The organism is Streptomyces sp. NBRC 110611 (genome assembly GCF_001590865.1).
GTDB lineage: Bacteria > Actinomycetota > Actinomycetes > Streptomycetales > Streptomycetaceae > Streptomyces.
On sequence record NZ_BBUY01000009.1, the window covers coordinates 56,882 to 111,552 of the forward strand.

Annotated in this window: 58 protein-coding genes and 3 pseudogenes (2 of these 61 running past the window's edge); 42 read left to right on the top strand and 19 right to left on the bottom strand. The window is 70.5% G+C overall.

Annotated elements, in window-relative coordinates:
• The 4 genes from AZE13_RS20115 to AZE13_RS20130 form a co-directional block, all read left to right on the top strand.
• A protein-coding gene (locus AZE13_RS20115) for a hypothetical protein (RefSeq protein WP_066933585.1) crosses the window boundary here: on the top strand, positions 1–149 show its 3' end. Its footprint begins 208 nt before the window's first position; only the last 149 of its 357 coding nucleotides appear in the window; the start codon falls outside the window, past its left edge; its stop codon occupies positions 147–149.
• A 263-nt stretch (positions 150–412) separates the two neighbouring features.
• Complete coding sequence (locus tag AZE13_RS20120; RefSeq protein WP_066933588.1) at positions 413–832, top strand: rodlin; 420 nt, start codon at positions 413–415, stop codon at positions 830–832.
• Positions 833–1,394: 562 nt separating this feature from the next.
• Positions 1,395–1,811, top strand: coding sequence for a rodlin (locus tag AZE13_RS20125; RefSeq protein ID WP_066933592.1), 417 nt, complete (start codon positions 1,395–1,397; stop codon positions 1,809–1,811).
• Between the two features lie 637 nt (positions 1,812–2,448).
• Positions 2,449–3,294, top strand: coding sequence for a nitrilase-related carbon-nitrogen hydrolase (locus AZE13_RS20130; protein WP_066933595.1), 846 nt, complete (start codon positions 2,449–2,451; stop codon positions 3,292–3,294).
• Between the two features lie 66 nt (positions 3,295–3,360).
• Here AZE13_RS20130 and tatA read toward each other — a convergent pair whose 3' ends face one another.
• A complete protein-coding gene (gene tatA / locus AZE13_RS20135; RefSeq protein ID WP_066933598.1) occupies positions 3,361–3,564 on the bottom strand; it encodes a Sec-independent protein translocase subunit TatA in 204 nt (67 codons plus the stop codon).
• A gap of 233 nt (positions 3,565–3,797) precedes the next feature.
• Here tatA and rpmG point away from each other — a divergent pair, with 233 nt between their 5' ends.
• The 5 genes from rpmG (at position 3,798) to AZE13_RS20160 (ending at position 6,265) form a co-directional block, all read left to right on the top strand.
• On the top strand, positions 3,798–3,962 hold the full coding sequence (rpmG, locus tag AZE13_RS20140) for a 50S ribosomal protein L33 (RefSeq protein ID WP_066933602.1): 165 nt from the start codon (positions 3,798–3,800) through the stop codon (positions 3,960–3,962).
• Between the two features lie 6 nt (positions 3,963–3,968).
• A complete protein-coding gene (locus AZE13_RS20145; protein ID WP_066933605.1) occupies positions 3,969–4,256 on the top strand; it encodes a type B 50S ribosomal protein L31 in 288 nt (95 codons plus the stop codon).
• Positions 4,256–5,404 carry a CobW family GTP-binding protein gene (locus AZE13_RS20150; RefSeq protein ID WP_066933608.1) on the top strand — a complete coding sequence of 383 codons (1,149 nt, stop codon included), beginning with the start codon at positions 4,256–4,258 and terminating at the stop codon, positions 5,402–5,404. The genes AZE13_RS20145 and AZE13_RS20150 overlap by 1 nt, the downstream gene beginning before the upstream one ends.
• Positions 5,405–5,534: 130 nt before the next feature.
• Positions 5,535–5,771, top strand: coding sequence for a 30S ribosomal protein S18 (gene rpsR / locus AZE13_RS20155; protein WP_066933611.1), 237 nt, complete (start codon positions 5,535–5,537; stop codon positions 5,769–5,771).
• Between the two features lie 254 nt (positions 5,772–6,025).
• Positions 6,026–6,265, top strand: coding sequence for a DUF397 domain-containing protein (locus tag AZE13_RS20160; RefSeq protein WP_066933614.1), 240 nt, complete (start codon positions 6,026–6,028; stop codon positions 6,263–6,265).
• A gap of 173 nt (positions 6,266–6,438) precedes the next feature.
• Here AZE13_RS20160 and AZE13_RS20165 read toward each other — a convergent pair whose 3' ends face one another.
• Complete coding sequence (locus AZE13_RS20165; RefSeq protein ID WP_066933617.1) at positions 6,439–6,930, bottom strand: ATP-binding protein; 492 nt, start codon at positions 6,928–6,930, stop codon at positions 6,439–6,441.
• Positions 6,931–7,275: 345 nt separating this feature from the next.
• Here AZE13_RS20165 and AZE13_RS20170 point away from each other — a divergent pair, with 345 nt between their 5' ends.
• The 4 genes from AZE13_RS20170 to AZE13_RS20185 all read left to right on the top strand — a co-directional run bounded on the left by AZE13_RS20170 (position 7,276) and on the right by AZE13_RS20185 (position 11,152).
• Entirely contained in the window at positions 7,276–8,139 is an 864-nt protein-coding gene (locus AZE13_RS20170) for a helix-turn-helix domain-containing protein (RefSeq protein ID WP_079124182.1), read from the top strand.
• Between the two features lie 84 nt (positions 8,140–8,223).
• The gene (locus tag AZE13_RS20175) at positions 8,224–9,681 is read left to right on the top strand and encodes an aldehyde dehydrogenase family protein (protein WP_066933622.1); all 1,458 of its coding nucleotides are present in this window, start codon (positions 8,224–8,226) and stop codon (positions 9,679–9,681) included.
• Positions 9,682–9,919: 238 nt separating this feature from the next.
• Positions 9,920–10,471 carry a DinB family protein gene (locus tag AZE13_RS20180; RefSeq protein ID WP_066933626.1) on the top strand — a complete coding sequence of 184 codons (552 nt, stop codon included), beginning with the start codon at positions 9,920–9,922 and terminating at the stop codon, positions 10,469–10,471.
• Positions 10,472–10,510: 39 nt separating this feature from the next.
• On the top strand, positions 10,511–11,152 hold the full coding sequence (locus AZE13_RS20185; protein WP_066933629.1) for a PadR family transcriptional regulator: 642 nt from the start codon (positions 10,511–10,513) through the stop codon (positions 11,150–11,152).
• A 58-nt stretch (positions 11,153–11,210) separates the two neighbouring features.
• Here AZE13_RS20185 and AZE13_RS20190 read toward each other — a convergent pair whose 3' ends face one another.
• From AZE13_RS20190 to AZE13_RS20215, 6 genes are all read right to left on the bottom strand, one after another.
• Positions 11,211–12,629 (bottom strand): glutamate decarboxylase, encoded by a 1,419-nt coding sequence (locus tag AZE13_RS20190; RefSeq protein ID WP_066933632.1) that lies wholly within the window; start codon positions 12,627–12,629, stop codon positions 11,211–11,213.
• Positions 12,626–13,342, bottom strand: coding sequence for an NAD(P)H:quinone oxidoreductase (gene wrbA / locus AZE13_RS20195; protein WP_079124183.1), 717 nt, complete (start codon positions 13,340–13,342; stop codon positions 12,626–12,628). The genes AZE13_RS20190 and wrbA overlap by 4 nt, the downstream gene beginning before the upstream one ends.
• A 117-nt stretch (positions 13,343–13,459) precedes the next feature.
• Entirely contained in the window at positions 13,460–13,849 is a 390-nt protein-coding gene (locus AZE13_RS20200; RefSeq protein ID WP_066933635.1) for a hypothetical protein, read from the bottom strand.
• Positions 13,850–13,972: 123 nt separating this feature from the next.
• Positions 13,973–14,230: a hypothetical protein gene (locus AZE13_RS20205; RefSeq protein ID WP_147264689.1), complete on the bottom strand. Its 258-nt coding sequence runs from the start codon at positions 14,228–14,230 to the stop codon at positions 13,973–13,975.
• Positions 14,231–14,411: 181 nt separating this feature from the next.
• Positions 14,412–14,633 (bottom strand): DUF397 domain-containing protein, encoded by a 222-nt coding sequence (locus AZE13_RS20210; protein WP_066933641.1) that lies wholly within the window; start codon positions 14,631–14,633, stop codon positions 14,412–14,414.
• Positions 14,614–15,471, bottom strand: a complete 858-nt coding sequence (locus tag AZE13_RS20215) for a helix-turn-helix domain-containing protein (protein ID WP_066933645.1) — start codon at positions 15,469–15,471, stop codon at positions 14,614–14,616. Before AZE13_RS20215 ends, AZE13_RS20210 begins: the two co-directional genes overlap by 20 nt.
• A 136-nt stretch (positions 15,472–15,607) precedes the next feature.
• On the opposite strand from AZE13_RS20215, the gene AZE13_RS20220 reads away from it, so the two are divergent.
• The 5 genes and pseudogenes from AZE13_RS20220 to AZE13_RS20245 all read left to right on the top strand — a co-directional run bounded on the left by AZE13_RS20220 (position 15,608) and on the right by AZE13_RS20245 (position 18,631).
• Entirely contained in the window at positions 15,608–15,823 is a 216-nt protein-coding gene (locus tag AZE13_RS20220) for a hypothetical protein (RefSeq protein ID WP_066933648.1), read from the top strand.
• Complete coding sequence (locus tag AZE13_RS20225) at positions 15,820–16,173, top strand: hypothetical protein (protein WP_066933650.1); 354 nt, start codon at positions 15,820–15,822, stop codon at positions 16,171–16,173. The genes AZE13_RS20220 and AZE13_RS20225 overlap by 4 nt, the downstream gene beginning before the upstream one ends.
• Before the next feature lie 485 nt (positions 16,174–16,658).
• Positions 16,659–17,327, top strand: a complete 669-nt coding sequence (locus tag AZE13_RS20235) for a hypothetical protein (protein ID WP_258527889.1) — start codon at positions 16,659–16,661, stop codon at positions 17,325–17,327.
• Positions 17,328–17,419: 92 nt separating this feature from the next.
• Positions 17,420–18,259: pseudogene (locus AZE13_RS20240) on the top strand (methyltransferase domain-containing protein); the annotation flags it as partial.
• Positions 18,260–18,316: 57 nt separating this feature from the next.
• Positions 18,317–18,631: a MazG-like family protein gene (locus AZE13_RS20245; protein WP_066933653.1), complete on the top strand. Its 315-nt coding sequence runs from the start codon at positions 18,317–18,319 to the stop codon at positions 18,629–18,631.
• 20 nt (positions 18,632–18,651) lie between these two features.
• On the opposite strand, the gene leuE is transcribed toward AZE13_RS20245, so the two are convergent.
• Entirely contained in the window at positions 18,652–19,383 is a 732-nt protein-coding gene (leuE, locus tag AZE13_RS20250; protein WP_066933657.1) for a leucine efflux protein LeuE, read from the bottom strand.
• Between the two features lie 118 nt (positions 19,384–19,501).
• Here leuE and AZE13_RS20255 point away from each other — a divergent pair, with 118 nt between their 5' ends.
• The gene (locus AZE13_RS20255) at positions 19,502–20,260 is read left to right on the top strand and encodes a MerR family transcriptional regulator (RefSeq protein WP_066933659.1); all 759 of its coding nucleotides are present in this window, start codon (positions 19,502–19,504) and stop codon (positions 20,258–20,260) included.
• Between the two features lie 84 nt (positions 20,261–20,344).
• On the opposite strand, the gene AZE13_RS20260 is transcribed toward AZE13_RS20255, so the two are convergent.
• On the bottom strand, positions 20,345–20,713 hold the full coding sequence (locus AZE13_RS20260) for a YbjQ family protein (protein WP_066933662.1): 369 nt from the start codon (positions 20,711–20,713) through the stop codon (positions 20,345–20,347).
• A 279-nt stretch (positions 20,714–20,992) separates the two neighbouring features.
• Between AZE13_RS20260 and AZE13_RS20265 the strand changes: the two genes are divergently transcribed.
• Together AZE13_RS20265 and AZE13_RS20270 are read left to right on the top strand one after the other, a co-directional pair.
• A complete protein-coding gene (locus tag AZE13_RS20265; RefSeq protein WP_066933665.1) occupies positions 20,993–21,706 on the top strand; it encodes a DedA family protein in 714 nt (237 codons plus the stop codon).
• A gap of 202 nt (positions 21,707–21,908) precedes the next feature.
• Positions 21,909–23,615: a threonine/serine exporter ThrE family protein gene (locus tag AZE13_RS20270; RefSeq protein WP_066933668.1), complete on the top strand. Its 1,707-nt coding sequence runs from the start codon at positions 21,909–21,911 to the stop codon at positions 23,613–23,615.
• Positions 23,616–23,786: 171 nt separating this feature from the next.
• Here the strand turns inward: AZE13_RS20270 and AZE13_RS20275 are convergent, their stop codons facing one another.
• On the bottom strand, positions 23,787–24,278 hold the full coding sequence (locus AZE13_RS20275) for an inorganic diphosphatase (RefSeq protein WP_066933671.1): 492 nt from the start codon (positions 24,276–24,278) through the stop codon (positions 23,787–23,789).
• 86 nt (positions 24,279–24,364) lie between these two features.
• On the opposite strand from AZE13_RS20275, the gene dacB reads away from it, so the two are divergent.
• The 6 genes from dacB (at position 24,365) to folE (ending at position 32,281) form a co-directional block, all read left to right on the top strand.
• Positions 24,365–25,942: a D-alanyl-D-alanine carboxypeptidase/D-alanyl-D-alanine-endopeptidase gene (dacB, locus tag AZE13_RS20280; protein WP_066933674.1), complete on the top strand. Its 1,578-nt coding sequence runs from the start codon at positions 24,365–24,367 to the stop codon at positions 25,940–25,942.
• 264 nt (positions 25,943–26,206) lie between these two features.
• Complete coding sequence (locus AZE13_RS20285) at positions 26,207–27,391, top strand: zinc-dependent metalloprotease (RefSeq protein WP_066933677.1); 1,185 nt, start codon at positions 26,207–26,209, stop codon at positions 27,389–27,391.
• Positions 27,392–27,580: 189 nt separating this feature from the next.
• Complete coding sequence (tilS, locus tag AZE13_RS20290) at positions 27,581–28,588, top strand: tRNA lysidine(34) synthetase TilS (protein WP_066933679.1); 1,008 nt, start codon at positions 27,581–27,583, stop codon at positions 28,586–28,588.
• Between the two features lie 118 nt (positions 28,589–28,706).
• Entirely contained in the window at positions 28,707–29,246 is a 540-nt protein-coding gene (gene hpt / locus AZE13_RS20295) for a hypoxanthine phosphoribosyltransferase (RefSeq protein WP_066933977.1), read from the top strand.
• A gap of 235 nt (positions 29,247–29,481) precedes the next feature.
• Positions 29,482–31,527, top strand: a complete 2,046-nt coding sequence (gene ftsH / locus AZE13_RS20300; RefSeq protein ID WP_066933682.1) for an ATP-dependent zinc metalloprotease FtsH — start codon at positions 29,482–29,484, stop codon at positions 31,525–31,527.
• 148 nt (positions 31,528–31,675) lie between these two features.
• Positions 31,676–32,281 carry a GTP cyclohydrolase I FolE gene (gene folE / locus AZE13_RS20305; protein WP_066933685.1) on the top strand — a complete coding sequence of 202 codons (606 nt, stop codon included), beginning with the start codon at positions 31,676–31,678 and terminating at the stop codon, positions 32,279–32,281.
• Positions 32,282–32,436: 155 nt separating this feature from the next.
• Here folE and AZE13_RS20310 read toward each other — a convergent pair whose 3' ends face one another.
• Complete coding sequence (locus AZE13_RS20310; RefSeq protein ID WP_066933690.1) at positions 32,437–33,552, bottom strand: alpha/beta hydrolase; 1,116 nt, start codon at positions 33,550–33,552, stop codon at positions 32,437–32,439.
• 141 nt (positions 33,553–33,693) lie between these two features.
• On the opposite strand from AZE13_RS20310, the gene AZE13_RS20315 reads away from it, so the two are divergent.
• The 6 genes from AZE13_RS20315 (at position 33,694) to AZE13_RS20340 (ending at position 39,094) form a co-directional block, all read left to right on the top strand.
• Entirely contained in the window at positions 33,694–35,550 is a 1,857-nt protein-coding gene (locus tag AZE13_RS20315; RefSeq protein ID WP_066933693.1) for a phosphatidylglycerol lysyltransferase domain-containing protein, read from the top strand.
• Between the two features lie 136 nt (positions 35,551–35,686).
• Positions 35,687–36,637: a dihydropteroate synthase gene (folP, locus tag AZE13_RS20320; RefSeq protein WP_066933696.1), complete on the top strand. Its 951-nt coding sequence runs from the start codon at positions 35,687–35,689 to the stop codon at positions 36,635–36,637.
• A gap of 5 nt (positions 36,638–36,642) precedes the next feature.
• Positions 36,643–37,113: a nuclear transport factor 2 family protein gene (locus tag AZE13_RS20325; RefSeq protein WP_066933700.1), complete on the top strand. Its 471-nt coding sequence runs from the start codon at positions 36,643–36,645 to the stop codon at positions 37,111–37,113.
• A gap of 438 nt (positions 37,114–37,551) precedes the next feature.
• Entirely contained in the window at positions 37,552–37,926 is a 375-nt protein-coding gene (gene folB / locus AZE13_RS20330) for a dihydroneopterin aldolase (protein WP_066933703.1), read from the top strand.
• Complete coding sequence (gene folK / locus AZE13_RS20335) at positions 37,910–38,506, top strand: 2-amino-4-hydroxy-6-hydroxymethyldihydropteridine diphosphokinase (protein ID WP_066933706.1); 597 nt, start codon at positions 37,910–37,912, stop codon at positions 38,504–38,506. The genes folB and folK overlap by 17 nt, the downstream gene beginning before the upstream one ends.
• A 102-nt stretch (positions 38,507–38,608) precedes the next feature.
• Positions 38,609–39,094 carry a DUF3180 domain-containing protein gene (locus tag AZE13_RS20340; RefSeq protein WP_066933980.1) on the top strand — a complete coding sequence of 162 codons (486 nt, stop codon included), beginning with the start codon at positions 38,609–38,611 and terminating at the stop codon, positions 39,092–39,094.
• Positions 39,095–39,260: 166 nt separating this feature from the next.
• On the opposite strand, the gene AZE13_RS20345 is transcribed toward AZE13_RS20340, so the two are convergent.
• Positions 39,261–40,385, bottom strand: coding sequence for an ABC transporter ATP-binding protein (locus tag AZE13_RS20345; protein WP_066933709.1), 1,125 nt, complete (start codon positions 40,383–40,385; stop codon positions 39,261–39,263).
• Between the two features lie 234 nt (positions 40,386–40,619).
• Here AZE13_RS20345 and AZE13_RS20350 point away from each other — a divergent pair, with 234 nt between their 5' ends.
• From AZE13_RS20350 to AZE13_RS20365, 4 genes and pseudogenes are all read left to right on the top strand, one after another.
• Positions 40,620–41,357, top strand: a complete 738-nt coding sequence (locus tag AZE13_RS20350; protein ID WP_398780184.1) for an ABC transporter permease — start codon at positions 40,620–40,622, stop codon at positions 41,355–41,357.
• Positions 41,357–42,070, top strand: a pseudogene (locus AZE13_RS20355) (ABC transporter permease); the annotation flags it as partial. The gene AZE13_RS20350 and the pseudogene AZE13_RS20355, both read left to right, overlap by 1 nt.
• A gap of 237 nt (positions 42,071–42,307) precedes the next feature.
• Positions 42,308–43,269, top strand: a pseudogene (locus AZE13_RS20360) (ABC transporter substrate-binding protein).
• A 64-nt stretch (positions 43,270–43,333) separates the two neighbouring features.
• Positions 43,334–44,629, top strand: coding sequence for a coiled-coil domain-containing protein (locus AZE13_RS20365; protein ID WP_066933711.1), 1,296 nt, complete (start codon positions 43,334–43,336; stop codon positions 44,627–44,629).
• A 270-nt stretch (positions 44,630–44,899) separates the two neighbouring features.
• Here the strand turns inward: AZE13_RS20365 and AZE13_RS20370 are convergent, their stop codons facing one another.
• A complete protein-coding gene (locus AZE13_RS20370) occupies positions 44,900–45,379 on the bottom strand; it encodes a DUF1453 family protein (RefSeq protein WP_066933714.1) in 480 nt (159 codons plus the stop codon).
• A gap of 116 nt (positions 45,380–45,495) precedes the next feature.
• Between AZE13_RS20370 and AZE13_RS20375 the strand changes: the two genes are divergently transcribed.
• Positions 45,496–46,149 carry a TetR/AcrR family transcriptional regulator gene (locus AZE13_RS20375; RefSeq protein ID WP_066933986.1) on the top strand — a complete coding sequence of 218 codons (654 nt, stop codon included), beginning with the start codon at positions 45,496–45,498 and terminating at the stop codon, positions 46,147–46,149.
• A gap of 67 nt (positions 46,150–46,216) precedes the next feature.
• Here the strand turns inward: AZE13_RS20375 and AZE13_RS20380 are convergent, their stop codons facing one another.
• Together AZE13_RS20380 and AZE13_RS20385 are read right to left on the bottom strand one after the other, a co-directional pair.
• Positions 46,217–47,359, bottom strand: a complete 1,143-nt coding sequence (locus AZE13_RS20380) for an NADH-quinone oxidoreductase subunit D (protein ID WP_066933717.1) — start codon at positions 47,357–47,359, stop codon at positions 46,217–46,219.
• A gap of 33 nt (positions 47,360–47,392) precedes the next feature.
• The gene (locus tag AZE13_RS20385) at positions 47,393–48,520 is read right to left on the bottom strand and encodes an SAM-dependent methyltransferase (RefSeq protein WP_066933720.1); all 1,128 of its coding nucleotides are present in this window, start codon (positions 48,518–48,520) and stop codon (positions 47,393–47,395) included.
• Positions 48,521–48,691: 171 nt separating this feature from the next.
• Here AZE13_RS20385 and AZE13_RS20390 point away from each other — a divergent pair, with 171 nt between their 5' ends.
• On the top strand, positions 48,692–49,900 hold the full coding sequence (locus AZE13_RS20390; protein ID WP_066933989.1) for a sensor histidine kinase: 1,209 nt from the start codon (positions 48,692–48,694) through the stop codon (positions 49,898–49,900).
• Positions 49,901–50,102: 202 nt separating this feature from the next.
• Positions 50,103–50,786, top strand: a complete 684-nt coding sequence (locus tag AZE13_RS20395; protein WP_066933722.1) for a response regulator — start codon at positions 50,103–50,105, stop codon at positions 50,784–50,786.
• 86 nt (positions 50,787–50,872) lie between these two features.
• Here the strand turns inward: AZE13_RS20395 and AZE13_RS20400 are convergent, their stop codons facing one another.
• Complete coding sequence (locus AZE13_RS20400) at positions 50,873–51,973, bottom strand: DUF5937 family protein (protein ID WP_066933726.1); 1,101 nt, start codon at positions 51,971–51,973, stop codon at positions 50,873–50,875.
• A gap of 100 nt (positions 51,974–52,073) precedes the next feature.
• Between AZE13_RS20400 and AZE13_RS20405 the strand changes: the two genes are divergently transcribed.
• A complete protein-coding gene (locus AZE13_RS20405) occupies positions 52,074–52,262 on the top strand; it encodes a hypothetical protein (protein ID WP_066933729.1) in 189 nt (62 codons plus the stop codon).
• Between the two features lie 43 nt (positions 52,263–52,305).
• Here the strand turns inward: AZE13_RS20405 and AZE13_RS34190 are convergent, their stop codons facing one another.
• Both AZE13_RS34190 and AZE13_RS20410 read right to left on the bottom strand, forming a co-directional pair.
• On the bottom strand, positions 52,306–52,458 hold the full coding sequence (locus AZE13_RS34190; RefSeq protein ID WP_181690392.1) for a hypothetical protein: 153 nt from the start codon (positions 52,456–52,458) through the stop codon (positions 52,306–52,308).
• Positions 52,459–52,890: 432 nt separating this feature from the next.
• Positions 52,891–54,108: a beta-eliminating lyase-related protein gene (locus AZE13_RS20410; RefSeq protein WP_066933992.1), complete on the bottom strand. Its 1,218-nt coding sequence runs from the start codon at positions 54,106–54,108 to the stop codon at positions 52,891–52,893.
• Positions 54,109–54,426: 318 nt separating this feature from the next.
• Here AZE13_RS20410 and AZE13_RS20415 point away from each other — a divergent pair, with 318 nt between their 5' ends.
• On the top strand, positions 54,427–54,671 hold the start of the coding sequence (locus AZE13_RS20415) for a Rossmann-like and DUF2520 domain-containing protein (protein WP_066933732.1). Its footprint extends 817 nt past the window's final position; only the first 245 of its 1,062 coding nucleotides appear in the window; the start codon lies at positions 54,427–54,429; its stop codon lies beyond the right edge, outside the window.

The window sequence follows — 54,671 nt, forward strand, 5'->3', positions numbered from 1 at the left end:
ACGGCCACCAGTTCCGGCCGCTGGTCAAGAAGGTCAAGAACACCGGCGAGAAGGTCAAGTCGGCCAGCGCGAACAAGCTGATCAATGGCGCCTCGGAGGCCACCAGGACGACTCCGCTGCTCGGAGGTCTCCCGCTGAAGCTGAAGTAACTTCGCCGTTTGCGTAGGTTGTGCCCGGTGAATTCAATGCGGATATCTGGATCACGCGGGACCCGAGTGCGCAGACCGCTGTCCGGCCCATTACCGCAACGCGAATATTATCCGCCCGGTTTTCTTACGGTCGGCATTGGAGCGGGTCGGTGAAACAGATCAGGGCGTCTGTTCATTTGAGTGAATGGGCACAACCAAATTTCTCCCTGTGAGTTGGGCAGATTGCCCGGCCCAAGGGCACCCCGAAACGCGAAGGATCACGAATGATCAAGAAGGCTCTGGCGACCGCAGCTGCGACTGCGTCCATTGTTGGTGTTGCCGCAGGTGCCGCCCCCGAGGCCGTGGCCATGGGTACCTCCCACCACGGACCGTCTTCCATGAACGGCAATGGCACGCGTCAGTACTTCGGGAACTCGACCACGCATGGCTACATGAGCCCGCAGATCGGTCTGATCCAGGGCTCGCTGAACAAGCCCTGCGTCGCGCTGCCGTCGAAGGCGAACATCGGCTCGCTGGTCGGGGCGGTGCCGATCAGCGTTCAGGACCTCAACCTGCTGTCGAACCCGCAGATCCAGCAGTGCACCGAGAACTCCACCCAGGCCAAGGGTGATGAGTCGTTGGCGCACCTCCTGAGCAACATCCCGCTCTGGTCCGGCAACGGCGGTGGCGGCAAGAAGCGCTGACCGGCTGTTCGGCAAGGCCGCAGAACGAGACGCAGAGCAGAAACCCGGGCCGCCCGGCCCTCCTTCAGCCGGGTGGCCCGGGTTTCTCCTGTTCGCCTGTTCTGCCGTTCTGTCGTCCCGGCGTCCTGCCACGACGCATTCCGTGGCACGACAAAATGACCGGTGGCGCCCCGAGATTGTTATTCCGCCGTGACTCCGGTACGGCGTACCGGCTCGTTGAACAGGATGTGTGGAGGGAAGCATGCCAATGCCCTTGCGAGATTGATGGGGTTGCCGGGGCATTGGCATGCCAGCTGGATGCGACACGGGGCCTGTGAAGCCGGTTCATCGGCATCACAGGCCCCGCTGCCGTGTCCGGCAACCACCGGGGAACCGGAGGGGGAAACCGGGGGGGGCGGATTCGGCAGCGGCGGCCGGCGCCAAAGGAATACGAGACGCATGACGCCTTTCAGGGAACGTCATCGGGAGCTATTCGAGTGATGCGGGAGAACCCCTGATGATGTGGCGGGTTGTTCCAATAGGGCTCCCGTTTCCGGAGTTCCGTCTCCTGAAGGGTTTCGTGATGAAGAAAATGATTGCCGGCGCCGCCGTGGCGGCGTCGCTGGTCGGTATCTCCGTTGCCGCCACGCCGCAGGCCATGGCGATGGGTGACGGACACGGTGCCAAGACCGTCAACGGAAACGGGTCGAAGTCGATCTACGGCAACTCGACCACCCGCGGGAAGATGAGCACCCAGCTCGGACTCGCCCAGGGCTCCCTGAACGACCTCTGCGCCGCTCTGATCGGCGAGAAGCTCAACGTCGGTTCGCTGGTCGGCGGGGTCCCGGTCACGGTTCAGGACATCAATGTGCTGTCCAACCCGCAGGTGCAGCAGTGCGTGAGCCATTCGGCGCAGGCCAAGGGCGACGAGTCGCTGGCGCACGTCCTCGACGGCATCCTCATCGGGTCCAACAACGGCGGTGGCGGCAAGAAGCGCTGACGGCCGACGTTTCGGTCCTCCCACCGTTTGCGTCTCCGGGCGGTCGGCACCGCGTATGCGATGCCGACCGCCCGGCCGCGTGAGCACCACGGCGAGCACTGCCCGAGGACCGCTGTGAGCCCCACGGCTGCGGTCGGCGGGCCCGTACGCATGGAGTGCGTCCTCGGTTACGCCATGACATCGGCGAGGCCAGACCGGAGTGACGCCTGGCAGGAGTGTCGTCTGGCTGGAATGGCGCCAGGCCGGAATGCGGGAGAGGGCAGCCGGCCGAGCGGATGCGGCGGACCGCTCGGCCTGGGCCACCTGGTCGAGCCGGCCGTCGGCATCCGGGACGGTTCGACCGCGGACCGTCGTACCTCTCCCGGCGGGTGGCGCTGCGGCTGGATGCGGCCCCGCGGGGGTACGACGGATCGTGGGGATCAACGCGTGAGGCCTGGCTCCGGCACGGGGCGGTGCGTGCGTTCGCTCATTGGTGGGGACCCGGCTTCCCGGGCGTTTGAAGGGCGAATCCGGTGTTTGGGAGGGCGGGGCGGGGAGAGGGCGGAACGCGGGAGCGCGGAGGGCTGTGCCGGCCGCCGTACCCTCTGGCAAAATTACGATAAAAGCCGCGAAAGTGATGAGTCGATGAGGTGGGGCCATGCTCATTGCGCTGGCGCAGACGGATTGCGCGCTGGGTGAGGTGGAGGAGAACCTCAAGATCGCTCGCGAGCAGATCGAGCAGGCCGCGGCCCAGGGCGCCGACCTCGTCGTCTTCCCCGAACTGAGTCTGCACGGTTACCACTTGGGCGCACTGAAGCGCGATGAGTCGATCGAGGCGGGCGATCCGAGGCTGCTGGAGCTCAGCACCCTCGGCCCCGACGTACTGGTCGGCTTCCATGAGCACACCAGCCTGCGCGCGTACAACACCGCGGCGCACTACGCGGCCGGATCGCTGCTGCATGCCCACCGCAAGCTCTACCTCCCCAACTACCTCGCCTGGGAGGAGCGCAAGCACGTCAGCCCTGGGCAGTCCCTGCGCGCGTACGAGCTGAGGCGGTCCAGGACGGGCGGCCGGGGCGCGACGCTGGTGTGCAACGACGCCTGGCAGCCGGTACTGCCGTGGCTGGCGGTGCAGGACGGTGCGGAGGTGCTGTTCGTGCCGACCAACAGCGCCGCGAGCCTGGACCCGGAGGCGATGGACACCGGCCTGTACTGGGACACCCTGCTCTCCTACACCGCGCGGATGCTGCAGTGCTGGGTGGTCTTCGTCAACCGGGTCGGCAATGAGCTCGGCGCGACCTTCTGGGGCGGTTCCCGGGTGGTGGACCCACGCGGGGCGGTGGTGGCGCAGGCGCCCAAGTGGGAGCCGTCGCTGGTCACGGTGGAGATCGACCTCGCCGAGGCGCGCCGGCAGCGCCGCGCGGTGCCGCTGGTCGCCGAGGCCCGGCTGGGCCTGATCGACCGCGAGGTGCGACGGCTGATCGACGAGGGCGGCGACAGCTGACACAACGGCCCCGCGCCCGGCGTTCATGGCCCGCGCCCGCGCCCGGTGCCAGTGACGGCCCCGGTGTCAGTGCCCGGAGGCCGACCCCGGGCGGGGTGCCTCGGCCGACGATGACCCCTCGTCCTTGAGGGCCTTGGCCTCGGACTTGAGGATGCGCATCGAGCGGCCGAGGCCGCGCGCCATGTCGGGCAGCTTCTTGGAGCCGAAGAGCAGTACGAGGACCGCGACGATCAGGATCAGGTGCCAGGGCTCGAAGGCGTTGCGGAGCATCGGCGCGCTCGCTTTCGTCGGGGGTGACGGCGGACGTTCTGTCCAGTATCACCCGGAGGGTCCGGACGACCGGTCCGGGGGTCGCCCCCGGGGCGGCCGGACGCGTCCGCACCAGGCCGGCCGCGAATGACAGCCGTGAGGACGGCGCGCCGGGCCGTGCAGCAGGCCACCGCCGCACGTCGCCGGGCCGCCCTCGTATTGAAAATGGAAACCATTTCCGTATACTACCCCGCATGGCTCGCAACGAACTACGTCCGGTGATCAAGCTCCGGTCCACCGCCGGTACCGGGTTCACCTACGTCACCCGCAAGAACCGCCGGAACAACCCCGACCGCCTGGAACTCCGCAAGTACGACCCCGTGGCCGGCCGCCACGTCACCTTCCGAGAGGAGCGCTGACGCCCGATGAAGCCCGGAATCCACCCCGCCTACGGGCCTGTCGTCTTCCGCGACCGGGCCGCCGACTTCGCCTTCCTCACCCGCTCCACCGCGACCAGTGACAAGACCGTCGAGTGGGAGGACGGCAACACCTACCCCGTCATCGACGTCGAGATCTCCTCCGCGAGCCACCCCTTCTACACGGGCACCGCCCGCGTGCTGGACACCGCGGGCCGCGTCGAGCGGTTCGAGCGCCGTTACGGCAAGTCCGGCCGGCCCGGTAGGCCCGGCCCGCACGGCAAGAAGGCCCACTGATGGAGCAGCTCCCCGTCGTGCTGGTGGGTGGTCTGCACGCGGACGCGCGGCGGACCACCGTCGAGCGGCTGCTGCACACCGTCCCCGGCAGCGTCGCCCTCCACCACGACCTCGCCTCGGCGGCGGACGGCACCGTACGGCGCACCGTCCGCGACGCCGGCGGCACGCTCGACACCGGCGAGGCGCCGCTGGTCAACGACTGCGCCTGCTGTGCGCTGCGCGAGGACCTGGTACCCGAGCTGGAGCGGCTGGCCGCCGGCCGGACCTGCCGGCTCGCCGTCGTCGAGCTGTGGGACTCGGTCGAGCCCAAGGCGATGGCCGAGGTCGTCACCGCCTGTGGCAGCGCGAGCCTCACCCTGACCGGAGTGATCACGGCCGTCGACCCGGCCCTGTTGCTGCCCTACCTCGGCTGCGGCGACGACCTCGCCGAGGCGGGCCTCGCCGCCGCGGCCTCCGACCAGCGCACCGTCGCCGACACCTGGGCGCGGCAGCTGGAGTACGCGCCGGTGCTGGCGATCGCGACGGGCGAGGAGGAGGCCGAGCCCGCCGACCTCGCGCTGCTCGCCCAGCTCCACCCCACGGCGCGGCAGGTCCCGGCCGGCTCGGGGGAGCTGGCGGCCGCCGCGCTGGCCGGCTTCGATGTGGAGGCGGCCGCGGCCCGGCAGCACCCGGCCTGCGCGCTGCTGCCGCAGGAGGCCGACGAGGAGGGCATCGGCACGCTCGTCTGGCAGCACACCCGGCCCTTCCACCCCGAGCGGCTCTACGCCGCCCTGGAGGACCTGACCTGCGCCGCCGCGCGCAGCCGGGGCCGGTTCTGGCTGGCCGACCGTCCGGACACCCTGCTGTCCTGGGACGCGGCAGGCGGCGCGCTGTGCGTGGAGAACGCCGGGCCGTGGCTGGCGTCGCTGCCGGACGCCGCCTGGGAGATGGTGCCGCCGATGCGCCGCGCCGCGGCCGCGCTGGACTGGCACCCCGAGCACGGCGACCGTGCCCAGCACCTGGTGTTCACCTCGCCCGGCCTGGACCGTGAGGGGCTGTGCTCCCTGCTGGAGTCCTGCCTGCTCACCGACGCCGAGTACGCGGGCGGCCGGACGGCCTGGAAGGACCTGCCGGCCGCCTTCGACGCACTCCTCGACCCCGTCTCGTGACCGCGCTCCGCACCGCACCCGCCATCCGCACGTCATACGTCATGTGCCGTACCTCATACGCCGCATGTCATACGTCATGCGCCGTATGACATGCGTCGTACGCCCTGCGACATACGCCAAAGGAAGTCCCATGCCCCGACGGTCCGACTCGCGCCGGAAGCTCACGCCCCGCCCCAATCCTCTGGATGCCGCGGGTATCACCTACATCGACTACAAGGACACCGATCTGCTGCGGAAGTTCATCTCGGACCGCGGCAAGATCCGCAGCCGCCGGGTCACCCGGGTCACCGCCCAGCAGCAGCGGCAGCTGGCCCGGGCGATCAAGAACGCGCGGGAGATGGCGCTGCTTCCGTACGCGTCACGGTGACCGCCGTCGCCGGCCGGAGGGGCGCCGCTCGCCGGCCGGCCCCCGTCGGCCCCTCCGGCCGGCGAACGGCGCATCATGGGTGGCCGGAAGACGCTCGGTTGCGGCCGATTGCCGGGGAGCATCGGGGGAAGGTGCTCGACGAGCTGTGACCGCCTCGGCACCGACTGTCGTGCACGTGCATCTGCGCATGCATTCGCCTATGAACGCAGCTATGATCCCGGGCAGTTGACACCGTTTATCACCGGGAGATCCCAGTGCCCCACGCATACAACGGCATGGCCGCAACGGATCTCCATGATGTCGCCTGGCAGAAGAGCAGGCACAGCAACTCCCAGGGTTCCTGCGTGGAGTTCGCCAAGCTGCCGGGCGGCGAGATCGCCGTCCGCAATTCACGATTCCCGGACGGTCCGGCGCTCATCTACACGCTGGCCGAGGTCGAGGCGATGCTGCTGGGGGTCAAGGACGGGGAGTTCGATCACCTCGTACGCGACTGAGGACGGGTGCATATGCACGTGCATCCGGCCCGCGTCACGTAAGGCTGGCACATGCGCCTCGCGCCACTCGGTGGATCCCCGTCCGACCCGGCGTATTGATGCGCACCCCGGCGCGCAGCACGCGAGCGGGCGCCCATCACGTACGGGCGCCCGCTCGCGTGGAGGCCGAGTGGCTACGGCAGCCGGAAGAGCGCCCACACGATCTTCCCGTGTGCGACGCCGGACAGCGGGTGCCATCCCCAGCCGTCACTGAACGATTCCACCAGGTACAGCCCGCGCCCTGATTCCGCCGCGGAGTCGACTTCGCCGCCGGTGGCGACGGGTGAGTCGTCGCTCGGGTCCCGTACGGCACATATCAGTCGCTGCGACCAGCGCATCAGATGGAGCCGGGCGGGCGGGGTGGCGTCGGCGTGCTCCGGGGCGGCGAGGATCGCGTGCCGCAGAGCATTGGTGACGAGTTCCGAGACGACCAGGCTCACCGAGTCGAAGAGGTCGTCGTCCAGCTCCCAGCCGCGCATGGTCTCGCGCGTGAACTTCCGTGCACAGCTCACCGATTCGTAGTGCGGGGGGAGTGTGCACGAAACGGATCCGGAGACCGTCAGCGGATCGACGGGAGGAAAGCCCTGCCACAACGGCTCGAGCATGGTCAAAACCTTGGTCCCCATGCGAGGCACTCCTGGCGTTCGCGGACGTCATGGCCCTGGCCGGTCAGCCGGGCCTGGCGGATCTTTCACGAGCGTGCATGTGTGCGACACCCATGGTTCCCAATGCGTGAGACAGATGCAAGGGCAGATGCACGTGCACGCGCCGAGATTGCGGGAAAGTGACCGGATTTGACGGGAATTCTTTCCGGATTCGTTCCGGATCCTTTGCCGCTCTTCGCCGTAGTTCTTGTGGAGAGCCTGCGTGGGCCGCACATATCAGTAATCAGATGAGCACTCAACGGAGCCTGGGCATGGCAGACTTCGCCCCACTGTTGGACGGGTGGGGGTCACAGGAGGGTCAGAGAGGTGTCCGCAAGTGAGTCGAGCGGGTCGGTGGTGCGGCGGATCCTGCTCGGGTCGCAGCTTCGCCGCCTGCGTGAATCCCGTGGGATAACCCGCGAGGCGGCCGGCTATTCGATCCGGGCGTCCGAGTCGAAGATCAGCCGCATGGAGTTGGGCAGGGTGAGCTTCAAGGCGCGCGATATAGAAGACCTGCTCACCCTGTACGGAGTCGGCGACGCACAGGAGCGGGAGGCACTGCTGTCCCTGGCACGCGAGGCCAACATGGCGGGCTGGTGGCACAGTTACACCGATGTGCTGCCCGCGTGGTTCCAGACGTATGTGGGCCTGGAAGGAGCCACGTCCCTGATCCGGGTCTACGAAGTCCAGTTCGTCCACGGCCTGTTGCAGACCGAGAGCTACTCCCAGGCCGTCGTCCGGCGCGGTATGCCCGACGCCGCTCCGGCCGACATAGACCGCCGGGTCGCGCTGCGCATGGAACGCCAGAAGCTGCTCGTGGCCGAACGGCCGGCGGAGTTCCACTGCGTACTGGACGAGGCCGCGCTGCGCCGCCCGTACGGTGACCGCCAGGTCATGCGCGAACAGCTGCGGCATCTGATCGAGGTGTCCGAGCGCCCGAATGTGCGCCTTCAGGTCATGCCGTTCAGCCTCGGCGGGCACGCCGGTGAATTCGGCGCCTTCACCATGCTGGGATTCCAGGAATCCGGGCTGCCGGACGTCGTCTTCATGGAACAGCTCACCAGCGCGCTCTATCTGGACAAGCCCGAAGAGGTCGCCCAGTACGGGCGGGTGATGGACCGGCTCCAGGAAGAAGGCCCCAGCCCCGCGGAGACCAGGGATATCCTGCGTGGTCTACTCCAACTTATGTGACGCGTCGGTAGGATGGCGAACCATCAGGAGTCAGCACCCCCCAACTGGGCTCCTCGCGTGCCCTGTTCTCCAGATCGGGATGGCATGTCCTACTTCGACGAGTTGGCCTATCAGTTCATCGACGGTGAGTGGCGCTCCGGAAGCGGCTCGTGGGACATCGTCGACTTCAACCCCTATAACGGCGAAAAGCTCACCTCCATACCCGTCGCCACGGTCGAGGAGATCGACCAGGCCTACCGCGCCGCCGAGCGTGCGCAGCGGGACTGGGGCGCCATCAACCCGTACACCCGCCGCACGGTCTTCGAACGCGTGCTGCGGATCATCGACGACCGCGAGGCGGAGCTGTCCGAGGCGATCACCGCCGAGGTCGGCGGCACCCTCGCCAAGGTGGCCTTCGAACTCCACCTCGCCAGGGAGTTCCTCCGCGAGGCGATGCAGCTCGCGCTGCGCCCCGAGGGCCGCATCCTGCCCTCGCCCATCGACGGCAAGGAGAACCGCCTCTACCGGCTGCCGGTCGGCGTCGTCGGTGTCATCAGCCCCTTCAACTTCCCCTTCCTGCTGTCGCTCAAGTCCGTCGCCCCGGCCATCGCGCTCGGCAACGCCGTCGTCCTCAAACCGCACCAGAACACCCCGGTCTGCGGCGGCGGGCTGGTCGCCAGGATCTTCGAGGAGGCCGGGCTGCCGGCCGGTGTGCTCAACGTCGTCGTCACCGACATCGCCGAGATCGGCGACGCGCTGATCGACCACCCCGTGCCCAAGACCATCTCCTTCACCGGCTCGGAGCGCGTCGGCCGCCACGTCGCCACCGTCGCCGCCGCCAACTTCAAGCACTCGATCCTCGAACTGGGCGGCAACAGCGCCCTGGTGGTACTGGACGACGCCGACCTCGACTACGCCGTGGACGCCGCGGTCTTCAGCCGCTTCGTCCACCAGGGCCAGGTCTGCATGGCCGCCAACCGGGTGCTCGTGGACCGCGCCGTGGAGCGGGAGTTCACCGAGAAGTTCGTCGCCAAGGTCGCGTCCCTGAAGGTCGGCGACCCCACCGACCCGCAGACCCACATCGGCCCGCTGATCAACGAGGGCCAGGCCGAGGCCGTCTCCTCACTGGTGGACCGCGCGGTCACCGAGGGCGCCTCGGCGCTCCTGCGCGGCGAGACCAGGGGCACGCTCGTCGCGCCGAGCGTGCTGGGCAGTCTGCCGGCGGACTCGCCACTGCTGACCCAGGAGATCTTCGGTCCCGTCGTCGTGCTGATCCCCTTCGACGGCGACGACGAGGCTGTACGGATCACCAACGCCACGCCGTACGGGCTCAGCGGCGCCGTGCACACCGGCGACATCGAGCGCGGCGTGCGGTTCGCCAAGCGCATCGACACCGGGATGTTCCACGTCAACGACGCCACGGTGCACGACGAGCCGATCGTCCCCTTCGGCGGGGAGAAGAGCTCGGGTGTGGGGCGGCTGAACGGCGAGGCGATGGTGGAGGCGTTCACCACCACCAAGTGGATCTCCATCCAGCACGGGCGGTCGCGGTTCCCGTTCTGATACCTGGGCTGCCTTGGCTGCTTTAGCTGTTCAGTGCCTTGCTGTGCTGCCTGTTTGCTGCCTCCTTCCTTGCTTCCTTGTTTCGGCAACGATTACGGAGCGTTAATGGTTCCCGGCGCAGGGTGAAGTCGGTGAGGCAAGTGAAAGTGGACGGGATCTAGGACGGGGGCTGACCGCTTTCGTCTCTAGCGTGAGGGGTGTCGGAGAGTTTACGGACGTCAGGAAGGTGGTAGAGGCCATGCCCACTCTTGTTCTTGCGGAGGAGCACGGTGATGAGACCGGAGCGCTGCTCTCGTTCCTGGAGGCTCAGCGCGGCGGGCTGCGACGGGCGGTGCTCGGGCTGACCGCGGCCCAGGCGGCCGAGCGGCCCAGCGCCAGCGAGCTGTCGCTGGCCGGACTGGTCAAGCATGTCGCGGAGGTCGAGCAGGGCTGGGTGGAGAAGGCGCAGCAGCGGCCGCCCTCCGTCGAGCGGGACGAGAGCAACTGGCATCTCAGCTTCCAGCTGGAGGGAGAGAAAGGGGAGACGCTGGCCGGGGTGCTGGAGTTCTGGGACGGTGTCGCGCGGCGGACCGAAGAGTTCATCCGGTCCGTGCCGAGTCTCAACGACACTTTCCCGCTGCCCGAGGCGCCGTGGTTCCCGCCGAACGCCCGGCGGTCGGTGCGCTGGCTCCTGCTGCATCTGATCGAGGAGACCGCCCGGCACGCCGGTCACGCGGACGTCATCCGTGAGTCCCTGGACGGTGCGACGGCCTTCGCGCTGGTGGACCGGGAGCAGCGGGGAGAGCAGTAGCGCAGGAGGAGCAGCGGCAGGAGCAATAGCCTGGAGGGCATGTCAGCGATCCGTCTTCTGGTGCTCGGCGCCGTCCGGCAGCACGGCCGGGCCCACGGCTATCAGGTACGCAACGACCTGGAGTACTGGGGCGCCCATGAGTGGTCCAACGCCAAGCCCGGCTCGATCTACCACGCGCTGAAGCAGATGGCGAAGCAGGGCCTGCTGCACGCCCATGAGATCGCGCCGTCCACGGCCGGCGGGCCGCCGCGCACCGAGTACGAGATCACGGAGCGGGGTACGCAGGAGTACTTCACGCTGCTGCGCGGCGCCCTGACCGCGTACGACCAGAAGCCCGACGCGCTGGCGGCCGCGCTCGGCCTGCTCGTCGACCTGGACCGCGCGGAGGCGCTCGCACTGCTGGAGGAGCGGGTGCGGGGCATCGCGGAGTGGCGCGCCTCGGTCACCGAGTACTACACGCCCGAGGGGGGGCCGGGGCAGCTCGGCCATATCGGGGAGATCATGAATTACTGGGTCCACTCGGCGGACGCCGGCGCCGAGTGGACCCGTGGGCTGATCGAGCGGATCAAGGGCGGGGCGTATGTCTTCGCCGGTGAGGGGGAGCCGTTCGTCGGGGTTCTCAGGGAGGGGCAGGAGAATCCGTATGCGACGAGGGAGGTCCATCCCGGGGACGCCCGTTGAGCTCCCAGTGAGCCCGGAGGCCTGCACGTGTGCCCCAGGGGTCCGGAGGGGCGTGACGTCAGTGGTGGAAGGCTGTTGCCACGTTTTCCGGGCGTTGCAGGGGGCCCGGCTGCCGGCGTAGTTCGGTCAGGAGGTCTTCCAGGTCGGCGAGGAACAGGTCGGCCAGGTCCTGGGAGAAGCCGTTGCGGCAGACGATCCGCAGGACGGAGAGGTCCTGGCGGTCGGGCGGGAAGGTGTAGGCCGGGACCAGCCAGCCGCGTTCCCTGATCCGCCGGGACACGTCGAAGACGTCGAACGCCTTGACGTCGTCCGCGGTGGTGAAGGCGAAGACCGGCAGCTGGTCGCCGTGGGTGAGCAGCCTGAAGTCGCCCAGTGCGCCGATCCGTTCGGCCAGCGAGCAGGCCACGTCCCGCGTCGTCTGCTGTACGGCGCGGTAGCCGGCCCGGCCGAGCCGCAGAAAGGTGTAGTACTGGGCGGCGACCTGGGCGCCGGGCCGGGAGAAGTTGAGTGCGAAGGTCGGCATGTCGCCGCCCAGGTAGTTGACGCGGAAGACCAGCTCTTCGGGGAGGGCTGCTTCGTCGCGCCACAGGGCCCAGCCGACGCCGGGGTAGACCAGGCCGTACTTGTGGCCGGAGGTGTTGATGGAGGCGACCCGGGGCAGCCGGAAGTCCCACACCGGCTCGGGGTCGAGGAATGGGGCGATCATGGCGCCGGACGCGCCGTCCACGTGGACCGGGATGTCCCAGCCCTGCTTCTCCTGAAGCTCGTCGAGCGCCGCGCAGATCTCGGCCACCGGCTCGTACGACCCGTCGAAGGTCGAGCCGAGGACCGCCACGACCCCGATGGTGTTCTCGTCGCAGAGTTCGGCGGCGGAGGCCGCGTCCAGGTGGAAGCGGTCGCCCCGCATCGGGGCCTGGCGGGCCTCGACCTCCCAGAAGTTGCAGAACTTCTCCCAGCAGACCTGGACGTTGGCGCCCATGACGAGGTTGGGCCGGGCGGTGGCCGGATAGCGGTCCGCGTGGCGCCGCGTCCAGCGTCGTTTGAGCGCCATCCCGGCGAGCATGCAGGCCTCGCTAGAGCCGGTGGTGGAGCAGCCGACGGCGGCGGACGGGTCGGGGGCGTGCCACAGGTCGGCGAGCATCGCCACGCACCGCTCCTCCAGTTCGGCGGTGCGCGGGTACTCGTCCTTGTCGATCATGTTCTTGTCCCGGCACTCCGCCATCAGGACGCCGGCCTGCGTCTCCATCCAGGTGGTGACGAACGTCGCCAGGTTGAGGCGGGAGTTGCCGTCCAGCATCAGTTCGTCGTGGACGAACTGGTAGGCGGTGTGCGGGGCGACCGGGCCGTCGGGCAGGGCGTGGCGGGACGGCGCGGTGTCCATTCCGGCGATCGGGTCGGCCTCGCCGTAGAAGGGGTTGACGGGGTGGGCGGCGGCGTGCCGGGGGCCATGTGCCGCGGCGCCTTTGTGCAGCGTCATCCGTCGTCCCCGCGTGTATGCGTACGCGTCAACTCCGCCGGTGGTCGGACCGGAGAGTGGTCGTGGAGGCCCTGTGGGCCGTGGAGATCGTGGACACCGTGCTTGATGGCTTTGGTGAACTTCACGACGCGCTCCGCCTGGACGCGGGCGGCGGCGTGCGCGGCGGCGCCGGGCGGGGTGACCGGGCCGCCGACGTGCGAGGTGCCGTACGGGTTGCCGTCGGTGAGCTTTGCCGCGTCGGTGTAGCCGGGGGCGACGAGGATGCCGCCGAAGTGGTGGATGGTCTGGTAGAGCGCGAGCAGAGTGGACTCCAGGCCGCCGTGCGGGGAGGCGCTCGCGGTGAAGCCGCTGTAGACCTTGTCGGCCAGCCTGCCCTCGTTCCAGAGGCCGCCGAGGGTGTCGAGGTACTGCTTGAGCTGGGAGCTCACATTGCCGAAGCGGGTCGGGGTGCCGAAGATGACCGCGTCCGCCCAGAGCATGTCCTCGTGGGTGGCTTCCAGGATGTCCTCGGTTGCGGCAGCGTTGGCTGCCCAGGCCGGGTTGGCGTCGATGGCGGTCTGCGGGGCGAGTTCGGCGGTGCGGCGCAGGCGTACGTCGGCACCGGCGTGCTCGGCGGCATCCGCGATCCAGCGGGCCAGCTCGGCGACGGTGCCGGTGGAGGAGTAGTAGATGACGGACACGTGGATGTCGTGCACGGGTGCCGGCGTACGCATTGCTGCGCACCTCCCTCCTGGAACCCGACAATACGGGCGTAAAAGGCGCTTGGCGTGTCCAGTACGGCCGGGGGAGGGAAGCAGTGGGCGTACGACTCCGAGCGCCCCGCCGGGGTCTCAGGTGTGCATGCACCACGCGACCCAGGTGCCCAGCATGAGGACGACCGCGGTGCACATCTGCATGCAGAAATTCATGGACGGCAGGGAAGTGTCTCCGAAGAGGCGGGTTTTCCTCGCCATTTTCTGCAGTTCCTTGCGGTGCCCGGCCATGCCGAGTGGGGGAATGAGGATAGAGGCCGAGTAGAGGCCGAGTGTTTGGTCGAGGGTGAGCGGATGCCTGCTGATAGCGGTGAGCACCGCTATCAGCGCAAAGAAGGCGGGGAGGATTGCCATGATCTTCTTGGCGCCGGCCGTGGGCATGAGGGGCACGCAGACGGCCAGGGACACCGCCGTCGCCGCGGCGGCGATGAGCCACCAGGTGTCTGTGGATATGTGCGGCGCGTGCAACGGTCTCTCCCTCAAGGGTGGGCGGGTGTCGCCCCTTCGGGGCACCGCCAATCCTAAAGTTCCCATGGAGGGACATACGTCCCGTACGCCATGTACGGGACGTACGGGAGGGGAAGCGGCGGCTCAGCGCATCCAGGCCGGCTCCAGCGCCCGCAGTTCGTCGCGGTGCGCCCGTACGGCCTGGAAGAAGGCGTCCGGGTCGCGCTCGAACAGCTCCGACAGTGTGGCGTAGAGGCTGTACGCCTCGGCGGTCAGCTCGTACGAGCACCGTTCGGCCAGGCAGCGCCACCAGTCAGGGGACGCGGCTACCAGATCGCTGCCGCACTGGGGACAGGAAAGGCTCCCGGCATGCTGTTCCCGCACCCGTAGCATCGCCACCATCCTCCCGGTCCCCGCACCATCTGTTGTCCGCACTTGTTGCACGACATGTGGTCCTCCTGGGGGTGCGACGGACATGCGTGTGGCCCCCGTGACGGCACGGAGGCCATTGTCCGCGCCCCGGCCCGCACGTGCCAGGGGCAGGTCGCCCGGATGGCGGCATCACGCCAGGGTCATACCAGGGTCATACGAGGCCCGGGGCGTCGGCGTTCTTGACGGCGGAGACGAAGGAGGACCAGGCGGCGGCGGGGAAGACGATCGCCGGGCCGTGGGGGTCTTTGCTGTCGCGGACGGGGACGATGCCGGGGAGGTTGTCGACGACCTCTACGCAGTCGCCGCCGGAGCTGTTGCTGTAACTGCTCTTGCGCCAGACGGCGGCGCTCAAGTCAATGTGGCTGCTTGCCATTTCGGTAATCCTCTGCCGCTGCCTCGATCATCGTCAGGGACGCCACAGGCGGCAGTGCGGTGGCCCTGAGCAGATCGTACGACTTGCGGTACTCCTCCACGAGGGCCGGATCGTCGAGAGTGACGCCGCTGTGCTGCGACTCCAAGTAGACCAGTGGCGGGGCGTCGGAGAAGGTCATGATCTTTGTCAGGCCCACCATCATGAGGGGATACGGTCCGCAGTTCCACGGAATGATCTGTGGAACGATCCGTCGGCGCCTCGCCAGCTCCGCAATGTGGTCGAGCTGATCGGCCATCTCCGCCGGAGGGAGGATGGGGCAGCGCCATACATATTCGGGCAGGATCGCCCAGTACATGGGGGTCTTGTGATCCTTCTCGAAGAGGGCGGATCGTGCCGTTCGGGCATCGGCCGCCTCCTCTACTTCCGCGTCGAGCTTCAGCGGATACTCGGCCCGCACGACTGCCTGCGCGTACGCCGGGGTCTGCAACAGGCCAGGGATGAGGGTGGGGCACCAGTCCTCGATGGTCTTCGCGCGCTGCTCCGCCTCCAGGATGTGCTCGAAGTAGGCGGCGTGGCCCCTCCGCTTCGCCTTCCGCGCGTCCTCGCAGCACCGCCCGAAGAATCCGTCCGTCTTCAGCACCTTGTCCACGTGCTCGGCCAGATCCGCCGGCATCCGCCGCTCGCCCCGCTCGATCTCGCTGAGGTGGCTCAGGCCGTAGAAGCTGCCCTCCACCAACTGCTGGAGCGTGAGGCCCGCTTGCTCCCGCTTCCAGCGCAACTCCTTGCCGTAGAAGCAAGGGACGCTCTCCGACCCATCGATGTCCTTGCGCCGCACCATGGCTCACCGCCGTTCCACAACCGCCTTGCCCCGTTCCGCACTCCGCGGCCGGGAGCTCGAATCCCTTTCACGCTACGTGGCGTCACGTCACTCTGTGAGTGGTTCACTGCAATGCGTAAAGGAAGGCGTAGCGCTCATGGCCGTTCACCACCCCACCCCTGGCAACGCACACGACAGCGCCGAAGAGCTGCGTACCGCGCTGAAGGAGCACGGCATCACGCTGCCGTCGCTGGGAGTCGATCTGACGAGCTTCGCGGGCAGTTACGCTCCGCTCGTCGCCCTCGGTAACTGCAACGCCGCCACCGCCCGCAAGCTCGCCGAGGTGCTCCGTAAGGCGGCGGCCGCCGCATGACCGGCATTGCCCGAACGGTCCTTGAAACCCTGCTGCGTTGGCTGTTCCCCGCGAGGGGCGGTCATCGGGCGGCCGGGGCCGGCGTCCTCTCCGCCACCGCCTGGCGTGAGGAGGGTCCGCCGAGGCGGCGCCTGGTGTACGTGCAGCGGGTGCCGACCGGGCTGCTCCTGTCGCGGGGCGAGGACAGCCGTCTCGTCCGGCCGTATGTCGCCGCCATGGACGTAATGAATGCAATGGATGCCATGGACGTGTGGCAGAGCCCTGCGGATCAGGACGCCCGGCGGCGGGAACTGGAGGAACGGGTCCGAAGGCTCAACGGGTGGTCGTCCGGCGGGGGCGGGCGCCGCTGAGCCCGTGATCAGTGTGCGGACTCGCCGGGCGTCATCTCGTCGACCCATCGTTGGGCTGTGGCGAGGTTGGGCGCCGTCCCGGCCGGGGTGAAGGTGAAGCCGTCCACTCCTCCAGCGCGCGGGGCTCGTCGGGGCGGAGGTGGCTGCCGCCGCCGTACAGCGGGCGGTGACGCCGGTAGACGTTTCTCGTAGGGCGACAGCGGGTCGTCCGGGTCGACGCGCGGGGTCGCACGGGAGGGCTGGTTCGGCGGCCCAGGCCGGGAGTGTTTGCCCATGGCCGCAATGGTGTCAGTCCGCGATGGTGGGCAGTTGAAAGACCCAGGCTTTCTTTTCCGGGCCCGTAGGTCGTCGACCGTGGCGACTGGGAGCCATGACGACCACACCACCGACTACGAGTCGGACTGAGCTGATGGCCTCCACCGCCCTGGTCGTCACCGCGCTGGAAGACGTCACCGCGGACTGGGGCATCGCCGCGTTGAACGCACTTGCGTACGGCGAGCCGGGAGGTGGAGCTGGGGGAGGTGACGGCGGTGTACTACCGCCGTCCCACCCCCTACGCCGCCCGTTTCGGACATCTGCCCGCGCAGCAGCGCGACTTCGCCGCCGCCGAGGCGAGGCGCGGACTCGGCGGCATCCTGAACGCCCTCCACGGCGTGCTGTACGTCAACCATCCGTACGCCGTGCCCCAAGCCGATTTCAAGCCCGTCCAGCTCCAGCGGTTCGCCGAGGTCGGTCTTCAGATCCCACCGACCCTGGTGGCCAATGACGTCCAGGCCGCGCGGAAGTTCGCCGCCGATCACGAGCACATCATCTACAAGACGTTCCGCGGCCTGCCGCGCAGCGAGGACGGGCACATCGGAGCGATCTGGGCCCAACGCGTCGAACCCGACGACTTCGACGGCTCCGTTGCGGTAACCGCGCACCTGTTCCAAGCCGAGATACCCAAGACCGGCGACGTACGGGTCACCGTGGTCGGCCGCCGTGTCTTCGCCTTCGCCCTCACCGGTGACGGGGATGCCCCGGAGCACTGGACCGCGATCGAGTGCAACCCTAACGGGCAATGGGGCTGGCTCCCGGACGCACAGGCCATCACCAATGCGTTCGCCGACATCCTGAGCAGGAAGGAAACGGCAGGACATGACCGTGCCCGTTGACCTTGAGGCCGACGCAGCGCGGCTGCGCCAGACGATGACGAAGACCCTCACCGCAGACGGCGTCCTCGCCGATCCGGCTTGGCAGGCGGCTGCTGTGGGCTGATGCCGATCTCCGCGAAGGGCACACGCTGCTGGAGATCGGCACGGGGACGGGCTACTCGACCGCCCTCGCGTGCGAACGGCTCGGCTCCGCCGACGTCACGTCGATCGAGGTCGACCCCTACCGGCTGGAGACGGCCGCGAGCGCGCTGCACGGCTGCGGGTACACGCCGACCCTGGCGGTGGCGGACGGGCTGTACGGGTACTGGCCCGAGGCGCCCTTCGACCGGATTGTGGCCGCCTGCTCCTTCCGTGCCGTGCCTCCGGGCCTCCTCGCGCAAGCCCGGCCGGGAGGAAAGATTCTGCTCACTCTCTCGGGCTGGCTCTACGGCTATGCGCGCGTGCTGCTGACCGTTGCCGAGGACGGCACCGCCGGGGGACCCCTGCTGCCCGGCACCGTGTCGTTCATGTCGGCCCGGACGCATGCGGCGCCGGCGTTCGGCAACCCCGCCCACTGGGCAGCGGGCCTGCCGGAGAAGCCGCGTACAGCCAGGCACACCCCGGAGCGGATCACGGCCGCGAGCGAGGAAGCCTTCCACTCGCGGTTCCTCGCCCAGTGCGCGGTGCCTGGTGCGCAGGTGGTCACCGGCAGCGAGGCCGTGCACCTGGTAGATGTCGTTACTGGCTCGGTCTCCACCCTCTTGCTCGAGGAGGGCAGTTGGGCCGTACGTGAGGGCGGCCCGGTGAGGCTGTGGGAACGCGTCGAGTGTGTTCTGGACGCCTATGACGCCGCCGGTCGTCCGGAGCCGGGGACATTCACCCTGCACGTGGACGACAGCGGGCAGTACCTGCGGCACCCGCGAATGCCCGGCCTGGTACTGCCCCGCCCCTGATGGGCTCGTTCATTTCCCTCACCAAGCAGTGCTGTACAGAACTGGAGCGCCTCACGCATGCACGACACATGGAAGACCGTTGAGCGGCTTGTCGAGTGGCTTGATGCGGAGAGTGGAGTTTCGCCCGAGGTGGCGCGTTTGCTGCGGGTGCTCAAGATCAGCGAGGAGGCGGGTGAGGTCGCCGAGGCCGTGCATGGCGTGATGGGGTCCAATCCGCGTAAGGGCAACAGTCATACGTGGGACGACGTGCGGGCGGAGCTCTGCGACGTGATCCTGACGGGCATGGTCGCGCTGAAGACGATCAGCCCGGATGCCGAGAAGGTGTTTGCCGAGCGTCTTGACCGTATTGCCGAGCGGTCTCTGGGCGGCTGACTTCGCCCCGCCCCGCCTCGTCAGCCGGCGCTTGCCAGGGACAGCTTTGCCGCGAAGCCGAGGAATGCCGCGCCGGCGCCTGCGGAGAGGCCGGCGGTCAGGCGTCGGCGGCGGCGGAAGGTTGCCGCCAGGAATGTGCCGCTGAAGATCAGGACCGAGAGGTACGTGAAGCTGAAGAGCTGGGCCCAGGCGCCCAGGGCCAGGAACGACAGGGCGGGGTGGGCGTAGGACGGGTCCACGAACTGGACGAAGAAGGAGATGAAGAAGAGGATCGCCTTGGGGTTGAGCAGGCTGACCACCAGGGCCCGGCGGAACGGCCGCTCGGCGGGCTTCCCCTTCGGGGCCTCGGCCGCGCCGTTCGCCGCCGCGCTGTTCTCCGCCGCACCGTTGGTCGCCGCGCTGTTCGCCGTTGTGCCGTTCGTCGGCTCGGGCGTGCGGGTGGCCGCCCGGCTACGCCACAGTGTCCGGGCGCCGCGCAGCATGCCGATCGCGAGCCAGGTCAGATAGCCGGCACCGGCGAATTTGACGAGGGTGAAGAGCAGCGGGGTGGTCTGGAGGAGCGAGGCGACGCCGCCCGCCGAGAGCGTCATCAGCGCCGCGTCACCGCACAGCACACCGGCCGCCGCGCGGTACGCCACCCGGGGTCCGCGCCGGGCCGCCACCGAGACGACGTACAGCGAGTTCGGGCCCGGCAGCAGAATGATCAGGGCCAGTCCCACCAGATACGTGGGCAGATCCGTTATCCCCAGCATGAGCGGCAGGATTCCATCCTCGGCCGGTCCGTTCCCTGGCGTTTCGGGATACGGACTTGCACCTCACGTGGCGTGAGGACACATCGTGGAGGGCGTACCGAGAAGGGAGCGGACGGAAATGAGCTATTCGGTAGGACAGGTCGCGGCTCTCGCCGGGGTGACGGTGCGTACCTTGCACCATTACGACGAGATCGGGCTGTTGCAGCCCGGTGAACGCAGCCATGCGGGGCACCGGCGTTACAGCGACGACGATCTGGACCGGTTGCAGCAGATTCTGTTCTACCGGGAGCTCGGCTTTCCGCTCGAGGAGGTCGCGGCCCTGCTCGACGACCCGGACGTGGACCCGCAGGAGCACCTGCGGCGGCAGCACGAGCTGCTGACCGGCCGGATCGCGAAGTTGGAGAGGATGGCCGAGGCCGTCGAACATGCCATGGAGGCACGGAAAATGGGCATTCGGCTCACGGCTGAGGAGAAGTTCGAGGTCTTCGGGGAGCACGACCCCGAGCAGTACGAGGACGAGGTCCGGGAGCGCTGGGGCGACACCGACGCGTACCGGGAGTCGCAGCGCAGGACCGCCTCGTACACCAAGGAGGACTGGCTGCGGATCCAGGCCGAGGCGGAGGAGATCAACGGCGGGTTCGTCGCCCTGATGGAGGCCGGGTCCGCCGCGGACTCGGAGGCGGCGATGGAGCTGGCGGAGCGGCACCGGCAGCACATCTGCGGGAACTTCTACGAGTGCGGTTATGAGCTGCACACGTGTCTCGGCGAGATGTACGTCGCGGACGAGCGCTTCACCGCCACCTACGACAAGATCAAGCCCGGCCTGGCCGGCTACCTGAAGGAGGCGATCCTCGCCAACGCGGCGCGGCACGTGTAGGGGGACGCTGCCCGGTAAGCCGGTGAGGGCGTCGTGGTACGGGGGATGGCTCCGCGGTCCCGGGTCCGGTCTTGCGACCGTGGGTCAGGACCGCGGGGCCAGTACCACCGCGGTGCCGTACGCGCATACCTCGGTGCCGACGTCCGCGGCTTCCGTGACGTCGAAGCGGAACATCAGCACCGCGTTGGCACCGCGCGAGCGGGCCTGGTCCACCAGTCGTTCCATCGCCTGGTTACGGGTCTGGACGAGGGTCTTGGTCAGCCCTCGCAGCTCGCCGCCGACCAGTGACTTCAGGCCCGCGCCGATCTGGCTGCCGAGGTGCCGGGAGCGGACGGTCAGGCCGAAGACCTCGCCGATCACTTTCTGCACGTAGAAGCCGGGTACGTCGTTCGTCGTCACGACGAGGACGTCGGAGCTCTCGTGCTGTCCGCCGCCGTACTCCTCGATGCCCACGGGGTTGCACCTCCTTGTGAGGCCGGGTGCCGCGTCGTGTCCCTTGTGGGGACGCCTTGCGTCCCCTTGTGGCCAGCATCACCCGGTTCGGGGAGTACGGCCAGCGGTCGGGGAGCGGTCGGGTGGTGGCCCGGGGACCGGTTGGAACCGAACGGGGGCATCCGGCGTTGATAGTTTTGGGCCGCAACCGCGCCTGCACCCCTTTCGTGACCCTCGTGACCCCCGTGCGCATGATCCGGCCGCACGATCCGGCGCCCTCGACCCAGGAGCCTTCACCCCGTGAATACTCTCGCGCTCGGCCCCCAGTGGCTGACCCAGTTGCTGGACGCGAACTACTGGATCACGACCTTCGGCCTGATCGGCGTGGTGCTCGTCGTCTTCGCGGAGTCCGGACTGCTGATCGGCTTCTTCCTGCCGGGTGACTCGCTGCTGTTCACCACCGGCCTGCTGGTGACGGCGGGCAAGATCGACAAGCCGCTGTGGCTGGTGTGCACCCTGGTGGTGCTGGCCGCCATCGTGGGCGATCAGGTCGGCTATCTCTTCGGCCGCAAGGTCGGCCCGTCGCTCTTCAAGCGGCCCGATTCGCGGCTGTTCAAGCAGGAGAACGTCGAGAAGGCCCAGGTCTTCTTCGACAAGCACGGCCCGAAGTCGCTGATCCTGGCCCGGTTCGTGCCGATCGTGCGGACGTTCACGCCGATCATCGCGGGCGTGAGCCGGATGAACTACCGCTCCTTCATCACCTTCAACGTCGTCGGCGGTCTGCTGTGGGGCGCGGGGGTCACGCTGCTGGGCGCCGCGCTGGGCAACATCGAGTTCGTCCACAAGAACATCGAGTTCATCCTCGTGGGGATCGTGGTGATCTCCGTGGTGCCGGTCGTCATCGAGTACCTGCGGGCCCGCGGCAAGGCGAAGAAGGCGGGTCCGGCGGCCGCGGCGGGGGCCCCCGCCCCCGCCCAGGAGCCCGTACGGCGCGGGCGCCACGCCAAGCGCTGACGCCGCGCCGGGACAGGCGCTGACGCCCGCGCCGGGCCGACGGTCCGCCGTGGGCGGGGCCGGTGGGGGCCCGTGGGGGCCGGAGTGAGTGGTCGCGGGAGCCCGGGGAAGGTGTGCCCCGGGTGCGCACGGTGTTGCGGCATCGGGCATCGTGTGTGTGAACCACCCTCAGGAGGCCCTCGAAGAGCAGGAGCGACAACCCGTGGCGTCGGATCCGCATGCACCGGAGTCGGGTGGCGGGCCGGAGGACCGTAAGCCGTCTTCGGACGAGGCGCACTCGGCCTTCACCCCGCCGCTCGGTGTCCCCTGCCCGCCGCTTCCCGAGGACGAGCACCCGACCTCCGAGTTCGCCCTCCCCGCTGGTGTGCGCCCGGAGGCGCCGGCCGAGGAGGAGGGTTCCGCGTTCGTGCCGCCCGGCAGCACCACGGGACAGACCCCGCTGCCGGCGCCCGTCGGTGCCACGGCCATGAGCACGGCGTTCACCCCGCCGCACGGCATACCGGCCATCCGCCTGACCAAGGAAGCCCCGTGGCAGGACCGGATGCGGACGATGCTGCGGATGCCGGTGGGGGAGCGGCCGGTGCCCGAGCGGCGGGCGGCCGAGGAGGAGGAGACCGGCCCGGCCGTGCCGCGGGTGCTCGACCTGACGCTCCGCATCGGCGAGATCCTGCTGGCCGGCGGCGAGGGCGCGGAGGACGTCGAGGCCGCGATGTTCGGGGTCGCGCACGCCTACGGGCTGGAGCGGGTCGAGCCGACGGCCACCTTCACCCTGCTGTCGATCTCGTACCAGCCGTCGCTGATCGACGACCCGGTCACGGCCAGCCGGACGGTGCGGCGCCGCGGTGCCGACTACACCCGGCTGTCCGCGGTCTTCCGGCTCATCGACGAGATCGCCACCGAGGGCATCACCCTCGAAGAGGCCTACCGCGGCCTCGCCGCGATCCGGCGGAACCGCCACCCCTACCCGAGCTGGGCGCTGACGCTGGCCTCCGGGCTGCTCTCCGGCGCCGCGTCGATGCTGGTCGGCGGCGGGCTGCCGGTGTTCATCGCGGCCGCGGTGGGCTCGATCCTCGGCGACCGGCTGGCGTGGCTGGCGTCCGGGCGGGGGCTGCCGGAGTTCTACCAGTTCGTGGTCGCCGCGATGCCGCCCGCGGCGGTCGGTATCGCCCTCGCCGCGGCGCACGCCGAGGTGCAGGCGTCCGCGGTGATCACCGGTGGGCTGTTCGCGCTGATCCCGGGGCGGGCGCTGGTCGCCGGGGTGCACGACGGGCTGACGGGCTACTACATCACCGCCGCCGCCCGGCTGCTGGAGGTCGGCTACCTCATCGTCGGCATCGTCGTCGGCGTGCTCAGCGTGCTCTACATCGGGCTGCGGCTGAATCCCGACCTCAAGGGCAAGGGGCTCAGCCCGGAGCAGGCGCTGCCGTCGTACAACGAGCCGCTGGTGCAGATCACCGCCGCCATGCTGCTGGCGCTGGCGTTCTGTGTGCTGCTTCAGCAGGAACGTCACACCGTGGCATTCGCGACGCTGAACGGCGGGGTGGCCTGGGTGGTGTACGGGGCCCTGGCCAACGTCGTCGGCCTCAACCCGGTGCCGTCCACCGCCATCGCGGCCGGACTGGTCGGCCTCTTCGGCCAGTTGCTCTCCCGGTACCGCTACGCGTCGGCGCTGCCGTACGTCACCGCCGCGATCGGCCCGCTGCTGCCCGGTAGCGCCACCTACTTCGGCCTGCTCAACTTCGCCCAGGGGCACTTGCCGCAGGGCCTCGCGTCCCTGGTGACGGCCGCCTCGCTGGCGCTGGCCATCGCGGTCGGGGTCAACCTCGGTGCCGAGGTCGCGCGGCTGTTCCTGCACGCGCCCGTGGGGGAGGGCGCCCGGCGCGCGGCGAAGCGCACGCGCGGGTTCTAGCTGCCCGCGGGACCCGCGGGACCTGCGGGACCCCTGGGCCCCGGATGCACGACGGGCGGCACCTGACTGGGTGCCGCCCGTTCGCGTACGAAAATCAGCGCGTCATTCAGCGTGTCGATCAGTGCGCCGGTGCGCGCTTCAGACCGTCAGAGACCTCTTCGAGGTCAGAGGTCAGTGACCGCCCTGCGCCTCGAAGCGCTTGTACGAGTGCTCGATCTCGGCCTCGGCGTCCGTGCGGCCGACCCAGTTGGCGCCCTCGACGGACTTACCGGGCTCCAGGTCCTTGTAGACCTCGAAGAAGTGCTGGATCTCCAGGCGGTCGAACTCCGACACGTGGTGGATGTCGCGGAGGTGCTCCACCCGCGGGTCGGACGCCGGGACACACAGCAGCTTGTCGTCGCCGCCGGCCTCGTCGGTCATCCGGAACATGCCGATGGCGCGGCACTTGATGAGACAGCCGGGGAACGTCGGCTCGTCGAGGATGACCAGCGCGTCCAGCGGGTCGCCGTCCTCGCCCAGGGTGTTCTCCACGAAGCCGTAGTCGGCCGGGTAGCTGGTCGAGGTGAAGAGTCGACGGTCCAGGCGGATCCGACCGGTCTCGTGGTCGACCTCGTACTTGTTCCGCGACCCCTTCGGGATCTCGATGGTGACGTCGAACTCCACGGGTGGCTCCTCCATGATCAGCACATAGTTCTGGTGATTAAGTGTCCCTCACGCAGGTGTGTGGTCGCGAAAGGGGCTGGTCCGAGGTGCCGGAGACCGGAAAGTGGCAGGTCAGATGGCAGTCGGTGCACCGATCCGCGCGGACGGCGACGCATGCGGCGGGGCGCACCGCCCGTACGGCGGCCGCCTCGGCACGGCAGGCCTGGCGGGCCGCACCGCGTCACACCCGGCAGACCTGGCGGCTGACGGTGGTCTCCGCGGCCACCGGCCTGGCGGTGGCGCTCGTCGCGGTGGCGGCGGCCGGCCCGTGGGACTCCGGCCAGCGTAGGGCGGAACGGGCGGCAGCGGCGGTGATGGACGGCGCCAGTGGCGAGCATCACGCCGCGGATCCCGGGAGTGGGCCCAGCGCCCCGCCCGTGCTGCCCGCGCTCGGCGGGCGGGCAGCCGGTGCCGGGGGCCGGGGTGCGGCGCCCGCCCCCACCGCTGCGGGGCTGGCCGACGCCCTCGAACCGCTCCTGAAGGACCCGGCGCTGGGGCCGGTGCGCACCGCCTCGGTCATCGACGTCGCGGCCGGCCGGGAGATCTTCGGCGCCGGCCAGGGCACCGCCGTCACCCCGGCCTCCACGGTCAAGCTCGCCACCGGCGTCGCCGCGCTCGCCGCCCGCGGCCCCGACCACCGCATCGAGACCACCGTCGTCATGGCCGGTGCGGACCGCCTCGTGCTCGTCGGCGGCGGGGACCCGACGCTCACCGCGCGCGCCCCGAAGCGGAGCGGCGAGGAGCAGCCCGCGAGCCTGCGTGCCCTGGCCGACGACACCGCCCGCGCGCTGGCCCGGCGCCACGTCGGCCGGATCAGCCTCGGCTACGACACCTCCGCGTACTCGGGCCCGGTGGAGCACTCCATCGGCCCGAACGAGAACATCGCCCCGGTCACCGCCCTGATGGTCGACGAGGCCCGCCTCGACGGCAGCGAGCACGGGACCGCGCCCCGCGAGTCCGATCCGGCCCGCGCCGCGGCCGCGACCTTCGCCGAGCTGCTCGGCGAGCGCGGCATCACGGTGGACGGCGCCCCCGCCCCGGCCTCGGCGCCGAAGGGCGCCGGTGAGCGGATCGCGGTCGTCCGCTCGCTCCCCGTCTCCTCCCTCGTGGAGCGGATGCTCACCTACTCCGACAACGACATCGCCGAGGCGCTGGCCCGCCAGACCGCGCTCGCCGCACGTCAGCCGGCCAGCTTCGCCGGCGCGGCCAGGGCCGTGCGCACCGCCCTCGAACGCCTCCGGCTGCCGCTGACCGGCGCGGTCTTCGCCGACGGCAGCGGCCTGGACCGCAAGGACAAGGTCTCCGCCGCGCTCCTCTCCCGCCTCCTGCTGGAGGCCGCGGCGCCCGGCCGCCCTGCGCTGCGTCCGGTGGTCACCGGGCTCCCGGTGGCCGCCTTCACCGGCACGCTCAGCCGCCGCTACGCGGGCGAGAGCGCCGGCGCCGGCACCGTACGCGCCAAGACGGGCACGCTCACCGGTGTGAACACGCTGGCCGGCACCGTCGTCGACGCCGACGGCCGCCTCCTGGCCTTCTCGTTCATGACCTCGGGGACGGAGGGCGCGGAGGGCGCGCAGGAGGCCCTGGACAAGCTGGCCTCCGCCGTGGCGAACTGCGGCTGCCGGTAGCTCTTCTCCGTACGGGCAGCGGACCACTCCCTCCACCCCCACTCAGGGTTTTTTCCTCCCACTCCCGGGAGGGGCCGCTCCGCAGGACGCCAGTCCGGAGGCGCGGCCCCGCACCCGACCCACCCACGCCCGCCGCAGGCGCAACGGCGAAACGGAAGGTACGGCGCCGCAGACGACAACGTGGGAAGCAAGCCAAGCGCAGCGACTACGCAGCGACTACGTGGGCGGCTGTTCCCGGGCGGGGCGCCCACGTACCGTGAAGCCATGACGAGCATCGGTGGGACCGAGATGGTCGACTGGAATCTCGCGGTCGCGACCGCGACGCGGTTCGTGCGGCCGGGGCCGGAGGTGAGCCGGGACGAGGCGCGGGCGATCGTCGCCGAGCTGCGGCGGCACGCCAAGTCGTCCGAGGAGCACGTGCGCGCGTTCACGCGGATGGCGCAGCCCGGTGCGACGGGTGAGGAGCGGCCCGGTGCGACGGGCGGCGGTCCGCCGGAGGGCGCACCGCACGACACACCGGTCCTGGTCGTGGACCGGCCCGGCTGGATCAGGGCCAATGTCGCCGGGTTCCGGGCGGTGCTCAAGCCGCTGCTGGCCAAGATGGAGGACCGGCGCGCGGCGGTGCCCGGGGGCGCGGTGCTCGGCGCGGTCGGCGGCAAGGTGACCGGCGTGGAGCTGGGGATGCTGCTGTCGTTCCTGGCGTCGCGGGTGCTGGGCCAGTACGAGACCTTCGCCCCGCCGTCCCGGGACCTGCCGGCCGGGGCACAGGGCGGGCGGCTGCTGCTGGTGGCGCCGAATATCGTCCACGTCGAGCGCGAGCTGGAGGTGGCGCCGCACGACTTCCGGCTGTGGGTGTGCCTGCACGAGGAGACCCACCGGACCCAGTTCACGGCCGTGCCCTGGCTGCGGGACCACGTCGAGGGGGAGATCCAGTCGTTCCTCGCGGAGACCGACATCGATCCGGGGACGCTCCTGGAGCGGCTGCGGGAGGCCGCCCAGTCGCTGGCCGGGGCGAAGCCCGAGGGGGAGGAGGGCGAGGACGGCAGCCGGTCGATCGTGGATCTGGTGCAGACGCCGGCGCAGCGGGAGATCCTCGGGCGGCTGACGGCGGTGATGTCCCTGCTGGAGGGGCACGCCGACTACGTGATGGACGGCGTGGGTCCGGATGTCGTGCCGTCGGTCGCGGAGATCCGGGAGAAGTTCCAGAAGCGCCGGGCCAGCGGTGCCGGACGGCTCGACCTGGCGCTGCGTAAACTGCTCGGGCTGGACGCCAAGCTGCGGCAGTACCGCGACGGCGAGCGGTTCGTCCGGTCCGTCGTCGAGGAGGTGGGCATGGACGGCTTCAACCGGGTGTGGACGTCGCCGAACACTCTCCCCACCAAACAAGAGATCGCCAAACCGGCGGACTGGATCGCGCGGGTGCACCGCAAAGCGGACGGGGCACCGTAGGGGAACGTCGTGAGCTGGGCACGCCGCACGGCAGAAGAGCGCCCCTTCATTCACCCGTCTGAGGGACCGTTGTCGATGGATAGGCGTGCAATGCTCGGGGAACCGCTCGCCTCTGTCACCATCTAGGCACTCTGTGTGACGACGGGCCTCACCGGCCCGAGGCTCCCAGCTGAACGATTGGAAACGGACATGGGTCCCCATCCAGCGGTCGCCGCGATACGCCTGGCGGTCCGCCGCGTACTCCACGACGTGCTCAACCACCACTGCGCACAGGACCGGCACGAGCCCCCGCTCGTGCTCGCCGCGTGCTCCGGCGGCGCCGATTCGATGGCGCTCGCCTCCGCTCTCGCGTTCGAGGCCCCCAAGCTGGGCGTCCGGGCCGGGGGCGTCACCGTCGACCACGGGCTTCAGGAGGGCTCCGACCTCCGTGCCGCCGAGGTCGCCCTGCGACTGCGGGCCCTGCGGCTCGACCCCGTAGAGGTCGTGTCCGTCAGCGTGGGCCGCGCCGGAGGGCCCGAGGCCGCCGCCCGGGACGCCCGCTACGCCGCTCTGGACGCGGCCGCCGAGCGCCATGGCGCCGCCGCCGTCCTCCTCGGCCACACCCGCGACGACCAGGCCGAAACGGTGCTCCTCGGCCTCGCCCGCGGCTCCGGCACCCGCTCGCTGTCCGGGATGGCCGCGAGCAGCGGACCGAGCGGCCGCTACCGCCGGCCCTTCCTGGACCTGGACCGCCAGACCGCCCGCAAGGCCTGCCTGATCCAGTCGCTGCCCGTCTGGGACGACCCCCACAACTCCGATCCCGCGTACACCCGCTCCCGGCTGCGCCACGAGGGGCTGCCCGCCCTGGAGAAGGCGCTCGGCAAGGGCGTCGTCGAGGCGCTGGCCCGCACGGCCCAGCTCTCCCGGGACGACGCCGACGCGCTCGACGCCTGGGCCGTCGCGGCCGAGGGAACGGTTCTGGACGACGCCGGCACCCTCGACGTCGCCGGCCTGTTCGCCCTGCCGTCCGCCGTGCGCCGCCGGGTGCTGCGCCGGGCGGTCATCGCCGCCGGTTCACCGCCCGGTTCGCTCTTCGCCCGCCACATCGAGGAAGTGGACCGGCTGATCACGGCCTGGCGCGGCCAGGGGGCCATCAATCTCCCCGGGCGCGTCGGGGTACGCCGCCAGGGTGGCAGACTTGTCATCCGGCAGGGCTGAGCCGCAGACGCTGCCGTGCATCTGAAGTCTCACGACTGACGTGGACCACGACCGACGTGAACACCGACTGACGTGAACACCGAACCGAGCGAGAGTGGCACGGGTGGACGACAAGGACATGGGCGCCGACCTTCAGTCGGTCCTCATCACCAAAGAAGAGATCGACGCGAAGCTGGCCGAGCTGGCCGCGAAGATCGACGCGGAGTACGCGGGCAAGGACCTGCTCATCGTCGGTGTCCTCAAGGGCGCGGTGATGGTGATGGCGGACCTGGCGCGCGCGCTGTCCACCCCCGTCACGATGGACTGGATGGCCGTGTCCTCCTACGGCGCGGGCACCCAGTCCTCCGGTGTGGTCCGCATCCTCAAGGACCTGGACACCGACATCAAGGGCAAGCACGTCCTGATCGTCGAGGACATCATCGACTCCGGCCTGACGCTGTCGTGGCTGCTGTCGAACCTCGGCTCGCGCGAGCCGGCCTCGCTGGAGGTGTGCACGCTGCTGCGCAAGCCGGACGCGGCCAAGGTCGCCATCGACGTGAAGTGGATCGGCTTCGACATCCCCAACGAGTTCGTCGTGGGCTACGGCCTCGACTTCGCCGAGAAGTACCGCAACCTCCCCTTCGTCGGCACCCTCGCGCCCCAGGTCTACGGCGGCTGAGGGGGCCGGAGCGGACCGGCGGGAACCCTTCGGGGCTTCCCGCCGTTGGAGCAGGCGGAGGGGAATCCCGGCCGCATGTTCTCTCTCGGCGCAGGCGCCGGGTGACAATGCTGGGGTACCGTCCGAAGGCAGTCTGCTTTCGGGCCAGTAATACACCGTACGCACGACCAGCCCTCCCGAGGGCGTTGTGCCTCACTGTGGCAGGAGGGACGGGGCCGCACACGGCTCCGTATGGATGGACGTGAAGCGATACTTCCGTGGGCCGGTTATGTGGATCGTGCTGGCCGTCCTCGCCGTGGTCGTGTTGATGCAGGTCGTCGGCTCGTCCGGCGGCTATAAGACGGTGGACACCGGTCAGGTCGTCAAGGCGATCTCTGAGAACCAGGTGAAGTCCGCCGAGCTGACGACCGGCGACGAGAACAAGATCAAGATCGAGCTGTCCGGCTCGCACAAGATCGAGGGCTCGAACAAGATCCAGGCGAGCTACATCGGCGACCAGGGCGTCGATCTGGCGAAGAGCCTGCAGGCCAAGTACGAGACCGACAAGATCAAGGACGGCTACACCGTCTCCCCGGAGAAGCAGAACCCGTTCATCGGGATGCTGATCTCCCTGGTGCCGTTCGTCCTCATCGTGGTCGTCTTCCTGTTCCTGATGAACCAGGCGCAGGGCGGCGGCTCCCGGGTGATGAACTTCGGCAAGTCGAAGGCGAAGCTGATCACCAAGGACACCCCCAAGACGACCTTCGCGGACGTCGCCGGGTCGGACGAGGCCGTCGAGGAGCTCCAGGAGATCAAGGAGTTCCTCCAGGAGCCGGCGAAGTTCCAGGCCGTCGGCGCCAAGATCCCCAAGGGTGTGCTGCTGTACGGCCCGCCCGGAACGGGCAAGACCCTGCTCGCGCGCGCCGTCGCCGGTGAGGCGGGCGTCCCGTTCTACTCGATCTCCGGCTCCGACTTCGTCGAGATGTTCGTCGGTGTCGGCGCCTCCCGTGTCCGTGACCTGTTCGAGCAGGCCAAGGCGAACGCCCCGGCGATCGTCTTCGTCGACGAGATCGACGCGGTCGGCCGGCACCGTGGTGCGGGCCTGGGCGGCGGCCACGACGAGCGTGAGCAGACCCTCAACCAGCTGCTGGTCGAGATGGACGGCTTCGACGTCAAGGGCGGCGTGATCCTGATCGCCGCGACGAACCGCCCGGACATCCTCGACCCGGCGCTGCTGCGCCCCGGCCGCTTCGACCGGCAGATCGCCGTCGACCGTCCGGACCTGCAGGGCCGGCTGGAGATCCTCAAGGTCCACCAGAAGGGCAAGCCGGTCGCGCCGGACGTCGACCTCTCGGCCGTCGCCAAGCGCACCCCCGGCTTCACCGGTGCCGATCTGTCGAACGTCCTGAACGAGGCCGCGCTGCTCACGGCCCGCAGCGACGAGAAGCTGATCGACAACAAGTTCCTGGACGAGGCGATCGACCGCGTCGTGGCCGGCCCGCAGAAGCGGACCCGGATCATGTCCGAGAAGGAGAAGAAGATCACCGCGTACCACGAGGGCGGACACGCCCTGGTCGCGGCGGCCTCCCCGAACTCCGACCCGGTCCACAAGATCACCATCCTGTCCCGTGGCCGGGCCCTGGGCTACACCATGGTCCTGCCGGACGAGGACAAGTACTCCACCACCCGCAACGAGATGCTGGACCAGCTGGCGTACATGCTGGGCGGCCGCGCGGCGGAGGAGCTGGTCTTCCACGACCCGACCACCGGCGCCGCGAACGACATCGAGAAGGCGACGGCCACGGCCCGCGCGATGGTCACGCAGTACGGCATGACCGAGCGGCTCGGCGCGATCAAGTTCGGCTCCGACAACTCCGAGCCCTTCCTGGGCCGCGAGATGAGTCACCAGCGCGACTACTCGGAAGAGGTCGCCGCACTGGTCGACGAGGAGGTCAAGAAGCTGATCGAGACCGCGCACAACGAGGCGTGGGAGATCCTGGTCGAGAACCGCGACATCCTCGACAACCTCGTGCTGGAGCTCCTGGAGAAGGAGACCCTCGGCAAGGAGGAGATCGCCGAGCTGTTCAAGCACGTGGTCCGGCGCCCGGCCCGCCCGGCGTGGACCGGCTCGTCGCGCCGTACGCCCTCCAGCCGCCCGCCGGTGCTGTCGCCGAGGGAGCTGGCTCCGGCCAACGGCTCCGTGACGACGGCGACCACCGCCGTCTCCACGGAGAAGGCGGCTCCGGAGAAGGTCGTCACGGAGAAGGCGCAGGCCCCCGAGGAGCCGCGCACGGAGAGCTGACCCGGCCGGGCCCGGGCGGAAGCCGGCCCCGCCGGCCCGCGCCCGGCCCCCGGAATACATGCCGCGCCCCCCAGGTTTAGCCTGGGGGGCGCGGCATTCCGCGATTCCACCGCGATACCGCGCGGGCGCAGAAGGAACGAGGCACCAGATGACCGACCCTGTGACGCTGGCCGTCGACGGCCCGATCGGCGAGTTCGACGAGAAGCGCGCCGAGAACGCGGTCCGCGAGCTGCTGATCGCGGTGGGCGAGGACCCGGACCGCGAGGGCCTGCTGGAGACGCCGGCGCGGGTGGCGCGGGCTTACAAGGAGATCTTCGCCGGCCTGTGGCAGAAGCCGGAGGACGTGCTGACGACCACCTTCGACCTGGGCCACGACGAGATGGTGCTGGTCAAGGACATCGAGCTGGTCTCCAGCTGTGAGCACCACCTGGTGCCGTTCGTCGGCGTGGCGCACGTCGGCTACATCCCGTCCGTCGACGGGAAGATCACCGGGCTGTCCAAGCTGGCCCGGCTGGTCGATGTGTTCGCCCGCCGCCCGCAGGTCCAGGAGCGGCTGACCACGCAGATCGCGGACTCCCTGATGGAGATCCTGGAGCCGCGCGGCGTGATCGTCGTCATCGAGTGCGAGCACATGTGCATGACCATGCGGGGCGTCCGGAAGCCCGGTGCCAAGACCACGACCTCGGCCGTCCGCGGCCAGCTGCGGGACGCGGCGACGCGGGCCGAGGCGATGAGCCTGATACTGGCGCGCTGACGACCGGCCCCGGCGGCGCGCGGACAGCCGACAGCCGCGGGCAGACAGTCGACAGCCGCGGGCAGACAGCGGGCGGACAGTCGAAAGCCGCGGCGGGAATCCCGCCGCGGCGCAACATTGCCGGTCCCGGCCCGTCAGGCCGCCGGCCGGCTCGTTCAGACCGTCAGGCGGTCCCCCAGCCACTGCAGGGCCGCCGGGATCTCGCGGCGCCAGGTGTTGAAGTTGTGGCCGCCGCTGTCGAGGATGATCGACGAGATCTTGGTGGGGGACTTGGTCTGCTCGATGAAGCGCAGCGTGTTCTTGTAGTTGCTCTCGCCCTGCTTGCTGCTGGTGACCAGCAGGTTCACCGCGGGAGCGGGCAGGTTGCGCTGGCGCCAGAGCAGGTCGTTCTCGCGCTCCAGCTGCTTGCTGCCGCCGAAGAGGTCGCCGGTGGTGGCGTCGCGCGGGGCCTTGTAGTCGCCGGACAGGGAGACCGCGGTGGAGAACGCCTCGGGGTGGCGCATGGTCAGCTTCAGTGCGCAGTAGCCGCCTGTGGAGTCACCCATGACGCCCCAGCTCTTGGACTCCTTCCCTATTCGGTAGTGCCCGGAGATATCGGCGCGCAGGTCCTTGGTGAAGAACGTCTCGGTCTGCTCCGCGTTCGGTATGTCCATGCACTCGGTGTCACGGGGCGGAGCGACGGTCGGGCGCATCATCACCAGCACGGTCGGCTTCATCTTGCCCTCTTTGAGCAGCCCGTGCTGGGTCTGCGGGAAGTGCAGCTTCTTGTACAGCGCCTCGGCCGTTCCGGGGTATCCGGTGAGGACCACCGACGCCGGGAATTCCTTGTCCGCGTACTCCTTCTGGAAGTACTGCGGCGGCAGATAGACATATGCCGGGCTGGAGATCTTGGAACGCTCGCCGTGGACCATCACCTTGTCGATCCGGCCCGCCACCGCCGGCTGGGCCCCGTTCTCGACGCTGATCCGCTGGGTGCCCAGCATCTGCAGCTTGGTGCCGTTCGGGCCGGACTTGTAGTTCTTCACCACGCCCGGCTCCTGCTCCTGGCCGAAGAGGTCGGCCCAGGAGGCGTAGAACCCGAAGGAGAGGTTCGCGGCCAGCCCCACCGCGGCGAAGATCGAGAGCTGGGTCGCCAGCAGCAGGCCGACGCGCCCGAGAACGGCGCGCCAGCTCTTCTTGGACAGGCGTGGCCAGAGCCAAATCGTCAGAACGAACAGTGCCACCGCGACGAGGACGGCAAGAAGCAGCACTTTCTTGCTGGTCAGACCCATGAGGTGCTTTCTTCCGGGCGGCCGGCTCACCCGGACCGCAAGTGGAACCCCGAGCCCTGAAACGCCGTCATACAGGGCGCAAAAAGTCCAGACGCTGCGACAAGGCTCGCACGTTCTCTCGACCGGGGCGACGGGAAAGTGATGTCTGACAGGCTAGATGGCGGAAAGTCGGAGAAGGTTGCGTGGCGTCCGCCACGCTGGCTCCGCGGCCCGCGCCCCGAGCGGGTACCGGGTCTCGTCGGTACGGCCGGTGTGCTCGTCGGCCTGCTCAACCTGGTCGCCGGGGTGTTCCCGCGGTTCCGGCACAGCCGGGTGCACGCCCTCGCCGAGGTGCTGCCGGGCGCGGTCAGCCCGCTGGCGGCCGCCGCCTCCCTCGTCGTCGGCATCCTGCTGCTCCTGCTCGCCCACGGCCTCAAACGGCGCAAGCGGCGGGCCTGGACGGCGGCCGTGGCGCTGCTGCCCGTCGGTCTCGCCGCTCAGCTGCTGCACCGCCACTCCGTGGTGGGCGCGGTGCTCTCGCTCGCGCTGCTGGTGTTCCTGGTGTGGCACCGCAAGGAGTTCGCCGCCCTGCCCGACCCGCGGAGCCGCTGGAAGGCCGTGGCCAACTTCGTCGTCCTGGGCGGCGCGAGCTTCGCCATCGGCATGGTGATCGTCAGCTCCCACCCCCACAAGATCATCGGCTCGCCGTCCTTCATGGACCGCGCCGAGCATGTGCTGTGGGGTCTGTTCGGCTTCGAGGGCCCGGTCGGCTACACCCACCACGTCGACTACACCGTCGGCTACTCCCTCGGTGCGCTGGGCCTGCTGACCGTCGCCACCACCGCGTACCTCGCCTTCCGCCCCGAGCACCCGGCGGCCCGGCTGACCGACGACGACGAGCGGCGGCTGCGCGAGCTGCTCGACCGGCACGGCGACCGGGACTCCCTCGGCTACTTCGCGCTCCGCCGTGACAAGGGCGTGGTCTTCTCCCCGTCCGGCAAGGCCGCGGTCTGCTACCGGGTGATCTCCGGTGTGATGCTCGCCAGCGGCGATCCGATCGGCGACGTCGAGGCCTGGCCGGGCGCGATCGAGCGGTTCATGGAGGAGGCCCGGGCGCACTCCTGGACGCCGGCCGTCACCGGCTGCAGCGAGACCGGAGGCCAGGTGTGGACCCGGGAGACCGGGATGGACGCCCTGGAGCTCGGCGACGAGGCGATCGTGGACGTCGCCGACTTCACCCTCACCGGGCGCGCGATGCGCAACGTACGGCAGATGGTCAAGCGCATCGAGCGCAACGGCTACACCACCAGGGTGCGGCGGGTGCGCGACCTGGAGCCGGCCGAGCTGGAGCGGATCCAGCGGGCCGCGGACGCCTGGCGGGACACCGACACCGAGCGCGGCTTCTCCATGGCGCTGGGCCGGATCGACGCGGTGGCCGACGGCGACGCGGTGATCGCCACCGCGCATCTGCCGGCCACCGAGGGCGAGGAGCCCGGCCCGTACGGGGACCTCAAGGCGATGCAGCACTTCGTCCCGTGGGGCGACAGCGGCATCTCCCTGGAGCTGATGCGCCGCGACCGCAGCGCCGACCCCGGTATGAACGAGCTGCTGATCGTCGCCACGCTGCAGGCCGCGCCCGATCTCCGGATCAAGCAGGTGTCGCTGAACTTCGCGGTGTTCCGCTCCTCCCTGGAGCGCGGCGAGAAGCTCGGCGCGGGGCCGGTCATCCGGGTCTGGCGGGGCATGCTGATCTTCCTGTCCCGTTGGTACCAGATCGAGTCGCTCTACAAGTTCAACGACAAGTTCCGGCCGCGCTGGGAGCCCCGCTTCGTGGTCTTCCGCAACAGCCGCGACATCCCGCGCATCGGCCTGGCGGCGCTGCAGGCCGAGGGCTACCTGGAGCTGCGCCTGCCGCGCTTCCTGAGGGGCGGGCGGGCCGCCGAACCGCGGCCGTGCGCGCACACGGCGCACCCGGCGGAGCCGGTACGGGCCGCCGGCGCGGTCGAGCGGACGGCTTAGGGCCTTTCCGAACGGGGCCCATCCAAACGGGTCCCCATGGGGCAGGGCCGGGCCCGTCGGACGGACCCCGGGCCGGCCCGTCCCCGCACGCGAAGGCGGCAATCCGGCCGGTCGGCACACGGCCTACGCTGGTCCCATGAGTACCTTGCGTGGCCGGGTGGCCGGACTGCCGGACTGGGACCGCTGCGCGGTGATGGGCGTCGTGAATGTGACGCCCGATTCGTTCTCCGACGGCGGGGAGTGGTTCGACACCGAACTCGCCGTCAAACACGGTCTCGACCTGGTGGCCCAGGGCGCCGATCTGGTCGACGTGGGCGGCGAGTCGACCCGGCCGGGCGCGGCGCGGGTGGACGAGGCCGAGGAGCTGCGCCGGGTCATCCCCGTCGTACGGGAGCTGGCCGCGGCGGGCGCCCTGGTCTCCGTCGACACCATGCGCGCGTCCGTCGCCGAGCAGGCGGTACGGGCCGGGGCGCGGCTGGTCAACGACGTCAGCGGGGGCGCCGCCGACCCGGCGATGGTGCCGGTGGTGGCCGCCCACCAGGTCCCGTTCGTGGTGATGCACTGGCGCGGCCAGTCGATCGACATGAACAACCGCGCCGTCTACGGGGACGTGGTCACGGAGGTGCTGGACGAACTCCGGCAGTCCATGGAGCGCGCCGTGGCCGGCGGCGTGGGCCCGGACCGCATCATCATCGATCCGGGCCTCGGCTTCGCCAAGGAGGCCGGGCACGACCTCGCGCTGGTCGCCGGCCTGGCGCGGCTGCGGGCGCTGGGCCGGCCGCTGCTGGTGGCCGCTTCGAGGAAACGGTTCCTGGGCAGGGTGCTGGCGGGCGGTGCGGAAACCGCCCCGCCGCCGGCCCGGGAGCGGGACGCCGCGACGGCGGCGGTATCGGCGATCGTGGCGCGAGAGGGGGCCTGGGCGGTGCGGGTGCACGAGGTCAGGGCGAGCGCGGACGCGGTACGGGTGGCCCGTGCCGTGGAGGAGGCGGCGGCATCGGCCGTTACCGCTGGGACGAGCGGGATGAGCGGGACGGGCGCGTCCGGCGGGCCGGGCGGGCCGGCGGCGAACGCGACGGGAACGGTGTGAGCGGGTTGGGCCCACGGACGGACATCGAGCTGGTCGAGCAGGCGAACGCGACCCTGTACGAGACCATCGAGCGCGGCGATCACGAGGCGCTGTCCGAGCTGTGGCTGGACGGTCAGGTGAGCGTGGTCCACCCCGGGTGGCCGGTGTTGCGCGGGCGCGGCGAGGTGCTCCGCTCGTACGCCCTGATCATGGCGAACACCGAGTACATCCAGTTCTTCCTCACCGACGTGGAGATCGACGTCATGGGCGACACCGCCCTGGTGACCTGCACCGAGAACATCCTCAGCGGCGGCCCCGCGGAGGACGACGGCTCGGTGGGGCCGCTGATCGGCCAGCTCGTCGTCGCGACCAATGTCTTCCGGCGCACGGAGGACGGCTGGCGGGTGTGGGCGCACCACGGGTCGCCGGTGCTGGCGGACCGGGAGGACGAGGCGGAGGAGAACGGGGGAGACGGGGAGGACGAGGGCGCCTTCTGAACCTCTGGTGAACGCTCCGGCACCCCGCTCGTGAACACTCCGGTACCGGCGCCCGGTGTCTCACGATGCGGGCGCGGGCGGGGTGTGAGCCTTGCCATGGCGGCCGGCCCTTGCGCTCATGGTGGCGGCCGCGCAGCGCGTCAGTGGCGGACGTCAGCCATCTGGACGACGGCGCACCCGTTCGAGCCAAGTGGGGCACGGGTAGGGGTGGCGCGGGGGAAGAGGGGTAAGAGGCCGCGCGGACGATCTCCCGGCCCGTGCGGGTGAGTCGTGCCTAGCAGCAGGGTGGGGTCTTGTCCATAGCCCCCGTGAGCGAGGGCTGTCGGTGCTCGAAGGTAGATTCGATGACGGGGTGGGGTTGCCGGACCGCTCCGGTGCCTGCCCGGAACCGACGAACAGTGGCGCCAGAGGTGCCGTGGACCAGTGGGAGTGATTCGCGTGGATCGTGTCGCGCTGCGTGGCCTGAAGGCCCGGGGCCACCACGGGGTGTTCCCCCGGGAGCGCGAGGAAGGCCAGACCTTCATCGTGGACCTCGTCCTCGGTCTGGACACCCGCCAGGCGGCAGCCTCCGACGATCTCGCGAAGACCGTGCACTACGGCATCGTGGCCGAGGAGGTGGTGGCCGTCGTGGAGGGCGAGCCCGTCGACCTCATCGAGACCCTGGCGGAGCGCATCGCCGACCAGTGCCTCAAGCACGAGGGCGTACAGGAAGTGGAGGTGGTGGTGCACAAACCGGATGCGCCGATCACCGTCCCCTTCGACGACGTGACCATCACCATCACTCGGAGTCGAGTACATGAACACCAGCAGTGACCCGACCGTACAGCCGGTGCCCGCCTCCGTCGTGGAGCAGGTGGACGCCGCCGATGTGACGCTCTCCAACCCCAAACGAGCCGTGCTCTCCCTCGGCAGCAACCTCGGCAACCGCCTGGAGACCCTCCAGGGTGCCGTCGACGCGCTGGAGGACACCCCTGGTCTGCGGGTCAAGGCGGTCTCCCCGGTGTACGAGACCGAGCCCTGGGGCGTGGCGCCGGGCACCCAGCCGTCGTACTTCAACGCCGTGGTGCTGATCAAGACGACGCTGCCGCCGGGCTCCCTCCTGGAGCGCGGGCACGCGATCGAGGAGGCCTTCGAGCGGGTCCGTGACGAGCGCTGGGGGCCGCGCACCATCGACGTCGACATCGTGGCCTATCAGGACGTGGTCTCCGAGGACCCGCTGCTGACGCTGCCGCATCCGCGCGCCCATGAGCGGGCGTTCGTGCTGGCGCCCTGGTACGACGTCGACCCGGAGGCTGAGGTTCCGGGGCGCGGTGCGGTCGCCGAGCTGCTCGCGGCGGTCGGCCGTGACGGTGTCGTGCCGCGGGCGGACCTGGAACTGCGACTGCCCGAGTAGCCGTTAGGGTTGCGGGTCCCATGGGTGTACCTGTGAGGCGTACCGGTACGGAAAATGGTCGTGACGGCACAGGGTCATGACGGTGTGAGAGGCGATCGCTCGGTGAGGCAGCTACACATCAAGGTGCTGGTCGGGCTGTTTCTGGCGGCCGGGGTGCTGGCCTGGGGCGGCGCCCGGCTGTGGGACTCCTACGGCTCCCTGCCCAGCGTGCCGGTGGCCGCGCCGATCGTGCTGGCGCTGATCGCCGCCGTGCTGGCCGGCACGGCCGTCTCGCTCCGGTCGCGGCTGCGCGCCCAGCGCGAGCGCCGGCCCGGCGCCAAGGGCGTCGATCCGCTGATGGCCGCCCGTGCCGTGGTCTTCGGGCAGGCGAGCGCCCTGGTGGCGGCGCTGGTCTCCGGGCTGTACGGCGGTGTCGGCGTCTTTCTGCTGAGCGCCGGGCTCGAGGTCGAGCCGCGCCGGGACCAGGTGATCCACGCCGGTCTGTCGGTGCTCGCCGGTGTGGCCGTGGTGGCCGCGGCGGTCTTCCTGGAGCGGGTGTGCAAGCTGCCGGACGACGAGGACCGGGGCGGCGCCGACGCGGCGCTCTGACCCCGCGCGCGGATATCCGGCGCTCCGGCCCCGGCGCGCCGACCTCGGTGGTCTGACCCCGGCGCTCTGACCCAGGCGCTACGGGAGCGCCGACGCCGCGCGGCGCCGTGCCCTAGGGCCTGTCCGATGGGTCGCCGCGGGCCCACGCGGACCCATCGGACAGGCCCTAGCGGCTGGAGCGGCGCAGCGCGGTGTGCAGCCCGGCGGGCGTCAGCACACCCAGGTGGCGGTCGCCGTCCCGGACGGCGATCCAGCCCGCGTCATGCTGGAGCATCGTGCTGAGTGCCTGCTTGAGCGGGGCCCCGAGCGGCAGCCAGGCGGCCATCTGCCGGGCGTGCTCCCGGACGGTGCCGCTCCCCGGAGTGGCACCGTCCGGGAGCGCACCCGTGAGCGCCCCGGCCGTCACCCACCCGTACGGTGCCCCGTCGGCGTCCAGCACGACCGCCCACGGTGCCTCGTCGGCGGTCAGCCGGTCGGCGGCGCGGGCCGCGGAGTCGTCGAGCCGGACGACCGGGGGCTGCTCGAGGTCGCCGGGCCCGACGGGGGTGACGGCGAGCCGCTTGAGGTCCCGGTCGGCGCCGACGAACTGGGCGGTGTACGGGGTCGCGGGGGCGCCCAGGACCGTCGCCGGGGTGTCGAACTGCTCGATGCGTCCCGCCCCGTAGACCGCGATCCGGTCGCCGAGCCGGACCGCCTCCTCGATGTCGTGGGTGACGAAGAGGACCGTCTTGTGCAGTGTGGACTGCAGCCGCAGGAACTCGTTCTGCAGATGCTCGCGGACGACCGGATCGACCGCGCCGAACGGTTCGTCCATCAGCAGGACGGGCGGGTCGGCGGCGAGCGCGCGGGCCACGCCGACGCGCTGGCGCTGGCCGCCGGAGAGCTGGTCGGGGTAGCGGTCGCCGTACGTCGCCGGGTCCAGGCCGACCAGGTCGAGGAGCTCCGCGGCGCGGGCCCTGGCCTGTTTGCGGGGGCGGCCGAGGAGGTGCGGGACGGTGGCGGTGTTGTCCAGGACGGTTTTGTGGGGGAAGAGTCCGGTCTGCTGGATGACGTAGCCGATGCGGCGCCGCAGCTGGACGGGGTCGACGGTGGATATGTCCTCGCCGTCGAGGAAGATCCGCCCGCCGGTGGGCTCGATGAGCCGGTTGACCATCTTCATCGTCGTGGTCTTGCCGCAGCCCGAGGGTCCGACGAGCGTGACGAGTTCCCCCTTCGCGACCTCGAAGGTGAGGTCGTCCACGGCGGTGGTGCCGTCGGCGTAGCGCTTGGTGACGTGCTCGAAGCGGATCATTCTTCCCTCAGGTGTGGATGGATGGCCCGTTGGGGCGGCCCGTTGCCGGCCGCCCATGGTGGCCGGGAAGTGGCGAACATCGCGAATTTCGTGAACGCGGTGTTGCGCGTGGATGGCGGGGTAGCCGGTGGTGTGGCCGGTGAGCCGGGGCGACCGGGCGATTGTCAGTGCTGGGGTTTAGGGTCGCAGACGTCGCCGAGAAGTGAGCACGTAGGGCGGGGGAGGTGACGGGCCATGAACGGCATGGCTGCCGGACCGAGTTGTCTGGAAACGAACGACTGGATCTGCGGTGAGTATGTCCGCACCCGCGGTCAGGAGCTGCTGGACGCGACGCTCCAGCACCTCGGCATCACCGCGGTGTCGGTGGTGATCGGCCTGGCCGTCGCCGTGCCGCTGGCGCTGCTGGCCCGGCGCTGGCGGGGCGCCGCCGGGCCGGTCCTGGGGCTGACGACGGTGCTCTACACGGTCCCGTCACTGGCGATGTTCGCCCTGCTGACCCCGGTCTTCGGGGTCTCGGCGGCGGTGGTCGTCACGGGCCTGGTGCTCTACTCGCTGACGATCCTGGTGCGCAATGTCCTCGCCGGTCTGCAGGCGGTGCCCGCCGAGGTGCGGGAGGCCGGCCGCGGGATGGGGTACGGCCCCGCGCGGCTGCTGTTCGAGGTGGAACTCCCCCTCGCGCTGCCCGCGGTGGTGGCCGGACTGCGGATCGCCACGGTCTCGACGGTCGCGATGACCACCATCGGCTCCGTCGTCGGCTACGGCGGCCTGGGCAATCTCATAGCCAGCGGGATGGCGGGCTTCTTCAAGGCCGAAGTGCTCACGGCGTCGGTGCTGTGCGTGCTGCTGGCGCTGGTGGCCGATGTGCTGCTGATGGGCCTTCAGCGGCTGCTCACGCCCTGGGCGCGCCCGCGGACGAAGCCGAAGGCCCCGGCCGCCCGGCGCGGTGCCCGTACGGCGAAGGCGGTGGGCTGATGGAGGCGGTCACGGGTGCCTGGCAGTGGCTGACGACGGCCGCCAACTGGGCCGGGGAGAACGGAGTGTGGCACCGCCTCACCGAGCACCTGTGGCTCAGTGCGCTGTGCCTGGTCCTCTCCTGCCTGATCGCCCTGCCGCTGGCGCTGTATCTGGGACACCTCGGCAAGGGCGGGACGCTGGCGGTCAACATCTCCAATGTGGGCCGCGCGGTGCCGACCTTCGCGGTGCTGGTGCTGCTGACGCTCAGTCCGCTGGGGCGGTACGGCGACTGGCCGACGGTGATCGCGCTGGTGCTGTTCGCGGTGCCGCCGCTGCTGACCAACGCCTATCTGGGCATGCGGGAGGCGGACCGCGATGTGGTCGAGGCGGCCCGGGGGATGGGCATGTCGGGTCCGCAACTCCTGCTGCGGGTCGAGATACCGCTCGCCTATCCGCTGCTCATGACGGGCCTGCGGTCGGCCACGGTCCAGGTGGTGGCGACCGCCACCCTCGCCGCGATGGCCGGCGGCGGGGGGCTGGGCCGGATCATCACCGCGGGCTTCGGCAACTACGACACCGCGCAGGTCGTCGCGGGCGCGCTGCTGGTGGCCGTGCTCGCCCTGGCCGTGGAGGGCGTCCTCGTCCTCGTCGAGCGGCTGCTGGACCCGCTGCGCGGACGACGGCGCGCCGCCACCCGCACGGCCTCGCGTACGGCATCCCCTACCGCAGCCCGTACCCCAGTCCGTACGCCCGAGGACACCGACCGGCGCCCGTCCGACCAGCCCCCGTCCGGCCAGCGGCCGTCCGATCAGCCCCTGTCCGATCAGCCTCCGCCCGACCGGGCCCCGGCGGATCAGGCTCCGCCCGATCCGGCGCGGCCTGACCCGTGCGGACCGGACCTGTCCCGGCCGGACGACCTGTCCCGACCGGAACCGATCCGAACGAACTGAAGACTGAAGGTGGCATCCATGAGCAGCACGTCGCGCGCGGCCCGTACCGCGCTTGTCGCGGGCACGGTGGTCGCGCTGGCGGCCGGGCTGGCCGCGTGCGGCCAGAGCCTGGAGGAGAAGGGCGGTGCCAACGGCAAGGACGGTAAGGGCGAGATCGTCATCGGCTCGGCCGGTTTCACCGAGTCCAAGGTGCTCGCGGAGATCTATTCCAGGATCCTCGCCGATGCCGGATACCGGACCCGGGTACAGACACTCGCCAATCGCGAGCTGTATGAACCGGCCCTGGAGAAGGGGCAGATCGATGTGGTGCCGGAATACGCCTCCACCCTCGCCGAATTCCTCAACGCGAAGGTGAACGGCAGCAAGGCGGAGCCCGTCGCCTCCAGCGACATCGACAAGACGGTGACGGCACTCGGGAAGCTCGCCGGGCCGCGCGACTCAAAGTGCTGCCGGCGGGTGCGGCGACGGATCAGAACGCCTTCGCGGTCAGCCGGGAATTCGCCGCCGAGCACCGCCTGAAGACCCTCTCCGACCTCGGTAAATCGAAGCAGAAGATCAAAGTCGCGGCGGGCGAGGAGTGCGAGACCCGGGTGTTCTGCAAGCCGGGCCTGGAGCGTACGTACGGCATCGACGTCACCGGCCTGGACCCCAAGGGAGTCGGGACCCCGCAGGCCAAACAGGCGGTCAAGGACGGCACGGACCAGCTGGTGCTCACCACGACCACGGACGCCACCCTCGACAACTTCGGACTGGTGCTTCTGGCCGACGACAAGAAGCTGCAGAACGCCGACAATGTGCTGCCGGTGGTGAATGCCAGGACCGCCGGTGACAAGGAGATCGAGACCGCGCTCGGGAAGCTGACCCGCAAGCTGACGACCGAAGACTTGATCAACTTGAACCGCAAGGTCGACGCCGAGCGGCTCAAGCCCGCGGATGTCGCGCAGGCTTATGTCGAGTCCAAGGGGCTGGTCAAGAAGTAACCAGCGGGAAACGGATTGGTGTGCGGGGCCCCATAGGCCCCGCACGCACGGTAAGTTTCTGGCCATGCCACGAGGACGCCACCGCCATTCACCACCCCTCCACCGGCTGCTTCCTCCTGTGACGGTCGCCGGTGCGTCAATCGCCTGCGCCGCGGGCGCGTGGTTCGTCGGCGACGATCTGGTGCAGCGGGTGCTCGCCGCGGGCGCGGCGGCCGCCGCACTCACCGGCGCCGTCCTTCTGCGCGGCTGGGACCGTAAGGCCGGCCGCCGGGTCGCCGAACTCACCCGCGCCCGGGTGCGCGACGAGTGGCGCACCGAGGAGCGGATAGCCGAGCTCGAAACGGATGTCGAGGAGGCCCGCGAGCTGCGCACCGCCCTGGACGCCAAACTGCGTGCCAAGCGTGCCGAACTGGCCCGGCTGCGCAGCGAACACGCCGAGCTGCTGCGCCGTTACGCCACCGCCGAGACCGAGCGGGCCAGCGCCCTGGAGGGCCGCCGCCTCCTCGCCATCGAGTCCACCTCCCCGGTCTCCCCGGCCGTATCGGCCACTTCGGCCGCATCGGCCACCTCGCTGCCGGCCATCGCGCGCCTTCCCCGAGCGCTCGGTTCCTCCCGGGCAGGTGGGTCCGCGTCCGCCATCGTCCTGGCCCGCCGCGAGCCCGCCCCGACGCCGGACCGCCCGGCCCCGACGCCGGACCGCCCGGCCCCGGCTCCGGCCACGTACGAGCAGGCCGACCAGGCACTCCGCCGGCTCGCCCGCAACGCCGCCCGGCAGCGCGCCGCCCAGCAGTCCGCCCGGCAGCGCGCCGTCCAGCAAACCGCCCAGCACTCCGCGCAGGACACGGCGAAGGGCGCCGGGGACACCCCCCAGGGTGCTTCGGGTACCGCCCGGAGCGGCGGGGACGGTGACAACGACCGGGGGAACTCCCCGGCGGCCGCCGCCGAGCGCACGGGCGGCGTACCTCACGCCCGTACGGCCGCTGCCGCCGGACCCGCGCTCCGCCCGGTCCCGGCCGCCGCCGTCGCACCGCCCCGTCCCACCCCGTCCCGCGAGCTGGGCGGCTTCGACTTCTTCGGCAACACGGCCCCGCCCCGCCCCCGGCAGCTGACCGCACCGTTGCAGGACGACCTGGCGGACGTCGTGGGCGACGAGGCCGTCGCCGAGCAGTCGGCGCGCGCCGAGGCCCGTGCAGAGTCGCCCGCCAAGACTCACGCAGAGGCCGCGGACGTCGCGGATGACGGTGGGCTGACCGATGCGGCCGCCGCCGACGACGCTGCCGCCGGTGAGGTCATCGACCTGACCGCGCACGACGAAACCGAACAGCTCGACGTCGGCGCACTGCGCAGCGCCATCTCCTGACCCGCCCGGCAACCGCTGCTGGCGCGACCGACCGTGGTCCGGACCTCTGTGGCTCCGGAGCCCTCACCGGCTCCGGGGCCGCACGTCGTTCGGCCCGCGTAGTTCGGCCCACGTAGTTCGGTCCCTGTGGTCCGGCCCTCGTGGTCCGGATCCGCGCGGCGCGGGGCGCGCCTTGTCCACAGGGTGTGGACCGCATGCGGTGTGGTGGACGGGCAGCGGGTCGTCAGGCTCGGCTCACGTGCGACTCACGACGTGCGATTCACGTGCGGCTCATATGCGACGGCGCTCCGGTGCGAACGGTGTGCCGCTCGTCCGCCCGCGGTAGCCGACCGCCAGGGCTTCGCCCAGGAAGCTGACGCCGATGGCCAGTTGGACCGGCCGGGCGTTCTCGTGCATCCCCATCTTCACCGCCAGGAACCCGAAGCCGGCCATGGCGAGCAGCGATATCACGGCCACGCCGAACGTACGGCCCGTATAGCGCTGCCACAGTGCGCCGTTCCGGGACGACAGCTGGACGGTCGCGCCGCGCAGGGCGCCCAATGCGCAGCCGAGCAGCGCGCCGGCGCCCGTCCACATCAGATCCGTGCCGGTCGCCTCCTCGGCCTTGGCCAGTGCGATGACGCCGATGGTGATGAGGACGGCCGGCGGCACGAACAGATCGCGGACGTTGACCTCCTCGCCCCGCAGCCGCTTGACGACCACCGCGACGACGGCGGCCAGGATCAGCCCCGCCAGCAGCCATTCGTTCATGGTTCCCCCTGTGTTCCACGTGTTCCGCGTGTTCCCTGCACCTGGAAGCGCGCCTGGCAGTTTTTAGCTCGCCCGTGCCAAAAAATAATTTAGCGCGGGTGTGCCACAATCGCAAGATGCCGAAGATTGTTGATCCGCAGGCCCGCCGCCGGGCCGTCGCCGAGGCCGTGCTCCGCGTGGTGCGGCGGGAGGGCGTCGAGGGGGCGTCGCTCCGTAACGTCGCCGCGGAGGCCGGACTGGCCGTCGGGTCGGTCCGCCACTACTTCAGCGACCACGACGAGGTGATGATCTTTGCGATGAAGGAGCTGAACGCCCGCATCGAGTACCGCGTAGGAGGTCACGCCGAACGGCTCCTCGCCGCCGCTGCCGACAACGGTGACAGCGCCGATGACGTCGCCGCCGCGGCCGGTGAGCGCCGTACCCGCGCGGAGGAACTGCTCGCCGAATTCCTGCCGTTGGACGACGAGCGGCGGGAGGAGGGCATGCTCTGGCAGGCGTTCACGACCGCGGCCCGTACGCGCCCCGAACTCCGGCCGCACGCCGTCGAGCTGGAGTCCGGAATGCGGGTCCTGCTGACGCGGATGCTGCGCGGGGGCCAGGAGGCCGGCAGCCTGCCCGAGGACCTCGACCTGGAGCTGGAGACGCTGCGGCTGTCGGCCCTGCTCGACGGCCTCACCTTCCAGGCGACTCTGGAACCGGACCGGGTCACACCGGAGTTGCTCCGCCGCGTCCTGCACCGCCACCTGGAGACTCTCCGCAAGGGCCCGTGACGGCGGATGCCCTGATCCCCTGCCTGATCCCCTGCTTGATCTCCTACCTGGTTCCCTGCCTGATCTCCTACTTGTCGATGTCTCCCACCACGAAGAACATCGACCCGAGGATGGCGACCATATCGGCCACCAGCGTCCCCGGCAGCAGCTCCACCAACGCCTGGATGTTGTTGTACGACGCCGAGCGCAGCTTCAGGCGGTAAGGCGTCTTGTCGCCCTTGGAGACCAGGTAGTAGCCGTTGATGCCCAGCGGATTCTCGGTCCAGGCGTAGGTCGCGCCCTCGGGCGCCTTCAGGACCTTGGGCAGCCGCTGGTTGATCGGCCCCGGCGGCAGCTCCGCGATCCGGTCCAGGCAGGCGTCGGCGAGGTCGAGCGCGTTGTGGCTCTGCTCCAGCAGGCACTCGAAGCGGGCCAGGCAGTCGCCCTCCTCCCGGGTGACGACCTTGAGCGTGGACCCCAGCTCCCCATACGCCAGATACGGCTCATCCCGTCGCAGATCGAAGTCGACACCGGAGGCGCGGGCGATCGGCCCCGAGACGCCGTACGCGTGCACCGCCTCCGGCGCCAGCACGCCGACCCCGCGGGTACGGCCGCGGAAGATCTCGTTGCCCAGGACCAGGTTGTCGAAGACGTCCATACGGGAGCGGACGTCGGCGATGGCCTGCCGGGCCCGGCTGAGCCACCCGGCCGGCAGGTCCTCCTTGAGGCCGCCGACGCGGTTGAACATGTAGTGCATCCGGCCGCCGGAGATCTCCTCCATGACGGTCTGCAGCTCCTCGCGCTCACGGAACGCGTGGAAGACCGGAGTGATACCGCCCAGCTCCAGCGGGTACGAGCCGAGGAACATCAGATGGTTCAGCACCCGGTTCAGCTCGGCCAGCAGCGTCCGCATCCACACCGCCCGCTCGGGCACCTCCATGCCCAGCATCCGCTCGACGGCCAGCACCACACCCAGCTCGTTGGAGAACGCCGACAGCCAGTCGTGCCGGTTGGCGAGCATGATGATCTGCCGGTAGTCGCGCGCCTCGAAGAGCTTCTCGGCGCCACGGTGCATATAGCCGATCACCGGCTCGGCGTGCTGGATCCGCTCGCCGTCCAGGACGAGGCGCAGCCGCAGCACGCCGTGCGTCGAGGGATGCTGCGGGCCGATGTTCAGCACCATGTCGGTGCTCTCCGCCGCGCCGCCGATGCCGACCGTCGTCTCCGTCATGGGAACAGTTTCGCAGCACGCCGTCCGCGGCTGTCAGGCGTCCCACTCCTCGAGCCGTGTGAGCAGCTCCGCGCACTCCTCGCCCACCGGCTCCAGCAGCCAGCCGAAGCCGCCCAGGCCCGCCGGATCGGTCAGCTCCGCCGCCGCACCGGCGGCGCTCAGCGCCCGTACGTACCCGGCCGGGTCGTCGGTGGCCAGGGTGAGCGGCGGACGGCGGCCGTCCACCCCCAGGGCGCGCAGCGCCTCCCGCTGGGGCAGCAGCTTCGCCGACGGGCCGGCGCAGGCGTCCAGCGCCACATGCGCCGTGATGTCGCAGCTGCCGTCCGGTACGGGACGCACCTCGCGGCCGTCGCGGAAGCCGGTGAGCGTGCCGAACGGCGGGCGATCGCCCCGTTCGTGCGCGTAGTCGGCGGCGACGGCGAGCCCGGCGCGCAGCGTACGGACGGCCCGCGCCCAGGCCTCGTCCCGGGGGCGGCCGATTTCGGCGCGCAGCCCCGGGGGCAGCGCGGAATCCGCAGACAGCGGCGGCGTCCACCACCGGCGCAGCCACTCCGCGTCCGCGCCGTCGCCCGGATCACCCAGCTGGGCCGGGTCACTCAGCTGGGCCGGATCGCCCGGCCGAGCCGGTTCACCCAGCCGGACCGGGTCACTCAGCCGGACCGGATCACCCAGCCGCTCGGTGCCGTCGTCACGCACCAGCACCCGGCGCAGCACACCGTCCGCGTCCGTCTCCACGACGTCCACCGGCACGTTGTCGAGCCACTCGTTCGCGAACAGCAGCCCCGTGACCGAGCCCACGGCGGGCAGCTCCGCCCGCCACTCGATCCGCGGGTCCAGGCCCTCGGGGCGCGCGGCCCGCTCGACGGCGTACGGGCGCAGCCGCGCCACGACCTCCGCCGGCAGCGCGGCCAGCACCCCGGTCAGCAGCTCGCCGCGGCCCGCGCCCACATCGATCAGTGCCAGCTCGCCCGGCCGGCCGAGGGCGTCGTCGACGCGGCACAGGAGGCCGGCGACAGCCCCCGCGTACAGCGGGGAGACATGCACCGAGGTACGGAAGTGACCGGCCGGGCCGGGCCCCCCGGGCCGGGTGTAGAAGCCCCCGTCCGGGCCGTACAGCGCCCGCTCCGCCGCATCCCGCCAGCCCCGCCACTCGTTCGTCACACGCCCACGGTACGGGCGGGCACCCCGCCCCGTCCCCGGGGGCTTCGCAGGTCATGCCAGGGGCCGACACATTTGGTGCAGAGGTTCTCCACCTTGGGGAGTAGACCCGGCGCGGAGGATCGCTCCTCCGGTTGACTCCCGCACCTGCCAGTGCTGCCTACGCTGGGTTACGTGCAGCGCCTCTACGACTTCCTCCGCAGGCACCCGACGGGAGTGGACAGCTTCTGGGCCATCCTCCTCCTCGGGTTCAACAGCCTGTGGATCATGTCGGACCTCTACAGCTGGGAGCAGCTCCTCGGCGCGGCCGTCACGATCGGCCTCAGCCTCGTCATAGCGCTGCGCCGCAAGTTCCCCGTGACGATGCTGCTGCTGGCGACCGCCATCGGTATCGGCCAGCTGGCCCTGTTCATCGTGCCCAACCCCGGCGATCTCGCGATGTTCGTGATCGCCTACACCGTCGCCTCCGGCCCCACGATCCCCCGTTGGGCCTCCCGCTTCGCCCTCGTCGGCACCCTCGTCGGCCCCGCCCTTGTCACCTGGCGCTTCAACCCGCCGGACACCCCTGGCCGGCCGATGTGGGAAGCGGTGATCTTCACTGGTCTGATCACCGTGCCCTTCGTCCTCGCCTGGGTGCTCGGCGACTCCATGCGCACCCGCCGCGCCTACTGGGCGCAGCTGGAGGAGAAGGCCGCCCGGCTGGAGAAGGAGCGCGAGGCGCAGTCCCGGATCGCGGTCGCCGCCGAGCGCGCCCGGATCGCCCGCGAGCTGCACGACGTCGTCGCCCACAACGTCTCGGTGATGGTCGTCCAGGCCGACGGGGCCGCGTACGTCCTCGACGCCGCGCCCGAACAGACCCGGCAGGCCCTGGAGACGATCTCCGGCACCGGCCGCCAGGCGCTGGCCGAGATGCGCCGCCTGCTGGGCGTCCTGCGCACCGGCGAACAGCCCGAGGGCGGCGAGTACGTCCCCCAGCCCGGCGTCGAGCAGCTCACCGAGCTCGTGGACCAGGTGCGGGGCGCGGGGCTGCCGGTCGACTTCCGGGTGGCGGGCGAGCCCCGCCCGCTGCCCAGCAGCATCGAACTCACCGCGTACCGCATCGTCCAGGAAGCGCTCACCAACACCCGCAAACACGGCGGACCCGATGTCCACGCGACCGTCCGCCTCGCCTACCGGGACGACGACCTCGATCTGCTCGTCGAGGACGACGGGCGCGGTGCGCAGCACGAGCTGTACGAAGAAGGCGGGGCCGACGGCCTCGGCCACGGCCTGATCGGGATGCGTGAACGTATCGGTATGGTCGGCGGCAGCCTGACCGCGGGGCCGCGGCCGGGCGGCGGCTTCCGTGTCAGCGCGGTACTCCCGTTCAAACCGGCCCAGTGAGGACCGGTCCGCTCATGCCACCGCCGCTACCGTCGCCACCGCGACCGCCGCTGCCATCGCTACTGCGACCGCCGCTGCCATCGCTACTGCGACCGCCGCTGCCACCGCGACTGCCGCTGCCGCACCGGGCCGCGCCCCCGCCCTTGTCCCCGTCCCATGCCCCCACATCCCTCCCGTCCATGCCTGAAGGGAACCCCCTGCCATGACCGTCCGCGTGATGCTCGTCGACGACCAGGTGCTGCTGCGCACCGGCTTCCGGATGGTGCTCGCGGCCCAGCCCGACATGGAGGTCGTCGCGGAGGCCGGTGACGGAGTCGAGGCCCTGGAGGTCCTGCGCTCCACCAAGGTCGACGTGATCCTCATGGACGTCCGTATGCCGCATCTGGACGGGGTGGAGACCACCCGCCGGATCTGCGAGGGCGGGCAGCGCGAGGACGCCCCGAAGGTGCTCATCCTGACCACCTTCGACCTCGACGAGTACGCCTTCTCCGCGCTGAAGGCCGGGGCCAGCGGCTTCATGCTGAAGGACGTGCCGCCCGCTGAGCTGCTCTCCGCGATCCGGGCGGTGGAGAGCGGCGACGCGGTCGTCGCGCCCTCCACCACCCGCCGGCTCCTCGACCGGTTCACGCCGATGCTGCCCGCCGCCTCGGCCACGTCGGCCCACCCCGAGCTGGACCGGCTGACGGACCGCGAGCGGGAGGTGCTGCTCCTGGTCGCCCAGGGACTGTCGAACGGTGAGATCGCGGCGCGGCTGGTGCTGTCCGAGGCCACGGTGAAGACGCACGTGGGGCGCATCCTCACCAAGCTGAGCCTGCGGGACCGGGTCCAGGCGGTGGTGCTGGCGTACGAGACGGGACTGGTGCGGGCCGGGGGAGCGGGGGCGTAGTCCCGCCCGTACAGCGCAACACTGCCGGCCTGTACTGGCCTGTACTGCCGACACTGCCCAGCGCGGTGGCGGGGCAGCACGTCCGCTCAGCGCAGCACGCCCTCGAGGAAGTCGCTGCCCAGCCGGGCCACCACCTGGAGGTCCAGCTGGTGCAGCACATAGCGGCCACGGCGCCGCGTCTGTATCAGCCCGGCCTTCTTCAGCGTCGCGATATGCCGCGAGACCTCCGGCGAGGTGATACCGAATGCCGTCGCCAGCTCGCCCGTCGTGTGCGGCCCCCGGGACAGCGTCCGGCACAGCTGCATCCGCATCGGATGGCCGAGCGCTTCCAGCCGCTGCTGGATGAGCTCCAGTGTGGCCGTCGCCGGCAACTCGGTGTCCGCGACCGGGTACTGGAGCACGGGGCGCCAGCCCGGGGCATGGCTGACCAGCAGATGCGGCCAGCCGAACGACGTGGGTACGAAGGTGACGCCGGGGTCGCCCGGATCGGCGTACGCGGTCGTACGGCCCACTGCCAGCTTGTCCACCAGGATGCGGGCGCCGGTCGCGGTCTCCTCCAGGGAGAGCGCCGCCGAGGTCGCGGGCAGCGTCTCGGCCAGCCCCTTGTGCCGCAGCAGCTCGGTCTTGTGCCGGGCGTCGGCCGCCAGCTGGACGCCCACCCGCCGCCAGATGTCCCCGAAGAACGCGTCCTCGCAGTCCTCGAAGAGCCGGCGCAGCCACACCCGCAGACCGTCGGGGTCGGTCAGCATCCGGTCCGTGAACGCCGCCTGCCGCGGGCCGCGCGCCGCCGCCATCTCCCGTACGCGGGCCCGTTCGTTCGCATCGACCAAGGGCGACGGCGTGCACCGGGTGTACGAGGCCGAGCAGTTGATCTCGAACGCGGAGGCCACGAACCGCTCGTCGTCGATTTTGTCCAGCTCGTCCAGATCCTCGGCCAGGGTGGCACCGGGGCGGGCGGGCAGCAGGATGTCGGAACGCGTGGACCGCCACAGGAAGTCCGCCTCGCACAACCGGTCGGCGAGGTCGGTCTTCAGCGCCGCGTTGGTCGCGGTGACCCAGCCGTGCAGCCCGGGGTGGTGCCCCGGCTCGGACAGCGCATGCAGCGCGGCACTCAGCTCCGCCAGCGGGGAGGGGCAGAAGACGACGCGCTCCTGAGGCAGCCCGGTGATGTCGATGACGTTGGCCATGCACCCATCATGCGCGAGGTCACGACCTGCACGTTCGTCGTTTGACGGCTCCCGTCAAATGACGTGCCACGGCCGCGGCCCCGGTCCCACAGTGAGACCCATGAACGCCAACCAGCAGCACATGCTCGACGCCTACCGCGCCGCCCAACGGGGCGAGCAGCCCCCCGCCGCACCCGGAGTGCACACGGTCCGCACCGCCCGCGAGATCCGCGGCTGGCTACGCTTCCGGGCCGTCGTACGGGAGGCCTTCCGCACCTCCGCCACCGCGACCGCCACTCCCGCGAGTTGACCCCGACGGTCGCCGGCGCCGCTCCACAGGGCATCACACGGCATCACACGGCGCCGTCCTCGCCCTCGGTGATCCCCAGGCATTCCGCGATCTCGGCCGGTGTCGCGATCTCCCCGGCATGGACGATGCGTTGCCCGCCCCGGCGACCACGGGCGGCAGCCTCCGCGCCCCAGGCGTCGGGCTGCCGCTGGTACATGGATGCCGCGAAGGGCCGGCCCGACTACGGGAACCGTGAGAAGGCGTGTGCCGCGCTCCGGGCCGCGCGCGGAGCGGCGCCTGAGCAGACCCGGAACGATCCCCAAGTAAGGGAGACCGTGCGGGCATTGATCCAGCTGGAGCGATATGCCAAGCCATCCCTCTCAGGCTTTGCCTCGTGGCTCGGTATCACGTGATGTTTCACAAGGCATGAAACCCGCTCTGTAGACGCGGCAGCAGCATGAAGCGATCAGGTCCCGGTGAGGCGATGAGGCTCCCGGGGTGCGGTCAACGCTGCTGAGGAGCATCACCGTGCCGAACTGCGTCGTCTGGATCCTTGAACTACCGCTGCGCTGGTCACTGCCCGCCCAGGGCTGTCATCGGTCTGCCGGTGCAGTATTACAAAGGGGCTGCCGCCCAAGGGGAATGCCGCCTAAGGGATCAGCCGCCACCACTCCGTGACCGCTGTGCGCACGTCCTCGGGCGTCCACTTCAGGGCCGAGGTCGCGACCGTGACCTCGGTCATCGACAGGCCAGGCGGTATGGCGCCGGTCGGGGTGAACCATTCGCGGAACAGTGTCGTCCGGGTCTTCTCCGCATGGCGTGCGCCGGCCTCGTTCAGGGTGTCGGCGGGGACGGGCAGCCATACCTGGAATTGGTGGGTGTGCGGTACCTCCGGGTGTATGCGGAACCACGGCACGCCCGCCTCGGCCAGGCCGTCGGCGAGCGCTTGCGCGACGACCTTCGCATGGGCCGCATACCGCGGCAGGCGCGGGAGTTCACGGTCCAGTCCGGCGAGCGCGGACAGGGCGGCCGGCCACTGCTGGAAGAGCTGGCCGCCGTAACGGTGCCGCCAGGCGCGGGCCTCCTCGATGACGTTCTCCGGGCCGGCCAGAGCGGCGCCGGACAAACCGTCCAGAGACTTGTAGAACGAGACGTAGACGCTGTCGGCGAGGGTGGCTATCTCAGGGAGCGAACGGCCGAAGTGCGGACCGCACTCCCACAGGCGCGCCCCGTCGAAGTGGATCACGGCGTCGCGGTCCCGCGCGGCCGCGACGGTGGCCTTCAGCTCCTCCCATTCCGGGAGGACGAACCCCGCGTCCCGCAAGGGGAGTTCGAGAGCGAGGGTGCCGAATGGCTCCTCCAGGTCGTATATCTCCTCGGGTGTCGGCAGCCGTGGTGCGCGCGTCGGATGCACCATGCGCAGCCCGCTGACCTGTGCATATGCGGCGCGCTCGTGCACCTCTAGGTGGGAGAGGGGATGCGCGGCGACGGCCGTGCTGCCCATGCGCCCCGCCCAGCAGCGCAGCGCGACCTGCTGCGCCATCGTGCCGGTCGGGAAGAAGGCGGCGGCCTCCATGCCCAGCGTCTCGGCGGTACGGCGCTCCAGCGCGCCCACGATGCCGTTGTCGTTGCCGTAGCTGTCCGCCCAGTCGTCGAGGTCGTACGTGGCGGGAGCGTCGGCCGTCAGGCGGGCCAGCCGCTCGCGCAGCGTCTCGGCTGCCCGGCCGCTCGCCAGCACCCGCTCCGAGCCGTGCCAGGCCGCGATCAGCCGCGCCCGCTCGACCGTGTCTGTGCCCTCGGTGCTCTCTGTCTCGCCTGTGCCCGTCTCCTCGGCCTCCGTGTCGGGCTTCCGTGCGTCCCTCGTCACGGCCCCCACCTGCCCTTCCGGTCTCTTGCCGTCGTGTGCTGCCCGCGTGCCGCCTGTGTGCCGCCCGTATGCCGCCTGTGTGCCGTCGTCCGTTCGCTGCGGCTCGCTGTGTCGCATTGAGCATGGACCAGTGCCGCGCGCGGCCGCGACCCCTGTGGATAAAGTTGTGGATAACTTGTGGGGTGTGAGGGGATTGATGTCGGGGCGGTCCCGTCTCTCTCCCCCCAGCACGGCCCCGAGGCCGCCGGAAACACTCGCGTAGCATGGCGAGGAATCGTCCGGTACCCCCCGCGGACTGGAACGGAAGGCCATCGCCGCGTGAACGCAAACCCACCTATCGAGGCCCAGGACCGCCCCGCCCGGCTCACCGTCGGAGTCGTCGGCGCGGGCCGTGTCGGGCCCGCCCTCGCCGCATCGCTGCAGCTCGCAGGGCATCGCCCGGTCGCCGTGTCGGGCGTATCCGACGCCTCCGTACGGCGTGCCGCACAGCTGCTGCCCGACGTCCCGCTGGTCACCCCGGCCGAGGTGCTCGCCCGCGCCGAGCTGGTGCTGCTGACCGTCCC

Excerpts from the sequence above, each read along its gene's own strand:
- hpt (WP_066933977.1), top strand. The coding sequence starts at position 28,707 with ATGGGCGCCGACCTTCAGTCGGTCCTCATCACCAAAGAAGAGATCGAC.
- AZE13_RS20370 (WP_066933714.1), bottom strand. The coding sequence starts at position 45,379 with ATGAACGAATGGCTGCTGGCGGGGCTGATCCTGGCCGCCGTCGTCGCG.
- AZE13_RS20215 (WP_066933645.1), bottom strand. The coding sequence starts at position 15,471 with ATGGTGCGGCGCAAGGACATCGATGGGTCGGAGAGCGTCCCTTGCTTC.
- AZE13_RS20310 (WP_066933690.1), bottom strand. The coding sequence starts at position 33,552 with ATGGGTCTGACCAGCAAGAAAGTGCTGCTTCTTGCCGTCCTCGTCGCG.
- rpmG (WP_066933602.1), top strand. The coding sequence starts at position 3,798 with ATGGCTCGCAACGAACTACGTCCGGTGATCAAGCTCCGGTCCACCGCC.
- AZE13_RS20125 (WP_066933592.1), top strand. The coding sequence starts at position 1,395 with ATGAAGAAAATGATTGCCGGCGCCGCCGTGGCGGCGTCGCTGGTCGGT.
- tilS (WP_066933679.1), top strand. The coding sequence starts at position 27,581 with ATGGGTCCCCATCCAGCGGTCGCCGCGATACGCCTGGCGGTCCGCCGC.
- AZE13_RS20205 (WP_147264689.1), bottom strand. The coding sequence starts at position 14,230 with ATGGTGGCGATGCTACGGGTGCGGGAACAGCATGCCGGGAGCCTTTCC.
- AZE13_RS20255 (WP_066933659.1), top strand. The coding sequence starts at position 19,502 with ATGAGCTATTCGGTAGGACAGGTCGCGGCTCTCGCCGGGGTGACGGTG.
- AZE13_RS20210 (WP_066933641.1), bottom strand. The coding sequence starts at position 14,633 with ATGGCAAGCAGCCACATTGACTTGAGCGCCGCCGTCTGGCGCAAGAGC.
- folE (WP_066933685.1), top strand. The coding sequence starts at position 31,676 with ATGACCGACCCTGTGACGCTGGCCGTCGACGGCCCGATCGGCGAGTTC.
- AZE13_RS20225 (WP_066933650.1), top strand. The coding sequence starts at position 15,820 with ATGACCGGCATTGCCCGAACGGTCCTTGAAACCCTGCTGCGTTGGCTG.
- AZE13_RS20185 (WP_066933629.1), top strand. The coding sequence starts at position 10,511 with ATGTCAGCGATCCGTCTTCTGGTGCTCGGCGCCGTCCGGCAGCACGGC.
- AZE13_RS20150 (WP_066933608.1), top strand. The coding sequence starts at position 4,256 with ATGGAGCAGCTCCCCGTCGTGCTGGTGGGTGGTCTGCACGCGGACGCG.
- AZE13_RS20285 (WP_066933677.1), top strand. The coding sequence starts at position 26,207 with ATGACGAGCATCGGTGGGACCGAGATGGTCGACTGGAATCTCGCGGTC.
- folP (WP_066933696.1), top strand. The coding sequence starts at position 35,687 with ATGAGTACCTTGCGTGGCCGGGTGGCCGGACTGCCGGACTGGGACCGC.
- AZE13_RS20350 (WP_398780184.1), top strand. The coding sequence starts at position 40,620 with ATGAACGGCATGGCTGCCGGACCGAGTTGTCTGGAAACGAACGACTGG.
- tatA (WP_066933598.1), bottom strand. The coding sequence starts at position 3,564 with ATGCTCCGCAACGCCTTCGAGCCCTGGCACCTGATCCTGATCGTCGCG.
- AZE13_RS20165 (WP_066933617.1), bottom strand. The coding sequence starts at position 6,930 with ATGGGGACCAAGGTTTTGACCATGCTCGAGCCGTTGTGGCAGGGCTTT.
- AZE13_RS20220 (WP_066933648.1), top strand. The coding sequence starts at position 15,608 with ATGGCCGTTCACCACCCCACCCCTGGCAACGCACACGACAGCGCCGAA.
- AZE13_RS20245 (WP_066933653.1), top strand. The coding sequence starts at position 18,317 with ATGCACGACACATGGAAGACCGTTGAGCGGCTTGTCGAGTGGCTTGAT.
- AZE13_RS20190 (WP_066933632.1), bottom strand. The coding sequence starts at position 12,629 with ATGACGCTGCACAAAGGCGCCGCGGCACATGGCCCCCGGCACGCCGCC.
- ftsH (WP_066933682.1), top strand. The coding sequence starts at position 29,482 with ATGGACGTGAAGCGATACTTCCGTGGGCCGGTTATGTGGATCGTGCTG.
- wrbA (WP_079124183.1), bottom strand. The coding sequence starts at position 13,342 with ATGCGTACGCCGGCACCCGTGCACGACATCCACGTGTCCGTCATCTAC.
- AZE13_RS20180 (WP_066933626.1), top strand. The coding sequence starts at position 9,920 with ATGCCCACTCTTGTTCTTGCGGAGGAGCACGGTGATGAGACCGGAGCG.
- folK (WP_066933706.1), top strand. The coding sequence starts at position 37,910 with ATGAACACCAGCAGTGACCCGACCGTACAGCCGGTGCCCGCCTCCGTC.
- AZE13_RS20145 (WP_066933605.1), top strand. The coding sequence starts at position 3,969 with ATGAAGCCCGGAATCCACCCCGCCTACGGGCCTGTCGTCTTCCGCGAC.
- AZE13_RS20395 (WP_066933722.1), top strand. The coding sequence starts at position 50,103 with ATGACCGTCCGCGTGATGCTCGTCGACGACCAGGTGCTGCTGCGCACC.
- AZE13_RS34190 (WP_181690392.1), bottom strand. The coding sequence starts at position 52,458 with ATGTACCAGCGGCAGCCCGACGCCTGGGGCGCGGAGGCTGCCGCCCGT.
- AZE13_RS20380 (WP_066933717.1), bottom strand. The coding sequence starts at position 47,359 with ATGACGGAGACGACGGTCGGCATCGGCGGCGCGGCGGAGAGCACCGAC.
- AZE13_RS20315 (WP_066933693.1), top strand. The coding sequence starts at position 33,694 with ATGTCTGACAGGCTAGATGGCGGAAAGTCGGAGAAGGTTGCGTGGCGT.
- rpsR (WP_066933611.1), top strand. The coding sequence starts at position 5,535 with ATGCCCCGACGGTCCGACTCGCGCCGGAAGCTCACGCCCCGCCCCAAT.
- AZE13_RS20130 (WP_066933595.1), top strand. The coding sequence starts at position 2,449 with ATGCTCATTGCGCTGGCGCAGACGGATTGCGCGCTGGGTGAGGTGGAG.
- AZE13_RS20365 (WP_066933711.1), top strand. The coding sequence starts at position 43,334 with ATGCCACGAGGACGCCACCGCCATTCACCACCCCTCCACCGGCTGCTT.
- AZE13_RS20120 (WP_066933588.1), top strand. The coding sequence starts at position 413 with ATGATCAAGAAGGCTCTGGCGACCGCAGCTGCGACTGCGTCCATTGTT.
- AZE13_RS20345 (WP_066933709.1), bottom strand. The coding sequence starts at position 40,385 with ATGATCCGCTTCGAGCACGTCACCAAGCGCTACGCCGACGGCACCACC.
- AZE13_RS20375 (WP_066933986.1), top strand. The coding sequence starts at position 45,496 with ATGCCGAAGATTGTTGATCCGCAGGCCCGCCGCCGGGCCGTCGCCGAG.
- leuE (WP_066933657.1), bottom strand. The coding sequence starts at position 19,383 with ATGCTGGGGATAACGGATCTGCCCACGTATCTGGTGGGACTGGCCCTG.
- AZE13_RS20405 (WP_066933729.1), top strand. The coding sequence starts at position 52,074 with ATGAACGCCAACCAGCAGCACATGCTCGACGCCTACCGCGCCGCCCAA.
- AZE13_RS20400 (WP_066933726.1), bottom strand. The coding sequence starts at position 51,973 with ATGGCCAACGTCATCGACATCACCGGGCTGCCTCAGGAGCGCGTCGTC.
- AZE13_RS20175 (WP_066933622.1), top strand. The coding sequence starts at position 8,224 with ATGTCCTACTTCGACGAGTTGGCCTATCAGTTCATCGACGGTGAGTGG.